Origin of the sequence: Streptomyces sp. NPDC101776 (genome assembly GCF_044766845.1) — a bacterium.
Lineage (GTDB): Bacteria > Actinomycetota > Actinomycetes > Streptomycetales > Streptomycetaceae > Streptomyces.
This window is the reverse complement of sequence record NZ_JBIWMV010000001.1, coordinates 519,125-575,764: the sequence shown is the minus strand read 5'-3', so window position 1 is coordinate 575,764 and position 56,640 is coordinate 519,125. Positions and strand designations below refer to the sequence as shown.

The 56,640-nt window shown below is 71.4% G+C and carries 50 protein-coding genes and 1 pseudogene (2 of these 51 only partly in view); 31 read left to right on the top strand and 20 right to left on the bottom strand.

The window, feature by feature from the left end:
- On the top strand, positions 1–821 hold the 3' portion of the coding sequence (pcaB, locus tag ACIRRY_RS02480; protein ID WP_403967009.1) for a 3-carboxy-cis,cis-muconate cycloisomerase. Its footprint begins 514 nt before the window's first position; only the last 821 of its 1,335 coding nucleotides appear in the window; the start codon falls outside the window, past its left edge; its stop codon occupies positions 819–821.
- The gene (pcaD, locus tag ACIRRY_RS02475) at positions 818–1,939 is read left to right on the top strand and encodes a 3-oxoadipate enol-lactonase (RefSeq protein ID WP_403967006.1); all 1,122 of its coding nucleotides are present in this window, start codon (positions 818–820) and stop codon (positions 1,937–1,939) included. Before pcaB ends, pcaD begins: the two co-directional genes overlap by 4 nt.
- 243 nt (positions 1,940–2,182) lie before the next feature.
- On the opposite strand, the gene ACIRRY_RS02470 is transcribed toward pcaD, so the two are convergent.
- Complete coding sequence (locus ACIRRY_RS02470) at positions 2,183–4,867, bottom strand: ATP-binding protein (RefSeq protein ID WP_403967003.1); 2,685 nt, start codon at positions 4,865–4,867, stop codon at positions 2,183–2,185.
- A 157-nt stretch (positions 4,868–5,024) separates the two neighbouring features.
- Between ACIRRY_RS02470 and ACIRRY_RS02465 the strand changes: the two genes are divergently transcribed.
- From ACIRRY_RS02465 to ACIRRY_RS02455, 3 genes are all read left to right on the top strand, one after another.
- A complete protein-coding gene (locus ACIRRY_RS02465; RefSeq protein WP_403967000.1) occupies positions 5,025–6,413 on the top strand; it encodes an MFS transporter in 1,389 nt (462 codons plus the stop codon).
- Positions 6,334–7,488, top strand: a complete 1,155-nt coding sequence (locus ACIRRY_RS02460) for an anhydro-N-acetylmuramic acid kinase (protein WP_403966997.1) — start codon at positions 6,334–6,336, stop codon at positions 7,486–7,488. The genes ACIRRY_RS02465 and ACIRRY_RS02460 overlap by 80 nt, the downstream gene beginning before the upstream one ends.
- 325 nt (positions 7,489–7,813) lie before the next feature.
- Positions 7,814–8,851, top strand: a complete 1,038-nt coding sequence (locus ACIRRY_RS02455; protein WP_403966994.1) for a DUF2510 domain-containing protein — start codon at positions 7,814–7,816, stop codon at positions 8,849–8,851.
- Positions 8,852–8,996: 145 nt separating this feature from the next.
- Here ACIRRY_RS02455 and ACIRRY_RS02450 read toward each other — a convergent pair whose 3' ends face one another.
- Positions 8,997–9,611 carry a TetR/AcrR family transcriptional regulator gene (locus tag ACIRRY_RS02450; protein WP_327399906.1) on the bottom strand — a complete coding sequence of 205 codons (615 nt, stop codon included), beginning with the start codon at positions 9,609–9,611 and terminating at the stop codon, positions 8,997–8,999.
- Positions 9,612–9,835: 224 nt separating this feature from the next.
- On the opposite strand from ACIRRY_RS02450, the gene ACIRRY_RS02445 reads away from it, so the two are divergent.
- Complete coding sequence (locus tag ACIRRY_RS02445) at positions 9,836–10,633, top strand: phosphatase PAP2 family protein (RefSeq protein ID WP_403966991.1); 798 nt, start codon at positions 9,836–9,838, stop codon at positions 10,631–10,633.
- Positions 10,630–11,595, top strand: a complete 966-nt coding sequence (locus ACIRRY_RS02440; RefSeq protein WP_403966988.1) for a hypothetical protein — start codon at positions 10,630–10,632, stop codon at positions 11,593–11,595. The genes ACIRRY_RS02445 and ACIRRY_RS02440 overlap by 4 nt, the downstream gene beginning before the upstream one ends.
- A gap of 9 nt (positions 11,596–11,604) precedes the next feature.
- Here the strand turns inward: ACIRRY_RS02440 and ACIRRY_RS02435 are convergent, their stop codons facing one another.
- The 4 genes and pseudogenes from ACIRRY_RS02435 to ACIRRY_RS02420 all read right to left on the bottom strand — a co-directional run bounded on the left by ACIRRY_RS02435 (position 11,605) and on the right by ACIRRY_RS02420 (position 15,981).
- Positions 11,605–12,444, bottom strand: coding sequence for a phospholipid scramblase-related protein (locus tag ACIRRY_RS02435; RefSeq protein ID WP_403966986.1), 840 nt, complete (start codon positions 12,442–12,444; stop codon positions 11,605–11,607).
- A 52-nt stretch (positions 12,445–12,496) separates the two neighbouring features.
- Positions 12,497–14,551, bottom strand: a complete 2,055-nt coding sequence (locus ACIRRY_RS02430; protein ID WP_403966983.1) for a phosphocholine-specific phospholipase C — start codon at positions 14,549–14,551, stop codon at positions 12,497–12,499.
- A gap of 144 nt (positions 14,552–14,695) precedes the next feature.
- Positions 14,696–15,154 (bottom strand): annotated as a pseudogene (locus tag ACIRRY_RS02425) (ABC transporter permease); the annotation flags it as partial.
- Positions 15,155–15,396: 242 nt separating this feature from the next.
- Positions 15,397–15,981, bottom strand: coding sequence for a hypothetical protein (locus ACIRRY_RS02420; protein ID WP_403966980.1), 585 nt, complete (start codon positions 15,979–15,981; stop codon positions 15,397–15,399).
- A gap of 91 nt (positions 15,982–16,072) precedes the next feature.
- Here ACIRRY_RS02420 and ACIRRY_RS02415 point away from each other — a divergent pair, with 91 nt between their 5' ends.
- Together ACIRRY_RS02415 and ACIRRY_RS02410 are read left to right on the top strand one after the other, a co-directional pair.
- Positions 16,073–16,774, top strand: a complete 702-nt coding sequence (locus ACIRRY_RS02415) for a response regulator transcription factor (RefSeq protein WP_403966976.1) — start codon at positions 16,073–16,075, stop codon at positions 16,772–16,774.
- Between the two features lie 97 nt (positions 16,775–16,871).
- A complete protein-coding gene (locus ACIRRY_RS02410) occupies positions 16,872–18,572 on the top strand; it encodes a sensor histidine kinase (protein WP_403968320.1) in 1,701 nt (566 codons plus the stop codon).
- 18 nt (positions 18,573–18,590) lie between these two features.
- Here the strand turns inward: ACIRRY_RS02410 and ACIRRY_RS02405 are convergent, their stop codons facing one another.
- From ACIRRY_RS02405 to ACIRRY_RS02395, 3 genes are all read right to left on the bottom strand, one after another.
- A complete protein-coding gene (locus ACIRRY_RS02405; RefSeq protein WP_403966973.1) occupies positions 18,591–19,649 on the bottom strand; it encodes an NAD(+)/NADH kinase in 1,059 nt (352 codons plus the stop codon).
- A gap of 36 nt (positions 19,650–19,685) precedes the next feature.
- Positions 19,686–20,648, bottom strand: coding sequence for an NADP-dependent oxidoreductase (locus tag ACIRRY_RS02400; RefSeq protein ID WP_403966970.1), 963 nt, complete (start codon positions 20,646–20,648; stop codon positions 19,686–19,688).
- A gap of 78 nt (positions 20,649–20,726) precedes the next feature.
- A complete protein-coding gene (locus tag ACIRRY_RS02395; RefSeq protein ID WP_403966968.1) occupies positions 20,727–21,557 on the bottom strand; it encodes a helix-turn-helix transcriptional regulator in 831 nt (276 codons plus the stop codon).
- Between the two features lie 127 nt (positions 21,558–21,684).
- Here ACIRRY_RS02395 and ACIRRY_RS02390 point away from each other — a divergent pair, with 127 nt between their 5' ends.
- Positions 21,685–22,542: a helix-turn-helix transcriptional regulator gene (locus tag ACIRRY_RS02390; RefSeq protein WP_403966965.1), complete on the top strand. Its 858-nt coding sequence runs from the start codon at positions 21,685–21,687 to the stop codon at positions 22,540–22,542.
- Positions 22,543–22,566: 24 nt separating this feature from the next.
- On the opposite strand, the gene ACIRRY_RS02385 is transcribed toward ACIRRY_RS02390, so the two are convergent.
- Complete coding sequence (locus ACIRRY_RS02385; protein WP_403966962.1) at positions 22,567–22,821, bottom strand: MarR family winged helix-turn-helix transcriptional regulator; 255 nt, start codon at positions 22,819–22,821, stop codon at positions 22,567–22,569.
- Positions 22,822–23,008: 187 nt separating this feature from the next.
- Between ACIRRY_RS02385 and ACIRRY_RS02380 the strand changes: the two genes are divergently transcribed.
- Positions 23,009–23,758: a MerR family transcriptional regulator gene (locus tag ACIRRY_RS02380; protein WP_403966959.1), complete on the top strand. Its 750-nt coding sequence runs from the start codon at positions 23,009–23,011 to the stop codon at positions 23,756–23,758.
- Complete coding sequence (locus ACIRRY_RS02375; protein WP_403966956.1) at positions 23,755–24,603, top strand: hypothetical protein; 849 nt, start codon at positions 23,755–23,757, stop codon at positions 24,601–24,603. Before ACIRRY_RS02380 ends, ACIRRY_RS02375 begins: the two co-directional genes overlap by 4 nt.
- Here ACIRRY_RS02375 and ACIRRY_RS02370 read toward each other — a convergent pair.
- A complete protein-coding gene (locus tag ACIRRY_RS02370; protein WP_403966953.1) occupies positions 24,588–25,427 on the bottom strand; it encodes a GntR family transcriptional regulator in 840 nt (279 codons plus the stop codon). The genes ACIRRY_RS02375 and ACIRRY_RS02370 overlap by 16 nt on opposite strands.
- Before the next feature lie 310 nt (positions 25,428–25,737).
- On the opposite strand from ACIRRY_RS02370, the gene ACIRRY_RS02365 reads away from it, so the two are divergent.
- From ACIRRY_RS02365 to ACIRRY_RS02345, 5 genes are all read left to right on the top strand, one after another.
- Positions 25,738–27,285, top strand: a complete 1,548-nt coding sequence (locus ACIRRY_RS02365; protein WP_403966950.1) for a beta-N-acetylhexosaminidase — start codon at positions 25,738–25,740, stop codon at positions 27,283–27,285.
- Between the two features lie 68 nt (positions 27,286–27,353).
- Complete coding sequence (locus ACIRRY_RS02360) at positions 27,354–28,790, top strand: cellulose binding domain-containing protein (protein ID WP_403966947.1); 1,437 nt, start codon at positions 27,354–27,356, stop codon at positions 28,788–28,790.
- A gap of 76 nt (positions 28,791–28,866) precedes the next feature.
- Positions 28,867–29,532, top strand: a complete 666-nt coding sequence (locus ACIRRY_RS02355; RefSeq protein ID WP_403966944.1) for a winged helix-turn-helix domain-containing protein — start codon at positions 28,867–28,869, stop codon at positions 29,530–29,532.
- Positions 29,529–30,800: a sensor histidine kinase gene (locus ACIRRY_RS02350; protein ID WP_403966941.1), complete on the top strand. Its 1,272-nt coding sequence runs from the start codon at positions 29,529–29,531 to the stop codon at positions 30,798–30,800. The genes ACIRRY_RS02355 and ACIRRY_RS02350 overlap by 4 nt, the downstream gene beginning before the upstream one ends.
- Before the next feature lie 70 nt (positions 30,801–30,870).
- Complete coding sequence (locus ACIRRY_RS02345) at positions 30,871–32,796, top strand: glycoside hydrolase family 9 protein (RefSeq protein WP_403966938.1); 1,926 nt, start codon at positions 30,871–30,873, stop codon at positions 32,794–32,796.
- A gap of 98 nt (positions 32,797–32,894) precedes the next feature.
- On the opposite strand, the gene ACIRRY_RS02340 is transcribed toward ACIRRY_RS02345, so the two are convergent.
- The 5 genes from ACIRRY_RS02340 to ACIRRY_RS02320 form a co-directional block, all read right to left on the bottom strand.
- Positions 32,895–33,929, bottom strand: coding sequence for an alpha/beta fold hydrolase (locus ACIRRY_RS02340; RefSeq protein ID WP_403966935.1), 1,035 nt, complete (start codon positions 33,927–33,929; stop codon positions 32,895–32,897).
- A gap of 141 nt (positions 33,930–34,070) precedes the next feature.
- Positions 34,071–34,616 (bottom strand): hypothetical protein, encoded by a 546-nt coding sequence (locus ACIRRY_RS02335; protein ID WP_403966932.1) that lies wholly within the window; start codon positions 34,614–34,616, stop codon positions 34,071–34,073.
- Positions 34,617–34,689: 73 nt separating this feature from the next.
- The gene (locus tag ACIRRY_RS02330) at positions 34,690–35,370 is read right to left on the bottom strand and encodes a response regulator (RefSeq protein WP_403966929.1); all 681 of its coding nucleotides are present in this window, start codon (positions 35,368–35,370) and stop codon (positions 34,690–34,692) included.
- A complete protein-coding gene (locus ACIRRY_RS02325) occupies positions 35,367–36,650 on the bottom strand; it encodes a sensor histidine kinase (RefSeq protein ID WP_403966926.1) in 1,284 nt (427 codons plus the stop codon). Before ACIRRY_RS02325 ends, ACIRRY_RS02330 begins: the two co-directional genes overlap by 4 nt.
- A 483-nt stretch (positions 36,651–37,133) precedes the next feature.
- On the bottom strand, positions 37,134–40,016 hold the full coding sequence (locus ACIRRY_RS02320; protein WP_403966923.1) for an MGH1-like glycoside hydrolase domain-containing protein: 2,883 nt from the start codon (positions 40,014–40,016) through the stop codon (positions 37,134–37,136).
- Between the two features lie 338 nt (positions 40,017–40,354).
- Between ACIRRY_RS02320 and ACIRRY_RS02315 the strand changes: the two genes are divergently transcribed.
- Both ACIRRY_RS02315 and ACIRRY_RS02310 read left to right on the top strand, forming a co-directional pair.
- The gene (locus tag ACIRRY_RS02315; protein ID WP_403966921.1) at positions 40,355–42,217 is read left to right on the top strand and encodes a glycoside hydrolase family 76 protein; all 1,863 of its coding nucleotides are present in this window, start codon (positions 40,355–40,357) and stop codon (positions 42,215–42,217) included.
- Positions 42,218–42,318: 101 nt separating this feature from the next.
- Positions 42,319–43,089, top strand: coding sequence for an Atu4866 domain-containing protein (locus tag ACIRRY_RS02310; protein ID WP_403966918.1), 771 nt, complete (start codon positions 42,319–42,321; stop codon positions 43,087–43,089).
- Positions 43,090–43,093: 4 nt separating this feature from the next.
- Here the strand turns inward: ACIRRY_RS02310 and ACIRRY_RS02305 are convergent, their stop codons facing one another.
- The gene (locus ACIRRY_RS02305; RefSeq protein WP_403966916.1) at positions 43,094–43,351 is read right to left on the bottom strand and encodes a hypothetical protein; all 258 of its coding nucleotides are present in this window, start codon (positions 43,349–43,351) and stop codon (positions 43,094–43,096) included.
- Positions 43,352–43,721: 370 nt separating this feature from the next.
- Here ACIRRY_RS02305 and ACIRRY_RS02300 point away from each other — a divergent pair, with 370 nt between their 5' ends.
- The 5 genes from ACIRRY_RS02300 (at position 43,722) to ACIRRY_RS02280 (ending at position 47,555) form a co-directional block, all read left to right on the top strand.
- Positions 43,722–44,687: a LysR family transcriptional regulator gene (locus ACIRRY_RS02300; protein WP_403966913.1), complete on the top strand. Its 966-nt coding sequence runs from the start codon at positions 43,722–43,724 to the stop codon at positions 44,685–44,687.
- A 101-nt stretch (positions 44,688–44,788) separates the two neighbouring features.
- Positions 44,789–45,526, top strand: a complete 738-nt coding sequence (locus tag ACIRRY_RS02295; protein WP_403966910.1) for a YoaK family protein — start codon at positions 44,789–44,791, stop codon at positions 45,524–45,526.
- Complete coding sequence (locus tag ACIRRY_RS02290) at positions 45,508–46,293, top strand: MIP/aquaporin family protein (protein ID WP_403966907.1); 786 nt, start codon at positions 45,508–45,510, stop codon at positions 46,291–46,293. The genes ACIRRY_RS02295 and ACIRRY_RS02290 overlap by 19 nt, the downstream gene beginning before the upstream one ends.
- 189 nt (positions 46,294–46,482) lie before the next feature.
- Positions 46,483–47,112 (top strand): hypothetical protein, encoded by a 630-nt coding sequence (locus ACIRRY_RS02285; protein WP_403966904.1) that lies wholly within the window; start codon positions 46,483–46,485, stop codon positions 47,110–47,112.
- Entirely contained in the window at positions 47,109–47,555 is a 447-nt protein-coding gene (locus tag ACIRRY_RS02280) for a J domain-containing protein (protein ID WP_403966901.1), read from the top strand. Before ACIRRY_RS02285 ends, ACIRRY_RS02280 begins: the two co-directional genes overlap by 4 nt.
- Before the next feature lie 46 nt (positions 47,556–47,601).
- Here ACIRRY_RS02280 and ACIRRY_RS02275 read toward each other — a convergent pair whose 3' ends face one another.
- Genes ACIRRY_RS02275 through ACIRRY_RS02265 form a run of 3 tightly spaced genes read right to left on the bottom strand, consistent with a single transcriptional unit; the run spans position 47,602 to position 50,572 of the window.
- Positions 47,602–49,632, bottom strand: coding sequence for a M48 family metalloprotease (locus tag ACIRRY_RS02275; RefSeq protein WP_403966898.1), 2,031 nt, complete (start codon positions 49,630–49,632; stop codon positions 47,602–47,604).
- Positions 49,629–50,342 (bottom strand): RNA polymerase sigma factor, encoded by a 714-nt coding sequence (locus ACIRRY_RS02270; RefSeq protein ID WP_403966895.1) that lies wholly within the window; start codon positions 50,340–50,342, stop codon positions 49,629–49,631. The genes ACIRRY_RS02275 and ACIRRY_RS02270 overlap by 4 nt, the downstream gene beginning before the upstream one ends.
- On the bottom strand, positions 50,339–50,572 hold the full coding sequence (locus ACIRRY_RS02265) for a hypothetical protein (protein ID WP_403966892.1): 234 nt from the start codon (positions 50,570–50,572) through the stop codon (positions 50,339–50,341). The genes ACIRRY_RS02270 and ACIRRY_RS02265 overlap by 4 nt, the downstream gene beginning before the upstream one ends.
- A gap of 645 nt (positions 50,573–51,217) precedes the next feature.
- Here ACIRRY_RS02265 and ACIRRY_RS02260 point away from each other — a divergent pair.
- The 7 genes from ACIRRY_RS02260 to ACIRRY_RS02230 form a co-directional block, all read left to right on the top strand.
- A complete protein-coding gene (locus ACIRRY_RS02260) occupies positions 51,218–52,282 on the top strand; it encodes a Rieske 2Fe-2S domain-containing protein (RefSeq protein WP_403966889.1) in 1,065 nt (354 codons plus the stop codon).
- Complete coding sequence (locus tag ACIRRY_RS02255) at positions 52,279–52,458, top strand: hypothetical protein (RefSeq protein ID WP_403966886.1); 180 nt, start codon at positions 52,279–52,281, stop codon at positions 52,456–52,458. Before ACIRRY_RS02260 ends, ACIRRY_RS02255 begins: the two co-directional genes overlap by 4 nt.
- Positions 52,455–53,390, top strand: a complete 936-nt coding sequence (locus tag ACIRRY_RS02250; RefSeq protein WP_403966883.1) for a PDR/VanB family oxidoreductase — start codon at positions 52,455–52,457, stop codon at positions 53,388–53,390. Before ACIRRY_RS02255 ends, ACIRRY_RS02250 begins: the two co-directional genes overlap by 4 nt.
- 213 nt (positions 53,391–53,603) lie before the next feature.
- Positions 53,604–54,572 carry an ABC transporter substrate-binding protein gene (locus ACIRRY_RS02245; protein ID WP_403966880.1) on the top strand — a complete coding sequence of 323 codons (969 nt, stop codon included), beginning with the start codon at positions 53,604–53,606 and terminating at the stop codon, positions 54,570–54,572.
- Positions 54,569–55,342 (top strand): ABC transporter permease, encoded by a 774-nt coding sequence (locus tag ACIRRY_RS02240; RefSeq protein ID WP_403966877.1) that lies wholly within the window; start codon positions 54,569–54,571, stop codon positions 55,340–55,342. The genes ACIRRY_RS02245 and ACIRRY_RS02240 overlap by 4 nt, the downstream gene beginning before the upstream one ends.
- Positions 55,339–56,118 carry an ABC transporter permease gene (locus ACIRRY_RS02235; RefSeq protein ID WP_403966874.1) on the top strand — a complete coding sequence of 260 codons (780 nt, stop codon included), beginning with the start codon at positions 55,339–55,341 and terminating at the stop codon, positions 56,116–56,118. Before ACIRRY_RS02240 ends, ACIRRY_RS02235 begins: the two co-directional genes overlap by 4 nt.
- 20 nt (positions 56,119–56,138) lie before the next feature.
- Positions 56,139–56,640: the 5' portion of an ABC transporter ATP-binding protein gene (locus ACIRRY_RS02230; RefSeq protein WP_403966871.1), read on the top strand. The gene runs 329 nt beyond the window's last position; the window shows 502 of its 831 coding nt (coding positions 1–502); its start codon is at positions 56,139–56,141; its stop codon lies beyond the right edge, outside the window.

Below are 56,640 nucleotides of genomic sequence, written 5' to 3'. Positions count from 1 at the left end.
GGCGGTCGCTGGTGCTCGACGCGCGGGACCGGGTGCGGGTAGTGCGGAGTGCACTGCCGGTCCAACTCGGGGGCGCGGCGGGCACGTTGGCCGCCTTCACCGCGTACGGCGCCTCGGATCCGCTCGCACTGCCGGACGCGTACGCCCGTGAACTCGGCCTGACGGCACCGCTGTTGCCCTGGCACACACTCCGGACGCCGATCGCCGATCTCGCCGGGTGCCTGGCCTTCGCGGCGGGGGCGCTGGGCAAGGTCGCCGCCGATGTGCTCGTGCTGGGCAGGACGGAGATCGCCGAGGTCTCGGAGGGCAGCGGCGGGGGTTCCTCGGCCATGCCGCACAAGGCGAATCCCGTACGGTCCACGCTGATCGCCGCCGCAGCGCGACGGACACCGCAGCTCGCGGCCGTCCTCTACGGCTCGCTGGTCGCCGAGGACGAGCGGCCGGCCGGGGCGTGGCACGCCGAGTGGGAACCGTTGCGCGAGTTGCTGCGGCTGGTCGGCGGTGCGGCGCGCGATGCCGCAGAACTGACCGAGGGACTGCGGGTGCACCCGGAGGTGATGCGTGAACACCTCGACCTCACCCACGGGTTGATCGTCTCCGAGCGGCTGTCCGCCGAGCTGGCGCCGCTGCTCGGGCGGAGCCGGGCGAAGGAGCTGCTCACAGAGGTCGCGCGGCGTGCCTATGCCGAAGGCCGCCCGCTGGCCGAACTGCTCGCTGGGGAGCCGGAGTTGAAGGACCTTGACCTCTCCGCACCGACCGACCCCGCCCGTTACACGGGTTCCGCCGGAGCCCTCACCGACCGCGCGTTGGAGCGACGTTGACCGAGAAGCTGCTCAACTTCCGTGCCGAGGGGCCCGATTCCGCTCCCCCGCTGCTGCTCGGGCCCTCGCTGGGCACGTCGTACGCCCTGTGGGACAAGGTCGCGCCCGAACTGTCCGTCACCCACCGGGTGATCCGCTGGGACCTGCCCGGGCACGGCGGTTCGGCGCCCGAGCTGATCGGTCCCGAGGCCACCGTCGCGGACCTCGCGAATCTGGTGCTCGCGCTCGCCGACTCGCTCGGGATCGAGCAATTCGTCTACGCGGGTGTTTCGTTGGGGGGTGCGGTCGGTCTGCATCTCGCGGTGCATCACCCCGAGCGGGTCGCGTCGCTCGCCGTCATCTGTTCCTCGGCGCACTTCAACGGGGCCAAGCCGTGGGAGGAACGGGCCGCGCGGGTGCGGAGCGAGGGGGTGGGGTGGCTGGTGGAGAGCGCCGACTCCCGTTGGTTCACACCCGGGTTCACCGTGCCGGAGCTGGTGGCCGACCAGGGTGCCGCCGACCCGGCCGCGTATGCCGCGTGCTGTGACGCGCTGGCCGCGTACGACCTGCGGTCGCGGCTCTCCGAGATCCGCGCGCGGACGCTGGTGATCGCCGGGCGCGAGGATCCGGCGACCCCGCCCGCGCATCTGCGGGAGATCGCCGACGCGGTGGCGGGCTCGGCCCTCGTCGAGATTCCGGGGGCCTCGCATCTGGCGCCTGCGCAGTGTCCTTCGGCCGTTCTCGGCGCGCTGCGTGCGCATCTTGGTGGGGGTGCGCGGCTTGGGATGGCGGTGCGGCGGGAGGTACTCGGTGACGCCCACGTGGACCTTGCGCAGGCTCGGCAGACTGCGTTCACCGCGCGCTTCCAGGACTTCATCTCCCGGTACGCGTGGGGGGAGATCTGGACCGACCCCACGTTGTCGCGGCGCGAGCGGAGCATGGTCACGTTGACGGCGTTGGTGGCGGGTGGGCATTCCGACGAACTGGCGATGCATGTGCGGGCGGCTCGGCGCAATGGGCTCACTGCGGAGGAGATCGGGGCGGTGTTGATGCAGAGCGCTGTGTATTGCGGGGTGCCTGCGGCGAACTCGGCGTTCGCCGTGGCTCAGCGGGTGTTGTTGGCGGAAGACGGCGACTAGTGGGGTGGGGGTGGCCTTGTGTGTCGGCTGCGGCTGCGTCGTGGCTGGTCGCGCAGTTCCCCGCGCCCCTAAAAAAGCAGGCCGGCCCTAGTCTTGGGGGCGCGAGGAACTACGCCCCCGTCAAAAGCGCAGGCCAGCCCAAGTTCTTAGAGGCGCGGCCTCAAAAACGCAGGCCGGCCCAGGCTTTCAGGGGCGCGGGGAACTGCGCGACCAGCCCCCACCGGGCCGCGGCCGAAGAACAACTCAACGCAACCCCCTCCCCGTCTCCAACACGTCCCGCGCCTGGGTCACCAACCCGTCCGCCCCGCACGAACGCGCCAGCGTCAAACCCCTGTTGATCTCCGAGACCGACCGCGCGGCGATCCCGTACTCGACCCGCGCCGCCGCATGCTCGTACTGACAGGGCGAGGACTCCAAGTACGCGACAGCCTGCGCAGCAAGCCGTACCGCACGCTGCCCCGTCTCCAGCGCGGCCGCACAGCGGAGGGCCTCCCCGATCGCCGTGTCCGTGCCGAAGTGTTCGGCCTGGCGGCGCGCGTCCGTGGCGAGTTGGGCCGCCCGGGTCGGATCCTCGACGGCGAGCGCGCGGGCGAGGTCCACGGCCCAGGGCACCAGGACCGGGTTGTGATGGCCGCGTACGGTCGCCGCCTTCGCGGCCTGTTCGAGTTCGTTGATGCCGTCCTTCGTGCGGCCGACGGCGAGCAGGAGCCGGCCGCGCACACAGCGCGGGTCGGGCAGCACGATGGTGGACGGGTACGGCGGGACGAAGCCGTACTGTTCCGCGGTCTCCCAGGCCTCCTCGACATGGCCGCGAGCGAGCAGCGTGTCGACCAGGTTGCAGGTCGCCGACCAGTACAGCGGCAGTCCGCGGCCGACGCGCTCGGCGAAGTGCAGGGAATCGCGCAGCGAGATCTCGGCCTCGCGGAGACGCCCGCGCCGACGGTGCCCGAGGCCGACGTAGGCATGCGCCAGGGAGAGATGGCCGCCGCTCCAGCCCGCGCTCACATAGGCGCGCAGGGCTTCGTTGTACAGGCTCTCCGCGCGGTCCAGGCGGTCCGTGTAGGCATACGCGCTGGCCAGCATCATGAGGATCTCCAGGCCCCACTCGGTGTCGGTCCAGCCGAGTCCGGGGGCGAGCCGCCCGTTGACGAGGGCGCGGTCGCAGACCTCGACGACCTCCTCGGCGTTCTCCCCGTGGGTCATGGCGTCGAAGCCGCGCAGGATCAGCAGGGCCCGCTCGGAGTTGTCCCGGCCGGTGCAGGTGCCGGCGAGTGCGGCGAGCCGCTCGGAGCGTCCCGGGGAGGTGCCCTCGCCCGCGTGGATGCCCTCCCACATGAACTGCACGGCCTGGAGCCGCATCCGGGCGGCGCCCGGTTCGTACCGGGCGGCCTCCGCCTCGACGGTGCGGACGGCCTCCTCCAGTTGGTCGTTGTGGGTCAGCGCCTGGGACAGCCGGAAAACGGCGTCCACGCGTGCGTGGCCGTCGAGTCCGGGCATGCCGAGGGCTGTCTGGAGGTGGCCGATGGTGGTGGCGGGCGCGGTGAGGAGGGTGGCGCAGCCCAGTTCGTAGAGCACGTGCGCGTGGGTCTCGGTGAGCGGTGGCTCCAGGAGGGCGCGCTCCAGACAGCGGCGGGCGGCGTCGGGGGCGCCGATGGAGAGGTGTTCGCGGGCCGCCTCGCGGAGTTGCTCGACGAGTTCCTGGTCGTCGTCCGGGTGCACCTTGAGGAGGTGCCGTGAGGCGGCGGCCGCGCCGAGCCCGTTGTCGGTGACGACCTGGGCGGCGATGCCGTGCATGGCCGTGCGCACACCGCCCGGGATGGAGTCGTAGACATCGCTGGCGATCAGCGGGTGGACGAACTCCAGCTCGCCCGCGCCGGCCTGGGAGGCGGCGGGGTCGGGCGCGGTGAGGATGCGGTCGGCGCGCAGCAACTCGGCGCAGCGGACCGCCTCTTCGCGGCTCATGGTGGCGAGCTTGGCGACCAGGTCCACGGAGATGCCGGTGCCGAGGATGGCGGCGGCCCAGGCGAACCGGGTGGCCTCGAAGCCCAGGTCGTCCAGGCGGGCGAGCAGTCCGCCGCCGCGCGCGGAGCGGTTGAGCTCGCGCAGTTCGGCGGCCGATTCCTCGACGGGGGCGAGGCCGCTGTCCTTGACCTTGGCGAGGAGTTCGACGGTCTCGTACGGGTTGCCGTCGGTGACCGCCCACACCTCGCGGCAGAACGCGCCGTCGGCGTGCGGGCCGAGGGTGGCGCGGGTGAGCCCCGCGGTGGCCTGCGGGGTGAGGGAATCCAGGACCGTGGGCGGCGGGCCCGCGGCGGCGGCGATGGCGTCCAGGTAGCGGGCGCTCTCGCCGCTGACCTCGCCGGGCCTGCGGGCGACCACGACCAGGACGGACAGGTCGTCGAGGCGTTCGGCGAACGCGGCGAGCCAGCGCAGGGTCTCCTGGTCGGCCCAGTGGGCGTCGTCGATCAGCAGGACCAGCGGCCAGTCGCGTTTGGCGAGGCGGCGCACCGCGGCGACCAGTCCGTCGCACACGCCCTGCGGGTCGGCCTGCCGTTCGCCGGGTTCGGTGACGCCGAGGGCGGGGCCCGCGATGTCGTACCAGTCGCCGAGGTACTCGCGGATCTCCTCGGGCATCAGCGAGAGGAGGGCGGGCTGCAGCAACTGCCGTACGACGTTGAAGGGGACGGACTTGAGCGTCTCGCCGCCGCGCGCGTGCCAGACCGTGCAGTTGCGGGCCTCGGCGATACGGCGGGTCTCGGCCAGCAGCGCGGTCTTGCCGAATCCGGCCTCGGCCCGGACCATCAGCAGGCTGCCCGAGGACGACTCGTCGGCGCGCAGCGCGTCGATCGCCTCCGCGATGCCCTCGACCGCCTTCTCGCGCTCCCACAGAGAGGCCGATCCGGCTCCCGGAGGCCGTTCCTCCGTCATCCCGATACCTCCCCAGTAGCCCGAACGACGTACAGCCCTTGAGCGTAGCCGTCCGGATGCCGAAGTGGAGGCCGGTCCGGGCAGCTGTTGCCGCAACGGGTGACGGCGGTCCTTCCGCCGGACTCACGCAGGTGACGAACGGTCAAGAGGCGCTGAAATGAAGGTGTTTTCCGATCAATCCCGACCCGTCCCGAACAGGCCTGCGGTACGGGCACTGGTCGCCGGGTCGGTGGGCAATTTCATCGAGTGGTACGAGTTCGGTGTCTACGGCTACTTCTCGACGGTGATCGCGGCGGAGTTCTTCACCCCGGAGGGCACCGGCGCGGCCGAGGGGCTGGTGCGGACGTACGCCTCGTTCGCGCTGGCGTTCTTCTTCCGGCCGGTCGGCGCCGCCGTGTTCGGCCGGCTCGGCGACCGGGTGGGACGGCGGCCGGTGCTGATCCTGGTGATCGCGCTGATGACCGGTGCGACGACGCTGATCGGTGTGCTGCCGACGTATGCGACGGTCGGCGCCCTCGCGCCCTGGCTGCTCACGTTTCTGAGGGTCCTTCAGGGACTGTCGGCGGGTGGGGAGTTCGGTGGTGCGGTGGCGCTGCTGACGGAGTTCGCGCCACCGGGACGGCGTGGGCTGTACGGGGCGTGGCAGTCGTTCACCGTGGCGCTGGGGCTGTTGGGCGGGGCGGGGGTCGCGGCGCTGCTCGCGACCGTGCTCGACGCCGGTCAACTGGCGCACTGGGGCTGGCGGTCGGCGTTCCTGCTGACGCTGCCGATGGGGCTCGGCGCGCTGTGGCTCCGGCTGCGGCTGGAGGAGACACCGTCGTTCCGGAGCGGGACGGTGAGCGGGTCGGTGAGCGGGTCGGTACGGGAGGTGCCGCCCGCGCGGGAGGTCCGGGCGGCGATCGTGCTGGGCGTCGGGCGGGTGATGGGGTGGTCGGCGGCCGGTTACACCTTCCTGGTGGTGCTGCCGTCGTATCTGCGGGGCACGCTCGACGCCAGCTTCCAACAGGCGCTCCTGGCCACGGTGTTGGCCAACATCGGGTTCGCGGTCACCATCCTTCCGGCGGGGCTGCTGAGCGACCGGGTGGGGCGCCGACCGGTGATGCTGACGGGCGCGGTGCTGGTCGTGGCCCTGTCCGTGCCCTTGCTCAACCTCCTTCAGGACGACGGGACTTCGAACGCGGTGAAGGGTGCGTGGGTGTTCGGGGCGGGTGCCGTGGTGGGGCTGATGGCGGGGCCCGGCCCGGCGATGCTCGCGGAGATGTTCCCGACGAGCGTCCGCTACACCGGTCTGGGACTCGCCTACGCCCTGTCCAATGCCGTGTTCTCGGGGTGTGCCGGGCTCATCATCACCGAGAGCGTCGGGCGGACCGGGAACGTGGACGTTCCGGCGTACTACGCGGCGACGGCCTGCGCGGTGAGCGCGCTCGCGCTCGTCAAGAACCGGACGGGAAAGGTGAGTTGGTCGGATGCTGGTGATCGGGCTGATGTCCGGGACGTCGTACGACGCGATCGACGCGGCGGCGGCCGGGCTGAGCCTCGTCGGTGACAGTGTCGTACTGGAACCGCTCGGGATGGTGAGCACGCCGTACGACGAGGAGGTGCGGGAGGCGCTCGCGGCGGCGCTGCCGCCGGCCGCCACCACGCTGGCCGAGGTGTGCCGGCTGGACACCCGGATCGGGCAGGCCTTCGCCGCGGCGGCCGTCCGGGCGAACGGTGAACTGTGCGACGGGCGGGCTCAGTTGGTGGCCTCGCACGGGCAGACGGTCTATCACTGGGTGGCGGGCGGCGCGGTGCACGGCACGCTGCAACTGGGGCAGCCGGCCTGGATCGCGGAGGCGACCGGGCTGCCGGTGGTCGCCGACTTCCGGCCGCGCGACATCGCCGCCGGGGGACAGGGCGCGCCGCTCGTCAGCCTGGTCGACCTGCTGTGGCTGCGCGGCCGGCCGGGCACACCGGTCGCGCTCAACCTCGGCGGGATCGCCAACCTCACCGCCCCCGACGGCACGGCCTTCGACACCGGACCGGCGTGCGCGCTGATCGACGCGGCGGCGCGGGGCTTCAGCGGCGGGCGGCTCGGCCACGACGCGGAGGGCGCCCTCGCGGCCCGCGGATCCGTCCACGAGCCTTTGCTGGAACGGCTGTTGAGCGAGCCGTACTACGCGCTGCCCGCGCCGAAGACGACCGGCAAGGAACTGTTCCACCTCGGCTACCTCCAGGACGCGCTGGCGGGCCTCGGCACCCTCCCCGCCGAGGACGTCATCGCGACCCTCACCCTGCTCACGGCCCGCACGGTCGCGAACGCGGTCCGGCCGCTGGCCCCCACGGAGGTCGTCGCCTCTGGCGGCGGCACCCGCAACCCGACCCTGATGACCCTGCTCGCCACGGAGCTCCCGGGCGTCCCCCTCCGCACCTCCGACGACCTGGGCCTCCCGTCCCCCGCGAAGGAGGCCTACGCCTTCGCCGTCCTCGGCTTCCTCACGGCCCACGGCCTCCCGGGCACCGTCCCGACGAGCACCGGCGCCCGGCATCCGAGCGTCCTCGGCTCGGTGACACCGGGGCGGCGGGGGTTCGGGTTGCCCGCGACGGTGGAACGGGGGCCGGTGCGGCTGGTGTTGGGGTGATGAACTGGGAGAAGTGACACCGCTGCGGCCGGAGTCGGCGTGACGGGTGGGGAGAAGTGGCACCGCTGCGGCTGATGTCAGGGTGACGGGTGGGGTGAAGTGGGACCGGTGCGGCTGATGTCGGGGGGTCGGAGAGCGGCCCGCCGCCCCGCCGGAATCCGCCCGCCACTCCCTCGGCACCCCACCCGTACCCGGTCAGAGCCCGGTCAGAGGCCTGCCGCCACCCACCCGCACGACCCCGCCGCCGCCCCCGCTCCGCCGCGTCCCCCCGCTTCGGGCCGGATCCTCTCATCCCGCTTTCACCGACGCCTCATACGGTAGGGGCATGACGCAGGTGACTCCCCCCGGGTGGTACCCCGATCCCGGGCAGACGAATGACGGTCCCGCCGCCGAGCGCTGGTGGGACGGCAAGGCATGGACGGACCGGACCCGGCCCGCGGGGTCGGGGGCCGATTGGGGTCCCCCGACGGAGCCGCCGTACGGCGGGGCGTATCCGGCGTATCCCGCCGTGCCCCCTGCCGCGCCGCGCCGCAATCTGCGCACCGGCATAGCCGTGGCGGTGGCCGTGGCGGTGCTCACCGCGATCGGTGTCGGTGCGTACGCGCTGTCCGGCGACGGCAGCGGGAACGGCACCCAGGCCGGCAACCAGCAGGCGCCGAACGGCCAGGGCGGCGTCGGCGGCCAGGGCGGCCCCGAGGGACAGGGCGGCACGGGCGGTTCCGGTGGTACCGGCGGCCAGAACGATCCCTTCGGCGGGTCAGGGGGATCCGGGGGATCCGGCGGCACGGGCGGTGCGACGCCCGCACCCAGCGAGTCCGCGCAGCCGAAGGTCGCGGCCGGCGGAGCCGTGACCGACTCCCTGGACGGCATCAGCCTTCCCGTGCCGTCCGACTGGTACGGCCAGGTCATCCAGATCGGCGCGCAGGTCACGTCGAACACCTCGTACAAGTGCCCCGGCAACACCTCGCAGACCTGCACCAACGGCGGCGCGTACTCCGCGCCCGCGGTGGTGCTGGGCACGAAGGGCAGCACGGCCGAGGCGGTCGCGAAGGCGGACATCGCCGCCAACGCCAAGGAGTCCTACGGCGGTACGTCCTACGGCAGCATCACCTCGCACGAGGTGCTCGCCTCCAAGGCCGTGACCGTGGCCGGGCAGAAGGGCTACCTGGTCCGCTGGAAGGCGGTCACCAGCAAGGGCGCCGACGGCTATGTCGAGTCGCTCGCGTTCCCCTCGCCCGCCAGCAGCGGCCAGATCGTCGTGGTCCGCTTCGGTGTCGACGTCGGCCAGAAGCAGTCCGTCATCGACGAGATCACCTCGGGCATCAAGGTGTCCACGGGCAGCGGCGACGGCCAGAAGATCTGATCCCGCCCCGCACACCGGTCGGCCGGGTGGGGCGCCTCTCCGCTCAAGAGGAACCCCACCCGGCCGGGGGGTGCGCGCCGCCCCCGTCCCCACGGTGCGGCGCGATCAGGTCACCGTCCGGTCATCCCATGGACGGCGGCCTGGTCTAGGTGAGACCGAGTGCCGGCAGCACCGCGGCCTCCACGAATCGGACGAGGTAGTCGGGGTCGGCGTAACAGCCCTCCAGGACGGGACGGGCCCGCAGGACGCCGAAGATCTGGGCCGGGACGTACGGCAGCGCCGGATGGTCGGCCGGGATCTCGCCGCGTTCCACGCCACGGCGCAGGATGTCCTCCAGCGCGGCGATCTCGGGGTGGACGAGCGCCTCACGGACCGCCTGGGCGAGTTCGCTGTCCTGGATGACGGCGTGACCGAGCGCCGAGACGAGTTTCGTGTCCTTCGCCGACCAGGCGCCCGCCGCCCGCGCGGCCTGGCGCAGATCCTCCGCGAGGGATCCCGTGTCGATGCCGGTGAAGTGCACCCGGCGGTTGGCGCGCAGCGCGGCGGCGACGAACTGGGGCTTGGTCCCCCACTGCCGGTACAGCGTGGACTTGCTGCACCGCGTGCTGCTGGCGACGCCCTCCATGCTGACGGAGTCGTAGCCGCATTCTCTGATCTGTTCGAGCACGGCGTCGAAGAACTCCCGCTCACGCTCGGGCGTGATCTTGGAGCGGCGCGAGGCGGCGACCGTGTCCGGTGCGTCCTCAGCCTGCGACGTCATGGCTCTTCTCCTCGCTCGGCCCGCGGACTCGGGGTCCGCTCAAGAGTGTGTCTCGTTTCGCTATCGATACGCCAGTGTACCGGTACATCGCCGTATCGGTACACTCTCGTATCGGTACACTGGCGTATCGGAACGAACTCGTACCGATGAGTTCGGTCCGCCGGGAGGGTCACAAGCCCTGCCAGCACCACCACACGCACCACCGTCAGCGAAGGGGCCGGGGGATGAATGCCCGCACCGAGCCTGCAGAGCCGGAGACCAGCGCGATAGCGCGGCCTCCGCTCGTCCGTGAGCTCCTGCTCGTCGCAGGACTCTTCCTCGTCTACAAGTTCGGCCGCCAACTGGCGACGGGCCATACCGGTGAGGCCCTGCACAACGCCCGCCACGTATGGGACCTGGAACGGACCCTGCGTCTCCCGAACGAGGGCTCGGTGCAGTCGGTGCTGCTGCACAGCGACACCCTCGTGCACCTCGCGAACACCTTCTACGCGACCGTCCACTTCCCGGCCACGGTCGCCTTCCTGGTCTGGCTGTACCTGCGGCGCCCCGCGCACTACGTCTGGGCCCGCCGGGTCCTGGCCACGGTCACCTCGGCCGCCCTCGTCCTGCCCTTCGTGTTCCCGCTCGCGCCCCCGCGCATGCTGGCCGCGACGGGCTTGGTCGACACCGCCAAGGTCTACGGCCCCTCCGTGTACGGCCCGCCGACCAGCGACCACCTCTCGAACCAGTTCGCGGCGATGCCCTCGCTGCACTTCGGCTGGGCGCTGATGGTGGCGGTCGGCCTGATCGTCGCGACCCGCTCGCGCTGGCGCTGGCTGTGGCTGCTGCACCCGCTGGTCACCCTGATGGTGATCGTGGGCACGGCGAACCACTACTGGCTCGACGCGATCGTGGCCGCCGCCATGCTCGGCGTCGCCCTCGCGCTGATCCACCCGCCGCACCGCACGGCGACCACGGCAGGCCGCGGTCAGCCGGAGCTCGCCCCCGAGAAGCAGCCGGTTCTCGTCGGAGCGGGCCGATGAACGCCACGCTCGTCGCCGTCGTCCTGTCCCTCTTCTCCTCCGTCGCCTACGCGGCCGCCGCCGTGGCCCAGGAGCGGCTCGCCTCCCGCAACTCCGACGCGGGCACGCTGCGGCTGCTCGCCACCGGCGCCTGGTGGGGGACGGTCGTGCTGAACGCGGGCGCCGCGCTGCTGCACGTCGTGGCCCTCAAGTACGGCCCCCTGACCGTCGTCCAGCCGCTGGGCGCGCTGACCCTCGTCGCCGCCGTCCCGATGGGCGCGCGGGTGGCCGGGCGGCGGGTCAGCACCACCGAATGGCGGGGCACCGCGCTCACCCTGCTCGGCCTGTCGGCCCTGCTGGTCACGGCGTCCGGGCCCCAGCCCGACCAAGTACTCACCGTTCCGCAGGCGTTGGCGGTCGCGGGCGCGACGTCCGCGCTGATCGGACTCCTGGCCCGACGCGGCGCGAAGCCGGGTCTGCGGCACGCCTCGGCGTCCGGTGTCGCCTCGGGTGTCGCCTCCGCGCTCACGCAGACCGTGACGGTCGCGGCGACGGACCGCTCGGGCCCGCTGCTGAGCATGCAGGTGGTCGGAGTCGCCCTGCTGGTCGCGGTGTTCGCGGCGGGCGGGCTGCTGCTCTCGCAGACCGCCTACCGGGGCGGCCTCGGCGCCCCGCTCGCGGTGGTGACCCTGGCGAACCCGGTGGCCGCCGCCGCGATCGGCCTCGCGCTGCTGGGCGAACGCCTCCAGGGCGGCGCGGCCGGGATCCTCCTCGCGCTGACAGGGGCCGGCATCGCGTCATGGGGCGTGGTCCTGCTGACCCGGGTGGTCCCCGCGGCACCCCTGCCGCACGAGTACGGCGACCACGATCACCCTGTGGCCGCCGTGCTGGCGCTGGAGCCCGAATCGGCCTCCCCGGAACCGGCGTTGATGCCCCGGCAGCCGAACCGACGGTCCGAGCCGGGGCATCTCACCGCACGGTGACCGGGGTGGTCAGCCGAGGCCGCGCGAGTCCTGCTTGAGCGCGGTGTCGACGGTCAGCGCCGTCGCCACCACCAGGCTCAGCAGCGGCTCGGGCAGCTGGTAGTGGATCTGCAGGACGTAGTTGTCCGCGGTGGTGAACATCGTCTTGGCGAGGCCTTCCCAGGTCTTGGTGATCCGGGCGACCTCGTTGTCCGCGTGGTCGACGATCGCGAAGTTCCACGCCCGCCAGTTCTCCGCCTTGATCGCGCCTATCTGCCGGCCGTCCGCGAAGATCCCGAAGTTGATCTTCCCGATCATGTTCTGCTGCACGATCTCGCCCACCGGCGAACCGTCCGGGCGGGACACGAGCACCTTGGACTTCATGATCTTCGCGGGCCGGGTCAGCACCAACTGCGGCTGCCCGTAGGCGTCCCGGATCTCCAGCCGGTGAGTCATGAACTGGTCGAGGCTGGAGACGAAGCGCAGCGCCTTCTTCAGCGCGCTCTGGCCGATCTCGGTGACCGAGCCGATCAGATTGCCGTTCTGGTCCATGACCTTGTACTCGTTGGTCAGCTCGATCAGCTTGGCCTTCTGGTTCACCACCAGGACCGGCTCGCTGAACAGGCTGCCGCCACCGGGGCCGCCGCCCGCGACCCCGGCCTGCTGCTGCACCTGCTGCTGGACCCGCGGGTCCGGACCGGCCGCCTGCTGCGGCACGGCCTGCGGCGGCTGCTGCGACTTGGCGCCCTGCGCCTGCTGGTCCGCGTTGGTGTGGTCGGTCCACTTCGCGCCGTCCCAGTACCGGAGGGTCTGGGGCGCTCCGTGCGGATCCGGGTACCAGCCTGCAGGTGTGTTCGAATGCGTGGTCACCGGGGCACACTACCGCGAGTGCCCCGGAAAACAACCGGCTTCACGAAGCCCCTCAGACGGTGACGATCGCCGGGTCGCTGACCCCCGGCCGGCCGTTCTCGACATGTCCGGCGAATCGCCGCAGGAAGCCCGCGCCGCCGTCGGAGGTGACCGTCAGGTCGTACCAGCGCTCGCTCGCGCCCAGGTCGAAGGTGTGCCGTACGGTGGCGCCCGCCCGCACCTTGATCGTCTGAGTACGCCCGCCGTAGCCGTTGGCGACCTTCAACTGCGCTGTCCCGGAGCCCTTGTTGGTGAAGATCAGCTCGATGTCGTCGCCGCAGGTGCGGGCGGTGACCTCGGGTCCGGCACTCCTGCCGGGGCCCTTGAAGACGCGCAGGAAGCCGTTCGGGCCGTGCACGGTCAGGTCGTACGAGCCGTTCGAGTACGCCGAGTTCCAGGCGTCGGAGACGGACTTGCCGGCCTCGGTGGTGTAACTCCAGGGCCCGTCCGTGCGGTTGGCAGAGGTGACCAGGAAGTTGGCGCCGGCCTTCGCGCCGGAGGCGAAGGTCAGCGTGAACTTCCCGGCCGCCGTGTCGGCCGAACCGTCCACCGTCGCCGCGTACTTGAGCGGCCGGGCCGGGCGCAGTCCGCGCTCCTGCTTGGGCAGCGCCGGGTTGGCGGGCGGGGTCGGCACGTAGTCGGGGTGGCGGTTCTTGTCCGGCGGCCGGTAGCCGTCGGTGTCCGGCAGCGGGACCTTCTTGACGTCCTTGTGGGAGAAGTCGAAGGCGGTGGTCAGGTCCCCGCAGATCGCACGCCGCCACGGCGAGATGTTGGGCTCGTGGACACCGAAGCGGCGCTCCATGAACCGGATGACCGAGGTGTGGTCGAAGGTCTCCGAGCAGACGTAACCGCCCTTGCTCCAGGGCGAGACGACGATCATCGGCACCCGCTGGCCGAGGCCGTAGGGACCGGCCGGGTGGCTCGCGTCGCCCTTGAAGAGGTCGGGGCCGACGTCGACGGTCGACTTGCCCTGCGCGGCCGAGCCCGGCGCGAACGGCGGCACCAGGTGGTCGAAGAAGCCGTCGTTCTCGTCGTACGTGATGAACAGGGCCGTCTTCGCCCAGACCTTGGGGTCGGAGGTGAGCGCGTCCAGGACCTGGGCGACGTACCAAGCACCGTAGTTCGCGGGCCAGTTGGGGTGCTCGGTGAAGGCCTCGGGGGCGACGATCCAGGAGATCTTCGGCAGCGTGCCGCCCTTGACGTCGGCCTTCAGCCGGTCGAAGAAGCCCTCGCCCTTGGTGGCGTCGGTGCCGGTGCGGGCCTTGTCGTAGAGCGGGTCGCCGGGCTGGGCGTTCTGGAACTGCTTGAAGTAGAGCAGCGAGTTGTCGCCGTAGTTGCCGCGGTAGGCGTCCGTGATCCAGCCCCAGCCGCCGGCCGCGTCGAGGCCGTCGCCGACGTCCTGGTAGATCTTCCAGGAGACCCCGGCCTTCTCGAGGCGCTCGGGGTACGTCGTCCAGCTGTAGCCGGCCTCGTCGTTGCCGAGGACGGGGCCGCCCCCGGTGCCGTCGTTGCCGGTGTAACCCGTCCACAGGTAGTAGCGGTTGGGGTCCGTGGAGCCGATGAACGAACAGTGGTAGGCGTCGCAGATGGTGAAGGAGTCGGCGAGCGCGTAGTGGAACGGGATGTCCTCACGGTTCAGGTACGCCATCGTCGTGGAGCCCTTGGACGGCACCCATTTGTCGTACTTGCCGCCGTCGAACGCGGCGTGCCCGTCGTTCCAGCCGTGCGGGAGGTCCTGGATGAACTGGAGGCCCAGGTCGTCGGCCTCGGGGCGGAACGGCAGGATGTCCTTGGTGCCGTCCGACTGGTACCAGACCGGTTTACCGTCCTGCCGGGTCACGACCGGGCGGGGGTCGCCGAAGCCCCGGACACCTCTGAGCGAACCGAAGTAGTGGTCGAAGGACCGGTTCTCCTGCATCAGGACGACGATGTGCTCGACGTCCTCGATGCTCCCCGAGCTGTGGTTCGCGGGGAGCGCGGCGGCCCGCTCGATGCTGCTCGACAGTGCCGTGAACGCCGTGGTGGCACCGGCGAGTTGGAGAAATCGACGCCGATTGACTTCGGACATGGGTGAGGCACCTCTCATCCTGACGCGCGGCCGGCCGGAACATGGCGAAATGCGCGCGGTGCGAGTGTTCCAAGTGCAACAAACGTCAGGGAAGGGTCCGGTGGCGCCCATGTGAAACTCGCCCGTACGTGCGGGGGCGGACCGTCACGTGCTCGCCAGGGCCTCCGTCGGGGTGAGCCGGGAGGCCCGCACGGAGGGGTGGACACCGGCGGCCATGCCGATGAGGACGGCGCCGGCGAAACCGCCCGCCACCGCCGGGAGCGGGATCACCGGGGGCCAGCCCTGACAGCCGGCGTAGCCCACGGTCGCCAGGATGCCGAGGGCCGCGCCGGCGAGGCCGCCGAGGCAGGACAGGGCCACGGACTCGGTGAGGAACTGGCCGCGGATCCGGCCCCTGTTGGCGCCCAGCGCGCGGCGCGGGCCGATCTCCTTACGGCGTTCGAGGACCGAGATGACCATGGTGTTGGCCACGCCGATCCCGCCCACCGGCAGGGCCACCCCGGCGAGGCCGAGGAAGAGCGCGGAGAACGTCGTCTCGGTGGCGCGCTTGGCGGCGAGGGCGTCGGAGGGGCGGCCGACCTGCACCACGCCGGGGGTTCGGGGTAGAGGTGCCGCCTTGCTGTAGCCCAGAGTGCCGCTCAGCGTCCGGGAGTTGGACAGGTCGGTCCTGGTCACCGTGGCGGTGCCGACCCGCGCGGAGGCGGTGGCCGTCGTGTCCGGTTTCGCGTTCCCGTCCTGCCATACGGTGCCGCCGAGCGCGGTCGCCGTGACGCCGGCCAGCGCTGCGGCCCCGATCTTCAGGCGGCGTTTCCCGTTACGGGGACGGGTGTCGTCATCGGTCGTGGTCACTGCTTGTACGCCTTCAACTGGCAGTCGTGGTCGAGCCGGTCCTGCTGGGGTTGGGTCAGGGCGGACTCGCCGTCGTAGTTCCAGCCGGAGCCGTCGGCCAGGCCCTTGACCTTGAGGCCTCCGTCGTTGAGGCACCTGATGTACGTGCGGAAGTCGTCCAGGTAGTGCGGGTTCTTCGCCGGGTCCAACTCCGGTGGCTGGAGCGGCTTCTTCCCGAGACACGCCTTGTCGGCGGCGGCGTTCTCGGTGGCGCTACCCCCGGGGAACCACTGCTTCGAACCCGACTTGTATCCGCCCGGGACACCGTGATCGCGCAGACAGTCGAGATAGCTGCCCGTGAGCCGGGTCTGCTCCGCCTCCGAGGTGTCCAGCCTCAACTGGGGACGGCCCGCGTCGGAGTCGACACCCTGCGACGGCGCCCCGCTCGCACTCGGTCTGCCGATCGACGCGACACCCTTGTCGTCGGACCCGGTGTTCCCGTGACCGCCCGAGCCGCCGCACGCGGCGAGGAGGAGGAAAGCCAGTGCCGCGCCGAGGCCGGTGAGGGCTACGGACCGCCTTCGACGACTGAGTTTCGACATGGCGGCACCGTGTCCGGAGGATATGAAGATCCTGTCAGGCCACCGTCAGACTCCTGTCTGGTGTCCCGGCGGCGACCTTAGGGTGAGCCGCGTGAACGCATATGTCCTGGTGGCCGAGGACGACGTCAAACAGGCCGAGGTGATCCGCCGCTATCTGGAACGCGAGGGCCACTCCTCCCTGGTCGTCCACGACGGGCGCGCGGCCATCGACGAGGTACGGCGGCGGCGGCCGGATCTGCTCGTCCTCGACGTCATGATGCCCTTGGTCGACGGGCTGGACGTATGCCGTGTGCTGCGCCGGGAGTGCGAGGTGCCCGTGCTGATGCTGACCGCGCGCAGCACGGAGGAGGACCTCCTGCTCGGCCTCGATCTGGGCGCCGACGACTACATGACGAAGCCTTACAGCCCACGGGAGTTGATGGCCCGCATCCGCACCCTGCTGCGGCGCGCCCGTGGCGCCACGGCGGCGCCGGACGATCCCGTGCTGCGGATCGGCGCGCTCGCCATCGACCCGGTCCGCCGTACCGTCGGGCTCGACGGACGCCAAGTGGTGTGCACGCCAGGCGAGTTCGAGATCCTCGCGGCGATGGCCGCCGAACCGGAACGGGTCTTCACCCGTCGCCAACTGCTCGCCCTGACACGGGAGTTCGACCGCTACATCACCGAGCGCACGATCGACGTCCATGTCCTCAACCTGCGCAAGAAGATAGAGGCCGTGCCTCGCCAACCGGCCTATCTGCAAACGGTGTACGGCGTCGGCTACAAGCTCGTGGACGGCACCCGTGCGCGGTGACACGGAGACCGGCGGCGAGGGGCGGCCCAGAATCCGGCTGCGGGCCAAAGTGCCGTTGCACAGAAGCCTGTTGGTGCGACTGCTGGCCACCTCGGTGATGATCGCCGTCTGTTCGGTCGCGGCCACCGCGTGGCTGGCCGCGCGCACCACGAGCAGCGCCATCCAGCAGGAACAGGGCCAACTCCTGTCGTCCGACACCGAGATCTACGGCACGCTGGTCGGCTACGCCGCCGTCCACCCGGACTGGAACGGCGTCGCCCCGACCCTGCGCAGCCTCGCCGAGCGCACCGGACGGCAGATCACCCTGACCACCCAGAGCCGTCGTACCATCGCCGCGTCGTCCGTCAGCGCCGCCGCTCTCCCCACCAGGGCATCGGCGATCGTCGACGCCCTGCGCACCGACCCCGCGCTGCTGCCCGGCGGCGAGACGGACCGGATCGACCCCCGTGCCGTCGGCCCGTACCGGCTGACCGCCGGCGAGCGGAAGAACCTGCGCCAGTGGGCGAACAAGGTCTTCTACTGCCTGCGTGCCACGACCGGTGCCGCCACCCTCACCGAGGAACCGAACGGTCGCCCGTCCATCAAGCTCCCCGACAGCGCCCTGGGCGGGTCCTTCGTGGACGAGGGATGCGGCCTCGACCAACTCGCCGATCCTGTCCCGACCGAGATCGCGCCGCTCAGCCGGCTCAACGCCATGGTCAACGACTGCCTGGAGCGCCAGAAGCAGCCCGGGGTGAAGATCGGCATCGACTTCGTCATCCGTATGAGAGGCAACTCCCAACCCGCCCAGACCTGCCTCGACACCGCCCGCCGCGACCAGCTCACCCCCTATGTCGCGCCGGCCGCGCTGCTGTTCGTCACCACCCCGACCGGCTCGACGGCCGCCCCCGCCTTCCATTTCACGTCCGCCGGCACCACCCGCGTCGCCGGCGCCGCCGGGCTGGTGCTGCTGGTCACCGTGGCCGTCACCGTCGTCGTCGGCACGCGGCTCGTCAGACCGCTGCGCGCGCTGGCCGACGCCGCCCGCCGTCCGGTGGAGGAACACCAGCGGGTACCGGTGACGACCAACGACGAGATCGGCCACCTCGCCGCCGCCTTCAACGACCTCTCCCAGCGGCGCGAACGCGTGGAGGGCCGGCGGAAGGCGATGGTCAGCGATGTCGCCCACGAACTGCGCACCCCGCTCAGCACCATCCGCGGCTGGCTCGAGGCCGTGCAGGACGGCATCGCCACCTCCGACCAGGCGCTCGTGGACTCCCTGCTCGAAGAGGCGCTGCTGCTCCAGCACATCGTCGACGACCTCCAGGATCTCGCGGAGGCGGACGCGGGCCAGTTGCGCATCCACCCCGAGTCCCTCCTCGTACGCGACCTTCTCGACCATGTCGCCACCGCCCACCTCGGCCCCGCCGAGACCGCGGGCGTCACCCTCACCACCCACGTCGACGGCGACCCCGAACTGTCCGGCGATCCCGTACGGCTGCGGCAGGTCGTCGGCAACCTGGTCGCCAACGCCCTGCGGCACACCCCGCCCGGCGGCAGCGTCACCCTCCGGGCCCACCGGGCCGCGGGCCTCCTCACGATCGAGGTCGCCGACACCGGGACCGGTATCCCCGCCGAGGACCTGCCCCGGGTCTTCGACCGTTTCTGGCGCGCCGAGAAGTCCCGCAGCCGCCGCACCGGCGGCAGCGGTCTGGGCCTCGCCATCGTGCGCCGGCTGACCGAGGCGCACGGCGGGACGGTGACGGTGACCAGCGCGGTCGGCACCGGCACGGTCTTCACCGTCCGCCTTCCCGCGTGAACCGCCTCCCCTCGTGAACTACTCGCCGGGCGGCGGCAGTCGCATCCCGGCGAGGTCCGCCGGGACCGGGGTGTCCGGCCGGAAGAACGGTTCCGAGGGCCCGTCCTGGGCATTCGCGGGGGCGTCCGTGAGCCGGAACCGGTCGCGCAGCCGGCCGTAGAAATCCGTCGGGCGCAGCCGCACGAGGCGGACGCGTTGCGGGGCGCGGAAGACGCCGATCCAGTCGCCGGGGTCCAGGACGCCGCGCAGTTGGCCGTCGACGCTGACGGCGGCCTGGCCGGAGTGGGGCAGGACGCGCAGGCCGATCGGTTCGTCGGGGGCGGCGATCACGCTGCGGTTGAACGTCATGTGCGGGGCGATCGGGGTGAAGACGAGGGCGTCCATGTGGGGCGAGAGGACGGGTCCCCCGGCGGCGAAACTGTAGGCCGTGGACCCGGTGGGAGTGGCGACGGCCAGCGCGTCCGCCGAGTAGGTCGCCAGCAGCCGTCCGGCGAGGTAGACACCGACGCCGACCTGCCGGTCGCGGGCCAGTTTCTCCAGGACGACGTCGTTGAGCGCGGTGACGTCCAGCGCGCACCCCCAGCCGCCGCCCTCCGTGGTCTCCGGCCGGACCCGCGGCGGCGGCAGCGCGGGACCGCGGCCGTAGCGCAGCAGGGCCTCCATCTCCTCGGGGATGTCCAGCGGGCGCGAGGCCCGCATGGTCAGCGTCATGCGCTCCTCGACGATGGCCCGTCCCTCGTGTACGGCGTCCAGGGCGTCGCCGATGTCGCAGGCCGGGACCTCGGTGAGGAAGCCGACCTTGCCGAGGTCGACGCCGAGGACGTCGGCGTCGCTCTTGACGGCGATGCGGGCGCCGCGCAGGAAGGTGCCGTCGCCGCCGAGGGTGACGACGAGGTCGGGGTTGCCCGCGGCCTCGGCCTCCTCGCGTCCGGTGCGGCGGTGGTGGTCCTTGGCCCACACGTCGATCTCCGTGCAGCGGACGTCGTGCGCCGCGCTCCAGGCGTGCACGGCGGCCGCCGCGTCCCGGGCGGTCTCACGTCCCAGGTGGACGACGAGGCCGATACGACGTACGGGCATGGGGGCCTCCAGGGAGTGCGGTCAGGACGCGGAACGTCAGGCGCGGAGTTCGGCGGCCGGTGCGGGGCGTTCGTCGGGCGGGACCAGGCTGAGCACGATCTTCCCCCGCGTGTGGCGCCGCTGCACCTGCCGGTAGGCCTCCTGGACCTGTTCCAGCGGGTCCACCTCGCCGATCGGGACGGTGAGCAGGCCCTGGGAGACCAATGCGGCCAGTTCCACGACCAGTTGAGGGGTGAAGACGTCCTCCTGGGCCCGGCTGCGGACGCCGTGGCGGGCGACGGCCCGGCCGTCGGCGAGGGTGTTGACGCGGTGCGGGGCGACGCCCATCTCGATGGCGATGTCGACGTTGCCCTGACCGAAGGTGTCCACGAAGGCGTCGATCCCGTCGGGAGCGGCGGCCCTCAGCCGGTCGGCGAGGCCGGGGCCGTGCTCGACGGGCACGACACCGAGCGAGCGCAGGAAGTCGGCGTTGTGCGGTCCGGCGGTGCCGATGACCCGCGCGCCCCGCAGCCGCGCGAGCTGTACGGCGAGGGAGCCGACCCCGCCGGCGGCACCGGACACCACGACGGTGTCCCCTTCTTCCGACGCTACGGCGTCGACGGCGGCCCAGGCCGTCACCCCGACCGCGGACAGCGGCGCGGCGGCTTCCCAGCCGATGTCGGCGGGCTTGGGGGCGAGGACGTCGGCGGGCGAGACGACGTAGTCGGCCTGTGCCCTCCGGGGCAGGTAGCCGATGACCTCGTCGCCGAGCGCGAAGTCCGTTACGCCGTCGCCGAGTTCGGCGACCCAGCCGGCGAAGTCGTTGCCCTGGCCTTCGGGAAACACGGCCGGCCACATGTCCGCGAAGACGCCCTGCCGGATGCCGGCCTCACCGGGATTGACCCCTGCGACGACGACCCGGACGAGGACTTCCCCGGGGCCCGCCTTCGGCCGCGGCACCTCGACGACCTCCAGCACCTCCGGACCGCCGTAGCGCGAGAACGTCACTGCTCGGGGCATGGTCGGATCTCCTGATGCCGGTGGCCTGCGGAAGGTGGGGCGGTGACCTCTGTGCGGGAGGGCCGGCCCCGGCCGAGGCTACGTGTTCGCGATCGCCCGGGCCTTCTTCGGCTCGGTGGCCATCGACCGCAGCGTCTCGAAGGCGGTGGCGGTGGGGCCGGCCGGTTCGGCCTGGTAGACGACGAGTTGCTGGTGCGGGGCGCCGTTGACGGTGAACGCGGCGAAGGCGATGTGCAGGTCGCCGACGTGCGGGTGCCTGAGGTGTTTGCCTTCCTGGGACTTGCTCTTGACGTCGTGCAGCCGCCAGATACCGGCGAACTCCTCGCTCTCGTCGGACAGTTCCTCGACCACCTCGGCGATACGGGCCGAATCGGGATCGTGGCCGTAGGCGGCCCGGAGTTCGGCGACACAGGAATGCGCGGCCCGCACCCATTCCTGGTAGAACTCACGCCCCGCCGGGTCGACGAACACATTGCGGGCGAGGTTGTCGAACGCGTCGAATCCGCTGTGCAGCGCCGTGGCAAGGGAGTTGCCCGCGAGAATGTCGAGAGCCGGGCCGAGCACGAACGCCGGGGTGTGCTCCCAGCCGTCCATCAACCGCAGCAACTGCGGGCTCACTTCGGTCTCGCCCCGGCTGTGCGGACGCTGCGAGGCCGTCAGGCAGAGGCGGTTGAGATGATCGGCGGACTCCGCGTCCAGCTTCAGCGCCTGCGCCACGGCCTCCAGGACCTGCGGCGACGGGCTGTTCTCGCGTCCCTGCTCAAGCCTGATGTAGTAGTCGGAGCTGACTCCGGCGAGCAGCGCGACCTCCTCCCTGCGCAGTCCCGGCACCCGGCGTCGCCCGTACTCCGGCAGACCGACGTCCTGGGGCTTGAGGGCCTCGCGGCGGGCCCGGAGGAAATCACCCAAAGGGGTCCCATTACTCATGCGGCCAGACCAGATGCTCTTCGAGCGACCCGGGGAGCCGTCATCCTGGGTGCAACGCACCCACCGTCCGCCGAACTTCTCCGGGTGTTTTCCGCCTAGCCTCGACGGTATGCACAACGACACGCGCCCCGACCCGGTGGAAGGGCTGGGTCAGTTTCTCCGCTCCCGCCGGGAACGGGTCGGCCCCGCCGATGTGGGTCTGTCCGGCTCCGGCCGGCGGCGGGTGCCCGGGCTGCGCCGCGACGAGGTCGCGGCCCTCACCGGGGTCAGCCCGAGCTACTACAGCAGACTGGAGCAGGGCCGTGAACCCAGCCCCTCGGTACGGGTGTTGGAGGCCATCGCCCGGGTGCTGCGGCTGGCGGAGGAGGACCGGCTCGAACTGTTCCGGCTGGCGCGGCCCACGGCCCGTCGTACGAAGCCGCCCACCCGCGTCGAGCGGGTGCGCCCGCATCTGCGACAGCTGATCGAGAGCTGGACCAGGACCCCGGCCTTCATCATCGGCCACGCCCAGGACCTGCTGGCCACCAACGTCCTCGCCGACGTCCTCTACCGCGACTTCGCCCAGCACGACAACGTGCTGCGCATGCTCTTCCTCGACCCCGCGGCGAAGACGTTCTACCGCAGCCCCGAGCGGGCGAAGGACCGTGCGGTCGCCGATCTCCAGCAGAGCGCGGCGAGCACCCCGGAGGATCCCCGCATCCTGGAACTCGTCGGTGAACTCTCCGTGCGCAGCGGCGAGTTCCGCTCACTGTGGGCCCGCGAGTACACCCGGGTCCCGCCCTATGAGGTCAAACGGATGCGCCATTCCGTGGTGGGGGACCTGGAACTGCGGCACGAGGCCCTGAACATCCGCAGCGCACCCGGGCAGCAGCTCATCATTCTGCAGGCGGAGCCGGACTCACCCTCGGCGGACGGGCTGGCGCTGCTGGGTTCGCTCAACGCGCCCGAGCCGACATCACCGGGATAACTGGGATCACTGGGATAACGGGAATCACTGGGAATCGCGCTCGACCGCGCCCAGTATTCGGTCCAGGAAATCGCCGAGAAGGCGCACCTCGTCCGCCGTCAGCGGGTCGAAGAAAAGCCGCCGTACGATTTCCACATGCGTGGGCGCGGCGGCCTCGATCGCTTCCCGGCCCTTTTCCGTGAGCCGCACCATGGAGCCACGGGCGTCGTCGGCGCAGGCCTCGCGGGTGACGAGCCCGCGCTTCAGCTCATCCGGGATGCCGGTTTCGACCCGCTCCACGTCGGCGACCTCGACCCGGGTGCCCGCCTCCTGGAGGACAGTTCGGGTCTGACCCGCGCGCCGGCGGGCCAGATCGGCGGCCCGTTCTTCTACCGCTGCGGGCGGCCCGGGGAGCTGTAGGCACGCCCGGGGCAACAGCCGTAGACCGCCTTGACCTTGTCGCGACGTCAGGGTTTCTACTGAGGTCATGCGAATCGGCGAGCTCGCCGCCCTCGTCGGGGTCACCCCTCGGGCCGTGCGGCACTACCACCATCTCGGGCTGCTGCCCGAACCCGTACGGCGGAGCAACGGCTACCGCGAGTACGGCATCCGGGACGCCGTCCTGCTGGCCCGCGTCCGGCGGCTGACCGAACTCGGCCTCGGTCTCGACGAGGTGCGTGACGTCCTCGCCGACGACGAGGGCCGCGAACTGGTCGAAGTCCTCCAGGAGTTGGACGAGGACCTCGGACGGCAGGAAGCGGTCGTCCGGGAGCGGCGCCAACGGCTCGCCGCGCTGCTGGCAGAGGCCCGGGCCGGCCGGCTGACCGCCGACGCTCCTCTGTCGCCGCAGCTCACCGCGCTGCTGGCGGGCCTCGGCGAGCTGCCGGACTCCCCCATCGCCGCGAAGGACCGGGAGATCCTGGCCCTCCTCGACACCGTGGCGCCCGAGGCGGAGCGGGTCCGGCTGATGGAGGCGCTGCGGGGGATGCAGGAGCACGCCGGCGAGATGTACGCCCTGCTGGACGCCCTCGCCGACAAGGAGCCGGACGACCCCGGGGTGACCCGTGCCGCCACCGCGCTCGCGGCCCTGCTGCCCGCCGATCTGATCGCGGGGTTCCCCGACCGGCCCGACAACGGTCTGACCGACGTCATCTTCGCTGACCTGGCACCGGCCCAGTCGGCAGCGGTGCTCCGTGCGATCGAACTCGTGAAGCAGCGACAGGAAGCACCGTCGTGACGACGCCGGAGATCCGGGTCCCCCTGCCCGAAGCCCCCGTGCGAGGACCGGCCCTGCGGAAACTGCGCGTCATCGCGGTGCCCGCCCAACTCGCGCTGGCCACTTGCCTGTTCAGCGGGGTCCCGGTGCCCGACACCGTGCTGCTCGCCGCCAAGCTGCTCCTGCTGCTGCTCCTCGGCGCCGAGGCGTATGTCTGGCTGCGGCTACGGCGGCTCGGCCTGTCCCGGCGCGAGGCGCTCGCGCGGCTCGTACCGGAGCGCGTGGCGCGGTACCTCGCTCACGAGGGGCGGATCATGGCCGGCCTGGTCCGGTGGGTCGCCCGCCGTCCGCACGGTGTCCGCGGGGCCGACGCGGTCTTCCCGCACGCCCGCGACCGGGCCGCCATGATGTACGGCCTCACGTTCGTGTGCGTGGCCGAGACGGTCGCGCTGTCGTTCCTGCTCGCCCGCTTGCCCGTCGTCCACGCCGTCCTCCTGGTCGTCGACGTCTACACCGTGCTGTTCGTCCTCGGCATGCACGCCGCCGCCGTCACCCGGCCGCACGTCCTGGCCGGGGGTGTCCTGCGCATCCGGCAGGCGGCCCATGTCGACCTCCGTGTCCCGGTCGCCCGGATCGCCGCCGTCCGGCGCGAGACGCGGTACACCCACGAGAAGAAGGACGGCGAACTGAACCTCCCCGTCGGCTCGCAGACCTCCCTCACCCTCGAACTGACCGAACCGGTCGACGCGCCGACGTTCCTCGGCGCTCCCCGCCTCGTACGGGTGATCCGCTTGCACGCCGACGATCCGAAGTCCCTCTACGACGCCGTCACCCGGGCACGGGCCACGGCTCAGGACGCCGACTGAATGTCCCCCCGCGTGGACGCCGCGATGGTGTCCCGGTGGGCGAAGTCGCCCGGGGGGATGCCGGGATGGTGGCCGAGAGAGGTCGACGGGACTGTGACCGAGGGGCCGAGGGTGAGGCGGGAGACGATGCGGTAGCGGTCCCCGCGATAGATCGAGTGGACGTATTCGACGGGCCGGCCCGTGGTGTCCGAGGTGAGGCGCTCGAAGAGGAGGGCCGGGGAGAGTTCGGGGACGTCGAGGAGTTCGGCCTCGGCGCGGGTGACGACGGTCGGCTCGATCGCCTGCACCGCCTCCTGGACGTGCACGCCGTGCTGTTCCCGGAGGTGTTCGTAGAGGTCGCCGGCCTCCAACTCCCGCGCGGACAGCGTGGGGACGAGGTCGGCCCGGATGTGCAGATGCTCGATGGCCATCGGGGCGCCGTCGACCAGGCGCAGCCGTGCCACGTACACGATCTCGGCGGCGGGCGAGAGGCGCAGCCGACGGCCCACGCGGGCGCCGGCCGGGATCGTGGTGAACTCCAGCAGGCGGCTCGACCAGGCGCCGGAGGCCTGAGGGGCCGTCATGGTCTGCTCGCCGGAGACGAGTTCCTGGGTGATCTTCTCGGGTGCCACGAACATGCCGCGCCCGTGTTCCCGCACCAGCAGCCCCGCCGCGACAAGTTCGTCGACCGCCGCGCGCAAGGTCGGCCGGGACACGCCCAGTCGGGCGCAGAGGACGCGCTCGGAGGGGATCGCGTCCCCCGGGTGGTGCGACTCGACGAGGTCGAGGATGAAGTCGCGGACCCGCTCCCGCTTCAGCACCGCACCTGGCGCGTCGGCCTTCATGTCGCACTCCCCCTGCGCGGAGCCCCCGTTCGGTCAACCACTTGACCAGTTGACCAACGGCGGCCCGCAATCGCCCTGTTGACCCGGGCAGTGTAACCACCACCGGGCGATGATCCTTCCCATCCGGATCGACCGACACGCCAAGTCACCTTGTGCCAGGGGGGGTTGACGCCCGCATTGGTCTATGCCACCTTCATCCCCACATCGACAGGTGAGCTGTCCAGTGAGCTTCACTGGTCAGGTGGTAAGGCGAACGCTCATGCCCTCCCCAGGTGAAGCTCCCCCACACGCCCCACCCCGGAGACGATCCATGCCCGCACAGCATTCCGCGCTCTCCCTCGTCCCCCGCCCCACCAAGTCGGCTGTCCTGCCGGGGCGGTTCACGCTCGAACCCGACACCGCGCTGCACATCGGCCCAGGCGCCGAACCGGCCGCGGACCTCCTGCGCACCCTCCTCGCCCCGGCCACCGGGTTGCCTCTACGGCCTTCCCCCGAGGGGCAGTTGACCCTGGCGCTCGACCCCGGACTCGCCGGTCTCGCGGGCCTCGGCGAGGAGGGCTACGGCCTCACCGTCGCCCCGCACGCCGTACTGCTGCGCGCCGCGCACCTCACCGGCCTGCTGCGCGGGATCCAGACGATCCGTCAACTCCTGCCCCCGCAGGCCCTGTCGGAGACTCCGCGGCCGGACACGCGCTGGACACTGCCCTGTGTCGAGATCACCGACCTCCCCCGGCACCCGTGGCGCGGCGCGATGCTGGACGTGGCCCGGCACTTCCAGCCCGTCTCCTACCTGCGCCGGTACGTCGACCTTTTGGCCCTGCACAAGATCGGCGTCTTCCATCTGCACCTCACCGACGACCAGGGCTGGCGCATGCCGGTGTCCGCCTACCCGAAGCTCACCGAGATCGGCGGCCACCGCGCCGAGTCCCCACAGGGGCCCGCCGGAGGCGACTTGTACGACGGTGCCCCGCACGGCGGGTCGTACACACGGGCCGAACTCACCGGACTGGTGAGCTATGCGGCGGCGCGCGGAGTCACCGTCATGCCGGAGACAGAGATGCCCGGCCATGTGCGGGCCGCCCTCGCCGCCTATCCCCACCTGGGCAACAACCCGGGGCGCACCCTCGACGTCTGGACCCGCTGGGGCGTGTGCGACACCGTCCTCGGGGTCCACGACGAGGTCCTCGACTTCTGCCGTACGGTCCTCGACGAGGTCATGGACGTCTTCCCCTCGCCGTACATCCACGTCGGCGGCGAGGAGTGCCCCACCGCCGAGTGGACGCACAGTCCCGCCGCCCGCGAACGGGCCCTGGCGCAGGGCCTGTCGAGCCCCGCCGCGCTGCACGGCTGGTTCCTCGGGGAGATCGGCGAGTTCCTCGTGCGGCACGGGCGGCGGCCGGTCGCCTGGGCCGAGTCCGGTGCCGAACTGCCCCTGGACTTCACGGTGATGACCTGGCGGGACGCGGCCCACACCCTCACGGCGGCCCGCCGCGGCCACCCCGTCGTGAACGCGCAGCACCGGGCGACCTATCTCGACTACGCCCAGTCCGAGGACCCGGGCGAGCCCCCGGCCCAGCCGGGCGGCGTCGTCGATCTGCGCACCGTCCACGCCCACGACCCGGTGCCCGAGGACGCCGAACGAGCCGTGGCCGAGCGGGTGTTGGGCACCCAGGCCCAGTTGTGGACCGAGTTCGTCACGACACCCGAGCGGATCGAGTACCTCACCTACCCCCGCCTGTGCGCCCTGGCCGACCGCGCCTGGAGCGGCGCGACCGACTGGGCGGACTTCCGCTCCCGGCTGGACGACCACACGGCCCGGCTGGACGCGCTCGGCGTCTCCTACCACCCCCTCACGTGACCCGCCCTCCCGTACGGCCCCGACCTGTCCCGTTCCGGAATCACCCCACCCTTCTGGAGAGGCACGACATGAGACACGACCTGAGGTTCGCGAAGAACAGACTGCGTGCCGCCGCGTCCGCCGCCGCGGTGGCCCTGGGCGCCGCCGCGCTCACCGCGATGCCGTCCACCGCGAGCGCGGCGGGCGACGGACTGAACGTCCAGTACCGCACCAGCGCCACGGGAGCGACCGCCGACCAGTCCGAGCCCTGGTTCAAGGTGCGGAACACCGGCTCCACCACGGTGCAGTTGGCGAACGTCAAGCTCCGCTACTACTTCAAGGCGGACTCGGCGAGCGCGAGTTACCGCTTCGCGTGTTCCTGGGCCGTCAAGGGCTGCGCCAACATCACGGGCACCTTCGGCACGCTCGCCAACCCGACGGCCACGGCGGACCGTTACCTGGAGATCGGCTTCACCTCCGGCGCCGGCAGCCTCGCGCCCGGCGCCGACACCAGCGACATGCAACTGCGCTTCTACCAGTCGACATGGCAGACCCTGAACCAGAGCGACGACTACTCCTTCGGCGCCTCCCGGACGTCGTACGCCGACTGGTCCAAGGTCACGGCACAGCTGTCCGGCACCACCCTGTGGGGCACGGCCCCGGCCGGCAACGACCCGACGAACCCGCCCACCGACCCGCCGACCCATCCCCCGGCCACCGGCGCCACCCTGTTCGACGACTTCAACTACAGCGCCTACAACGACCCGAAGATCTCCGCGCACGGCTGGAACGTGCGCTCCACCTCCGGCGGTCCGGGTGTCTCCGGTGCCACCTGGGCGCCCCAGAACGTCACCTTCGCCAGTACGAGCGGCAACTCCGTGATGAACCTGGAGACGTCGACGGCGGGCACCGGCGAGAGCACCAAGCAGACCGAAGTCGTCACCAACGCACGGAAGTTCAAGAACGGCACCTACGCGGCCCGGGTCAAGTTCGACGACGCGCCCACGTCCGGCCCGGACGGCGACCACCTCGTCCAGACCTTCTTCACCATCAACGACCTCACCGCGCCGCTGGCGGACGACTACTCCGAGTACGACTTCGAGTACCTCCCCAACGGCGGCTGGGGCGAGACCTCCAACATCCTCTACACGACGTCCTGGGAGACCTACCAGGCCGACCCGTGGATCGCGGTCAACCAGCACACCGAGGGCCGGCAGAGCTACAACGGCTGGCACGACCTGGTGCTGACCATCGACAACAGCAGCATCAAGTACTACATCGACGGCCGGCTCTTCGGCACCCATGACGCCGCGTACCTCCCGGAGCGCCCCATGTCGATCAACTTCAACCAGTGGCTGATCGACTTCGGCGGCCTGACCAGCTCCACCGCCCGCGCCTACGACGAGCAGGTCGACTACGTCCTGCACGTCAAGGACCAGGTCCTCACACCGGCGCAGGTCGCCGCGAAGATCGCTGCCTACCGCGGCGCGGGCACCACGTTCGAGGACACCGTTCCCGGCAGCTGATCACTCGGAGCGGTGGGCCGCGCACTCGGCGTACAGCGCCCGAGGACGCGGCCCACCGTCGCCTAAGCTCCGGGCCATGCGCGTAATGGTCCTGGAGGACGACCCCGAACTGGGTCCCGTCGTCGCAGCTCAGCTACGGGACGCGGGGTTCGCGGTGGACCTCGCGCGGACGCTGGCCGAGGCGGATCTCAAGCTGTCCGTCCATCGCTACGACTGTGTCGTGGCCGACCGCTCGGTCCCGGACGGCGACTCCCTCACGCTGCTCGCCGCACGGCGCCGCGCCGGATCGGTGCTGCCCTTCCTGCTGCTGACCGCGCTGGACGCGGTGAGCGACCGGGTCGCGGGCTTCGAGCACGGGGCGGACGACTACCTGGTCAAACCGTTCGCCTTCGCCGAACTCGTCGTACGGGTAAGGGCGTTGTGCCGCAGGGAGCAACCCGCGCGGCCGTCCGTCCTGCGGGCGGGTGACCTGGAACTGGATCTGCCGCGGCGCCGGGTGACCCGGGCCGGGGTGCTGCTCAGCCTGTCCGCCAAGGAGTTCGCGGTGCTCGAACTGCTGATGCTGCGCACGGGCGAGGTCGTCACACGCAGCGAGCTGATCGAGAGCTGCTGGGACGAGGCGAGCGAGCCGATGTCCAATGTCGTGGACGTGCTGATCGGCCAGTTGCGCAGACGGCTCGGGCCGCCCGATCCCATCGCGACGATGCGCGGTGTCGGCTACCGCCTGGGCGGCGAGGCGTGAAGCGCCGCGAACCGGCGTCCGCCCTCTCGCCCGCCGTGGCCCGGCTGCGGCGCACCCGCCGGCTGATGACGCTCCTGTTCGCCTCGACGACGGCGGCCTGTCTCGTCGTCCTCGCCGTGGTCGCCGTACGGATCGACGCCGCGTCCCGCCGCTCCGGCCTCGACCACGAGGTGGGCAGCCGCGCGGCGGGGCTGTCGCGGGCGGTCTGGTTCGACGCGGGGGTACTGCACCTGGAGCCGCTGCACGAGGACGAACTCGCCCAGGGCGCACAGGCGTTGGCCGTCCTCCAGGCCGCGCCCGGGAAGGCGCCGACGCTGCGGAACGTCGTACCGGGACGCTCCTCGCTGCCCTCGCAGGACCGGCTGGAGGAGGTCTGGCGGAGTGTCCTGGACGAGCAGGAGACCGTCCTCGTCAGCGATTCCGCCGCCGGGGGCGGGCGGCTGCGGTGGGCGGCGGCTCCGGTCTGGGACGACGACCGGATCGGGGCGGCCGTGCTGGTCGGCACGGAGTCGGCGCGCAGCGACCACGATCACGGCCTCCTGGTGCGCTGGCTGGCCCTCGGCTGCACGGCGCTGGTGTGCTGTGCGGCGGCCGTAGGACATCTGTTGTCCGGGCGGGCCATGCGGCCGGCGCTGCGCGGGCTCGGGCAGCAGGAGCAGTTCCTCGCGGAGGCCGCGCACGAGCTGCGCACACCGCTGGCGACCCTGCGGCTCACCGTCGAACGGGGCGGCTCGTCCGACGAGACGCTACGGCTGGTCGACCGGCTGAGCCGACTGGTCACCGGGCTGCTCGCCAGAGCCCGGCTGGAATCCGGAGCGCAGCGGGTCGAGTTGATCCCGCTGCGGCTCGACCAGTTGGTGGAGACCACCGTCGAGGAGCTGCCGGACCACGCGAGCGTGACCGTGACGTCCGAGCCGGTGGTGGTGCGCGGCGATCCGGACCTGCTGGCGCAGGCGGTGCGGAATCTGGTGGAGAACGCCCAGCGGCACGGGGGCCCGGCCGGTTCGCCGGTGGCGGTCACCGTCGCTCCGGGGCTGGTCACGGTCCGCGACCACGGGCCGGGGGTGCCTCTCTCCGACCGGGAACGCGTGTTCGCCCGCGGTGTCACCGGGTCCGGTCCCGGCACGGGTGCGGGCCTCGCCATCGTCCGCTGGGTGGCCGGTCTGCATGACGGCACCGCCCGCCTCACGGACGCTCCGGGCGGCGGCCTGCTCGCCGAACTGCGGCTGCCGACGGACCCCGCGCACGGAGAAAGCGCCTCTTCCTGACAAGGGCGCCCGCCCCACGTCCACCGGCGTCCTCATCGTCATGACATGAAGGCCCCGGCACCGTGGGCGCATGAACGCATCGCGCAGGCCCGTCCTGCTGGTCACCACCACCGCCGCGAGCCTCGGCGTCGTACTCGTCGCCATGAACCTGTACGGCGCGGCCTCCACGACTCCCGCTCCCGAGGCAGCCGTTCGGGTCGACCAGGTCGGCTATGTGCGCGGCGAGACCAAGCAGGCTTACGTCATGGGCCCCTCGAAGGCGCTCGCGGGGGCGCGCTTCAAGGTCGTCGACGCGAAGGACAAGGTCGTCACGGCGGGCAGGCTCGGCGCCGTCACCGGCCACTGGAACGCCAAGTACCCCTCGGTGCGCACGGTCGACCTCTCCGAACTGGACGCCCCCGGCACCTACCGCATCCTCCTCACCGGCACCGCGACCGGCCGCTCCCCCGCCTTCCGGATCGCCGACGCGAGCGAGCTGATGACCCCGCTGGTCCGGGACAACGTCCGCTTCCTGCAAGCCCAGCGTGACGGCGCCGATGTACTGCCCGGGGCCCTGAAGCACGGCCCGTCCCATCTCGCCGACGAGGACGCGACCGTCTACGCCGACCCGCACTACGACGAGGCGGGCGAGGAGTTGCTCGACGAGAGGCTGACCCCGACCGGTGACACGGTCGACGCCTCGGGCGGCTGGTTCGACGCGGGCGACTTCCTCAAGTTCACCGGCACCACCTCCTACTCGACCGCCGAACTCCTGCTCGCCGAGCGGGACTTGCCCGCCATGCCCGCGCTGTCCGCCGAGGCCGACCACGGCCTGGAGTGGCTGGACAAGATGTGGGACGGGGACAGCGGGACGCTCTACGCCCAGGTCGGCATCGGCGCGGGCAACGACGCCGTACGGACGGACCACGACGTGTGGCGGCTGCCGGAGGCCGACGACCGGCTCGATGTGTCGCCCGGTGACCCTGACCACACGATCAAACACCGGCCGGTGTTCCGCGCGAACGCGCCGGGCGAGCCGATCACCCCGAGTCTGGCGGGACGGGTGGCGGCGGTGTTCGCCCTCGCCGCGCGGCGCACGGCCGACAGCGACCCGGACCGGGCGCGGGAGTGGCTGGAGAAGGCCGCGGCCGTCTACGAGCAGGCCGACACCGACCCGGACCCGGACAAGCCGCTCGTCACCGCCTTCCCCACCGGCTTCTATCCCGAGGACTCCTGGCAGGACGACATGGAGTTCGCGGGTGCCGAACTGGCACTGGCAGCAAGGGAGTTGGGTGACGACCGGGAAGGCGACTGGACCGGTGAAGCGGCCCGCTGGGCCCGGGCCTACCTGGACTCCGACGTCAAGGGCACCCTCAACGTCGCGGACGTCAGTGCCCTCGCCCATGTCGACCTGGCCATCGCCCTGGACGGCGCCCGCAGCAACGACGTCGGGGCCGAGGACCTGTACAAGGATCTGCGCCGCCAGTTGGAGGACGGGGTCCACCGCGCCGGGCACGATCCGTTCGGTGCCGGCGCGGTCTACGACGACTTCGACGCCGTACCGCACACCTTTGGTCTGGTGGCCACCGCCCGCCTCTACGCCAGGGCGACCGGTGACACCCGCTACGCGGCCTTCGCGGGGCGGCAGCGGGGCTGGGCGCTCGGCGCGAACCCGTGGGGAACAAGCTTCGTGATCGGCGCGGGTGAGGTCTATCCGCACTGCCCGGAACACCAGTTGGCGAACCTGCGCGGCAGCCTGGACGGGAATGGCGCGATCCTGCGGGGCGCGGTGGTCAACGGCCCCAACGCGGCTGACGAACTGGCCGACTTGAACGGCTTTCCCACCATGAGGAAGTGCACCGCGGCCCCGCCGTCGGGAGCCTGGACCGACTTCGACGGCAAGGGTTCGCGGTACGTGGACGACGTGGGCGCCTGGCAGACGGTGGAACCCTCGCTGGACTTCACCACGACGGCGCTGCTGGCCTTCGCCCTGACTGCGCAGGACGAAAGCCACTGAGGCGAGGCGTGTCCGGTAATTCCTCGCGTCCCCGGACGACGTATGACGGCCGCGACTCGTCGATCGAGCCGCGGCCGTCGCCGTCGGAAGCGGGTCCGTCATCCGATGCCCGACTCCTTGGTGAACCGAGTGACCAGGGAGACGAACTTGCCGGAGTCCTGGACGAGCATCGCGTGGCCGGCGTCAGGGAACATGACCAGCTTGGCGTGCTTGGCCCGCTGAGTGATGATGCGCGCGTTTCCGGACGGGGTGATCCTGTCGAGGGAGCCGTTGGTGATCAGCATCGGAATGGTGCTGTCGGGCAGCTTGTCCCAGGTGCCCTCGAAGGACCCGTACGCCTGCCCGGCCTGGTATTGACGCAGCAGCGTCACGTTGCCGACCTTCTCCGGCGGGATCAGACCGAGCTGCTCGATGTACGCGGTCCGCGCGGCGGTGGCGTCGGCGGGGAAGAGCAGGTCCATCATCTGCGGCCCCGTGGTCGTGGGGCTGTTGAGCTCCTTTGCCACCGCGGGCGGCGTGTTGATGGCCCGGCTGCCGCCGAGGTCGCCGCCGGTGCTCACGAGCGCGCTGATCGCACCCGGGTGCAGGGCGGCGACGGTCAGGCCGATCTCGCCGCCCATCGACCAGCCGAGCAGGGTGGGGTGTCGCAGACCCAGCGCCTTGATCAGACCGACGGTGTCGTCCGCCATGAGCGGAATGGTGTCGGGGACCGAGGTGTCGTCGGTCGTGTGGCCGACGCCGCGGTTGTCGAAGATCGTGACGTGGTAGTGCCGGCCGAGCTTGCTCAGCAGGTCGACCGTCCAGTCGCTCATGGTGCCGGTGTCGCCCATGACCATGATGAGGTCGGGGCCGGAGCCGAACTGGCGGTAGCCGATCTTGATGCCGTCGACCGGGATCCGGCGCACCGGCCCGAGGAACGCGCCCGGCCCGCTCGGGGTGGAGTTCCGGACGACGGTCGACGCCGCCGTGGTAGCGGTCATGGCCGTGGCCCGCGTGCTCGGCCTGCTGCTCGAAGCGCTGGTCGCCTGTCCGCCGCCGGACGAACAGGCGACCGCTCCGAGGGCCACCGTGGCCGCGGCCACGGCCAGCCGAGTCAGGGGGCGGGCACGCGGCGTGCGGTGCGATGCGGACATGAGGGACCTCCGTGCTGATCATGTGTGGGTGGGGGGTTGAGCAAGATGAGCCGCAAGACGAGCTGTGGGTTCGGTGCGCGGGTCGGGCGCCGTGCCGCGGGCTGTTCCGCGGCTCAGACGGAGCGGCTCAGACGGAGCGGCTCAGACGTAGGCGCCCGGGCGGTGGGCCGGCTTGTTCGCGTCGCGGTCGGCCGCCCGTGCCTGGAGCAACTGGCCCCGGATGACGATCGTGCCCAGGCGGACGACGACCTCGCCGACCGCCATCAGGAGCAGGGCTACGACCCAGGCCTGGCCGCTGGTGACGTTGTGCGCGACGGAGAAGCTGGTCAGGTGTGCGGCGCCGGAGGGATGCGTGGACCACACCGCGAAACCCAGGCGGAAGCCCATGCTGATGATCCAGAGTGCGGCCGCGCCGCGGGAGGCCTTGATCAGCACGTGCCCGTCGGCGTGCCGGACGCGGGTGAGCAGACCGCCTGCGAGCCCGAAGACGACCCCGGTGACCGCGAAGATCACGGCCAGCGGCACGTCGTTGCCGGCGGTCGGGATGTCGGTCAGGTAGTTGCCGGCGGCCCAGGCGATCATGCCGAGCGGGAGCAGGATGGTGCGGGTGGTCAGCCGCTCCTCGCGCAGTTGGCGAAGAACGATGAGCAGGAGCGCGATGTCGATGAACCAGTCGGTCGTTGTCATGTGTAAGAGCATTCGCCGATGCGCCCCGAACTCCTTCAACCCAGGGTTGTAACCCGGGTTGAAGTCCGCGCCGTCACCGCTCGGTGTTGTCGACCAGGCCGAAGCGCCAGGCCCAGGCGATCAGCGCGCCGCGATCCTCCAGCGCCAGCTTGGCCAGGACGTGGTTGAGGTGCGTTTTCACCGTCGCCGGGCTGACGAACATCTCGCTCGCCACCTGCCGGTTGTTCAGCCCCTTCGCCAGCAGCCGGACGACGTCGACCTCCCGCCTGGTCAGCCCCTCGGCCTCGGGAGGAAGCGCCGCCGGCGAGGACGCGGCGGCGGGCGCAACGGGCTCCGTCACGACGAGCTGCACGAGCCGCCGCTGCACGGCCGGGTCGAGGACGGTCCGACCGGCCGCCACCTCCCGGACCGCGGCCAGCACCGCCTCGCCGGTCGCGTCCTTGGTCAGGTAGCCGAGCGCGCCGGCCCGCAGCGCGGGCATCACCGCGTCGTCGTCGGCGAACGTCGTCAGGATCAGGACCCGTGTCTCCATCCCCGCCGCCACTATCTCGGCCGTCACCTGCGCGCCGTCGAGCCCGGGCATCCGCAGGTCGACGAGGGCGACGTCGGGCCGCTCCGCCACGGCGAGCCGCACCGCCTCGTTCCCGTCGCCGGCCTGCCCGACCACCTGGATGTCCTCCGCCGAGGTCAGCAGCAGCACCACCCCGTCCCGCACCACCGCCTGGTCGTCCGCGACCAGCACCCGAATCGTCACGCGCCTGCCTTCCTGTCTGCCGTAATGCCGCCGGTGTCGGTGCCGGGTGCGCCAGTGCCGCCCGCTGCGGCCACATCCCCGGAATCGGAAGCGGTGTCCGCCGCGACGCCGTCGGCCTGCACGACCGGCACACGGAGGGCGATCCGCCAGCCCGGTCCCTCGGGTGCGGGTCCGGCGGTCAACGTGCCGCCGACGGCCTCGATCCGCTCGGCCATGCCGCGCAGCCCCGTGCCGCTGCCCTGCACTCCCGACGGGCCGCGACCGGCCGGCAGCCCACGGTCCCGTACGACAGCGCGCATCTCGGAGCCCTCCCACACCAGGTCCACGTCGATGGCGCTACCGGTCGCGTAGCGCGCCGCGTTCGTCATGGCCTCCTGCACCGCCCGGTACACCGCGTGCCCGGCCTCGGGTGTGAGCCGACCGGTCCGGCCGCTGACGCGCAGCCGCGCCTCACCCGGAAAACCCCTGGTCAGGCCGTCGATATCGGCCACGCCCCGGAGCGGTACGGAACGCAGCACACCCACCGCCGCGCGGGCCTCCTGCACTCCGTCCCGCGCGAGTTCGGCGGCGCGGTCCAGCGGCCCGGTCAGCGTCGCCGGAGCACCGTCACGCCGCGCGATCGCCCTGATCGCCTGAAGCTGCATGGACAATCCGGCGAGGCTGTGCGCGAGCACGTCGTGCATCTCGTGGGCGATCCGCCTCCGCTCCTCCAGGGCCGCCGCCTCCTGGCGGGATGCGCGGGACGCCTCCACTTCGGCCAGCAGCGCGACCGCGCGGTCCCGCTCGGTCTGGAGCGCGGCGTGCTCGATCGTACGGTCGGCGAGCAGCCACACGCCGACGGCCGCCAGCAGGCCGGCCACGCTGTGGAAGATCACCATGACCGCGACGCCGAAGCCGACCGCCAGCAGCGCGACGCAGGCGTTGCGCACCGGCCCGGCCGGGACGCACATCGGCAGCACGGCGGCGGCGGCCAGCACGGGAACCTCGCCGAGCCCGTCGGGCACGAGAGCCATGATGGCGAAGCCGGTCCCGATGGTCAGCGCGACACCGAACCAGGTCAGCGGCGTCGGCAGCGCCCGGCCACTGAGCACCAGGCCCAGCTCCGCGCAGAGCCCGAGCACGGCGACGACGACCTTCAGCGCCACCCCGTCGGCCGCGATCACCGAGACCACCATGCAGGCGATCAGCGCGCCCGCGCCGATCACGTCACCCCGCTCGAAGATCCGGCGGCGGCCGGGACCGGCCGCGGACCGGATCACGTCGGGCCACACACTCACCATTCCCGCGCTCCGTTCGCCATCGGCCGGCTCCCGCCGCCCGCGCACTGCGAGTCTCACACGTGACTACGGCTACGTTGAGCACGACCGACGCGGTGCACTCACGGCCGGCGGCGCACGGTGGCGTGCGTATACGTGGCGTCGGCACGTCCCTTGCAGCGCCCGGCGACCGGCCCGGCCCACCTCCCCCTCATCGACCGCCTCGGCGGCGACTTCGTTGGCACGGTCGATCCCGGCCATGTGCTCCTCCGCCCAGGTCCGCAGCCCCGCGAGCCCGGCTTCCAGGGACAGCCCGAGTCCGGTGAGTCGGTGAAAGGCGCAGCCGGCGTCCAGGTGCACGGCAACGCGGGCACAGGTCCCCCGGTGATCACAGAGCGTCGCAACTCCATGATCGCTGTGACCTGTGCCCGTTCCGCGGCCGACGTTCTCCAGCGTGCCGGCCCACCGATTCGGCGCAACCGGACCGGATACGCGCCCTGGTGCGTCTCAGGACGTGAGGTAGCAGGACTTGCTCACATTCGGCAGCGGGTCGGAACCGAAGGCCGCCGTCGTGCAACTCGCGCCGCCCGTGAACGCCTTGTAGAGGAAGCGGTCCCGCGCGCCGTAGGCGAGGGTCTGTTGTCCGCTGAAGCCGCAGGTCCCGCCTTCCGCCGCGCAGTTGGTGGCGTAGCCGACCGGGCCGCCGGTGGCGGTGTAACAGGCCTTGGACTCACCGGAGACGGGGTCACCGAACACGGCGTCGGTGCACGCCGTGTCGCCGGTGGCGGTGGCCGCGGTGAACGCTCCGTAGGCGCCGTACAGCACCGGCTGTCCCGCCACTGCCGCACAAGTCCCGCTCTGGTCCGCGCACTTGGTCCAGCCACCGGCCGGAGCGCCTGCGGGCGGCAGATAGCAGGACTTGGCGACACCGTCGATCGGATCGCCGAAGTGGGCGTTGGAGCAGGCGACGGAGCCGTTGGTGACCTGGTGGACGAAGTTGCCGTTGGCGCCGTAGGCGACGTCCCGGTTGTAGCCGGGCACGGCGCACGTGCCGTTCTCGGCCGCGCAGACGGTGTATCCGGGCGGGCCGCCCACGTCGGCGACGTAGCAGGACTTGACGAGGTTCGCCGCAGGGTCGCCGCCGAAGGAGTCGTTGGAGCAGGCGGTGCTGCCGCTCACCGTCTTGTAGGTGTACGTCCCGGCGCCGTAGGCCACCGAGCGGGTGCCGCTGAAGGAGCAGGTGCCGCCCTCGCCCACGCACCGGGTGTAGCCCGCGCGCAGGGCGCCGGTGCCGGGTTCGGCGGGCGGTGCCGGGTTGCCGAGGCCGCCGGCGGAGACGGTGTAGCTGCCGGGGGCGACGCCGGTGAGATAGACGTAGGTGTCGTCCTGGCCGCCGCCGGTGATGCCGGAGGTCGGCGTGAAGGCTCCGTTCTTCCATACGACGGTGCCGTTCACGGTGACCGTGATGTCGCCGCCGAGCTTCGGGACGCCGATCCGGCCGGTGCTGCCGGACGGGCTGGAGAGCGTGGCCGAGTAGGTGCCGGCCGAAGGGTCGCGGGACCAGGACGCGTTGATGGCGCCCTGGGGTGTGGTGATTCGGCCCTGGGCACTGGTCAGGTCGCCGGGGTGCGGTACGAAGCGGTAGGCGCCGGTGGACGACTCTGGCGCGGTGCCGAGCACGTCGAAGGTGAGCGTGGAGGTGGGTGCGGTGGACCAGCCGTGCGCCAGGCTCATGAACGAACCGCCGTACGCGAGACCGCCGTCGGACTGGATGCCCTCCCAGAACGTGCTCCTCGTGCCGATGTCGCTGTCGAGCATGTGGCCCCAGGTGCGGCGGATCTGGTCCAGGGCGGTGAAGTCGTCGTTGGCGGTGAAGCGGGCGTTGAGTTCCATGCCGCCGGCGAACGGCGAGACGTTGCCGCCCCATTCGGGGGTGGTGGGGCCGTAGATGCCCCAGTTCTTGCCGAGTCCGGTGATGATGCTCTTCGACTTGGCCGTGGAGTCGCTCAACCCGTACCAGACGGCGAGGGAGTTGCCGTCCTGCGGGTAAAGGCCGCTGGTCGGGTTGTCCTTGTACATGCCCTTCGAGGCGTCCCACAGACGGGAGTTGGCCGCCGACCTGATGGCGTCGGCCCTGCTGTTCCAGCTCGCGGCGAGCGCGCTGTCGCCCTCCACCGCGGCGAGGGTCGCGCCGCCCCTGAGGGCGCCGTACAGCAGCGCGTTGGCGGAGATGTTCTCGCCGCCCTGGCCGACCCGGGCCCAGTCCTGGGTGCGGGTCACGTTGAGCAGGTTGTTGCCGTCGATCTTGTTGGTGATGAAGGCCATCCCCCGCTTGTAGTTGGACCATTCGGAGTCCAGCCACGACCGGTCGCCGGTGTACGTGTAGTACGTGGACGTCCCCAGCAGCGTCCACGTGTGGTACGTGTCCGAGCCGGTGAGGTTGAACGGCGGCCCGGACCAGGGGATTTCACCCGCCGCCGACTGCGCGTCGTACATCGTGGTGAGCGCGTTGCGGGTCGAGGTGAGGTCGTTGGAGTACGCGTACTGCGTGGGGACGGCGATGCCCATGTCGCCGGGCCACACCGTGCGGTCGCGCTTCGCCCCGTCGACCAGGACGGAGTCCCCGACACCCACGGTGGCGCTGTTGTCCCACGCCGAGGAGGGCGGCGGCCACGCGCGGCCCTGGTTGGAGGCGATGGTGTTCAACTGCACTGTGTACGCACCGGCGTACCAGATGCGGTTGAGCAACTCGTCGCTGGATGTGAAGTAGTTGGGGTAGTCGGCCGGGTTGCTCTTCCCCGGCGCCGCGGTGAAGTTGAGGCTGACGCCCTTGAGGTCCACCCAGCCCGAGCTGTCCAGGAAGACGGTCAAGTAGCGGAACCCGCCCCGCAGTTGGACGGTGGGCATCGTGTACGTCCCGTTGGCGGAGGGTGTGGCGTAGAGGGCGCCGTCCTCGCCGTCCCGGCCGCTGCTGCGGTCGCTGTTGTTGCCCACGTACAGGGACGACTCGCTGAAGGCCAGGCCGACACGTTGGCCGCTGGAGCTGGTGCTGCCGAATGACAACGTTACCAAGCCGCCGACCTCCTTCCCGAAGTCGAGCGTGATCGCCGACTGGGATCCGGAGATCCGGGTCGACTGTCCGCTCAGCACGTTCGTCGGGTTCGCGACGCCGCCGGAGGTGCGGTGGACGGCGGTCGGCTTGACGGTGCGCGAGGTCGGCGAGTAGTTCACGGCGTCAAGTGCCGCCTTGGGGGCGGGTGTCGCGGTCGCCGGTGCCGCGCCGGCGGACAGGGCCGGGGTCACGGCCAGCGCGGCCGCCACCACCATGGTGAACCCGACCACGGGCCCCGGTCTCGGCTTGCGGTTCTGCGGTGCTCTGCGGCGGCGCATGAGTGCCTCCCGGGTCGGTGGGGGAACCAGTCGCTCAACTGGACAACCAGGCGTATGAATCGATTCAACTCGATCGATCACGGGGGCCCGGAGACGGAGGAGCAACGGGTACGCGAGATGACTCGCCGAAGTTCGCACCGATGATGGGCGCCGGGAAAGCGGGTGTCAACCCGTCACGAGAGCCTTCAACTCCCGCGTAAAAAGCGCGTCTTACGACATTGACAGGGTCGCACCAAGCCGGTTCACTGCGTCGAGGACGGTAGAGGTATGGACCATTGATCCAGAGCTGAATCCATTCACACCCGGCGTCCCCCATCGTGAAATCGAGGCGAGTTCCGGTGTCCCCACATGACTTCGACATCGTTGTCGGACCACGGTTCCTCAACTTTCTGCTGACGGCCGCCCTCGCGTTCGTGGCACTGGTACCGGCCGCGACGCCGGCGTCCGCCGCGACCCAGGTGTGCGTCCTGGCCTGTGACACGCTGGACCCTTCGCAGGCCAGGCAGGAAACGTTTCCAGTGCCGGACAAGACGCTCAACGGGCGGCGTGTCCAGCTCCATGTGTCCGACGCGGACGACATGGCGTGGGCCGGCATCGACAACGGCACGACCGGTGACGCGGTGTGGCTGGACCGCTCCTGGGACGGCGGCGCGACCTGGGACGGCCTGCTGGGCAAGGCGAGCATCCCGAGCACCTGGACCGGCACCAGGACGCTCATGTACAACATCACCGACCCGCGCGACCACAAGCGCGGCCTGGTCCGGGCCTGCGGCGACGCGGCCGGCGTCGGCTGCACGAACTGGGTCTACCCCACGGTCTGCGACACCGTCTGCGACGGCACGAGCGCGGGCCAGGCGGCGGGCGACGACCAGCCGGTGCCCTCAACCACCTTGTACGGCCGGACAATTCGGCTGCACGTCGACCAGCAGAACTCGGCGGCCTGGGCGAGCGTCGACACCGGTGGCGCCGGTGACGAGATCTGGCTGGACCGCTCCTGGGACGGCGGCGCGACCTGGCCGGACGGCTCCTCCCTGGGCCGTACCAGCACCCCCTCCGGGTCGACCGGCACCCGTACCACCATGTACGCCACCCGCGACCCGCGCGGTCTCCTCTACGGCGGCGCGGTCCGCGCGTGCGGCCGGGAGGCGAGCCACAACGAGGGCAGCTGCACCGCGTGGTACCGGCCCGTGCCGACCCGGGCGCGCGCGGCGGCGGACGCGCTGATGACGTCGTACGACCCCTACAACGGCTGGTGGCCCAGCAGTTGGTGGAACTCGGCGGCCACTCTCACCTCTGTCATCGACTTCGCGAGGACGACGGGCACGCACGACTACGACTGGGTCATCGCCCGGACCTTCGACAAGAACAAGGGCGTCTTCCCGGCCGGGACGCGGAGTTCGGACGCGATCGAGGGCGACTTCGTCAGCCGGTCGATCGACGACTCCGGCTGGTGGGCGATCGCGTGGATCGACGCGTACGACTACACGCACGACGTGCGCTATCTCAACGAGGCCGTCACCATCGCCAGTTACATCCAGCAGTACTGGGACACCGGCACCTGCGGCGGTGGCGTGTGGTGGGACCGGGAGAAGACCTACAAGAACGCGGTGACGAACGGGCAGTACCTGTGGCTGACCACCGCGCTGCACCAGCGCGTCGCGGGCGACACCGTGTGGCTCCAGCGGGCGAAGACCTCGGCCGCCTGGTACAGGGCCGGCGGGATGATCAACTCCTCGGGTCTTGTCAATGACGGGCTGTCCTCGTCCTGCGCCAACAACGGCTCCACCGTGTGGAGTTACAACCAGGGACTGGCCATCGGCGCCTTCACCGAACTGTGGAAGACGACCGGGGACAGCTCGCTGCTGGCCACCGCACGGACCCTCGCGGACGCGGCGATCAGCAGTCCGACGCTGACGTCCGGCGGGGTGCTCACCGAGTCCTGCGACGTCGGTTCGGCGTCCTGCGACGACAACCGGAAGCAGTTCAAGGGCATCTTCATGCGGAACTTCGCCGACCTGGCGAAGGTGACCGGCTCCAGCACCTACCGCGCCTACGTCCAGAAGCAGGCCGACACGCTGTGGGCGCAGGACCGGTCCTCCCTCAACGCGCTCGGTGAACGCTGGGCGGGGACCAGCCCGAACCAGACCGACTGGCGTACGCAGGCAAGCGCGCTCGGCGCGCTGACGGCCGCGGCGGGCTGAGCTCAGGGTGGGTGCGGGACTCCTGGGGTAACGGCGGCCTGGTTGCGTCTGGCGGACGCGACCAGGCTTGCCGTGAAGCAGCCCACCCCGAGGAGCAGGCGATGAGCACCACCCACACGGACACCGTGACCTGGAACGACAAGGCCTTCGACGAGATCGCCGCGAACGACGCGGGCCGTCCCGTCCTGTTCACCAACGCCCGGGTCCTGACGATGGACCCCCTGATCGGAACCCTGCGCGGCGCCGACGTCCTGCTCGTCGGCGCCCTGCTGGTGGGCGTCGGCCCGGGCATCATCACGGCGGCCGGGGACGACAACGCCATCGTCGTCGACTGCACGGGCATGACGGTGGTGCCGGCCGTGGTGGACACCGTCGCCCTGGTCGGTGGGCGCGGCCAACGCTCCGAGTACGTGGGGACGTTGACGCCCGGCAACACCGGTGACCTGCTCGTCGTGCCGGACGAGTTCGCCCCGGACGTGGCGGGCGCGCAGGCCATGCTGCTGACCCGGCCCCAAGAGGTCCGCGCCCTGATCGCGAACGGCAAGCCGGTCCTCTGGGCGGGCACCGACGCCCCCGACCGGTCCACCGCCCCCGAGGCGGGCATCCCCGCCGCCGAGGACCTGACCGGCAGCCCGCGCGTCGGTGTCTGGATCGACAGGAACGACTTCCTGTACCAGGAGTTGACGGCCGACGGCCGCTACGACGAGACCCGGGGCGGCCGTCCGCACGCCTACGAGGGCCGCTACTGGATCGACGGCGACCGCATCGACTACCTCGACGACCTCGGCTTCTGGGCCTTCGGCGAGTTCCGGGGCGACGAACTGCGTCACGCGGGGTACGCGATGCGACTCGGGGCGGACTCCCGGTCGTAGCGGATCACCGGAACTCGGCGCGCAACCGGGCCTCCGCCCCGGGGTCCGTTCGCGGGTGGAGGTCCAGGGCCGCCAACGCGGCGCCGAGCAACGGGGGTTGGGTGCAGACCACCGGGCGGACACTCGGTACGGCTTCGGTGAGTCTGCGTTCGACGTCGTCGAGGAGGGCCCGGTGTCCGGCGGCCAACACGCTGCCGCCGAGGACCACTTCGGGGTCCGGGGCGGTGGCGAGCTGGAGGCGGCACAGGACGGTCAGGGCCATTCCGCTGGACCTCCGGCGGCGTCCTCTACGACTACGTCGACAGCGTCGCCATGGACCGCAAGCTCGCGGTCCTGAAGGGCCTGGGCGTCACCAAGGTCTCGGTGTGGTCGCTGGGCGGCGGGAACCCCTGGTTCTCCAACTGATACGAGTACGCGGACGGAGCGTTCCGGGGCCGACCCCGGAACGCCCCGAACTCCCGTCAGTGGGCAGGGGTGTTGAGGACGTGGTCGCGGGACGCTCTGACCTCGGCGCGCAGGGCGGGCCGGCTCCTGAGGTCGGTCGATGGCGGTTCGACGCTAGGTTTGCGACGATGAATCGGTCCAGCACATGGTTCTGCTCGAACCGATCGCCCAAAGGGATGGATGAGGTCGTGGACCTGCGTCACCTGAGGTACTTCCTCGCCGTCGCCGAGACCCGTAACTTCACCCAGGCGGCGGCCGGTTGCTATGTCGCCCAGTCCGCGCTGAGCCAGCAGATCGCCCGGCTGGAGAAGGACGTGGGCGCCCGGCTCTTCAGCCGCACCAGCCGTTCCGTACGGCTGACGGCCGCCGGGGAACTCCTCGAACCGCTGGCCCGCCGCATCCTCGCCGACGTCGACAACGCCCGGGCGGCGCTCGACGCCCTGTCCGGGCTGCGGCGCGGGCGGCTGCGGCTCGGGCTGGTCCAGACGCGGGCCTCCTCGGTCGACCTGGTCGAGGTGATGGCCGACTACCACGCCCGCTACCCGGGCATCGACTTCCATGTGACCAACGCGCCCAGCGCGGAGATGGCCGCGTCGGTCCTGGCCGGGGACCTCGACCTCGCGGTCGTCGGCCTCGGTCCGCGTCAAGTCCCGGACGGGCTGGACCACTTGGTGCTGGCCGTCGACCCGCTGGTGCTGATCGTGCCCGCCGATCACGCCCTGGCCGACCGTGACACCGTCGACCTCGCCGATCTCCCGGAGAGCCACCAGCTCATCCAGTTCACCCGGGGCAGCGGGCTGCGCCGCCAGGTGGAGGCAGCCTTCGCCCGCGCCGGGGTGGAACCGGGCCGGCACTTCCAGGTCGGCCAGATCCACGACATGATCCGGCTGGCGGCACGGGGCATCGGCGTGACGGTCGTCCCGCGCTCGTCCGTGTTCACCGGCTCCGCACCGGGCACCGGCCCCCAGGACTCCCTGCCGTACGGCGCCCGCGCGCTCCGGGTCGCGGACGAGGCGGCCGTGCACACCATCTGCGTGGTCCACGACAGCAAGCGGCTGGCGCCGGCCGCCGCCGCGTTCCTGGAAGTGGTGGAACGGCACACGGTCGGCGGACGGGGCGACCAGTCGTCCGGTCGTCGTGATCAATCGTCCTGACAGATCGCTGCGTCCGCATCCATATGTTGGACGGAACGCTCCCGTGGCGCGAGGCTCGTAGGGAAGTCGGAACTCCGGCGAGAGCGAATGGGAGCAATGCCATGCCTGCCGCACTGCACGACGCGTGGGCCACGGTCGTCCCCGACATGAAGGACCGGCACGGCCCGCTCCCTCCTCTCATGCTCGCGCTGACGGTGGTGACCGGGCTCGTGGACGCCTTCAGCTATCTCGTCCTGGGCCATGTCTTCGTCGCCAACATGACCGGCAACGTCGTCTTCTCCGGCTTCGCGATCGCCGGCTCGGCGGGCTTCTCCCTGGTGGCCTCCCTCGCCGCGCTGGCCGCGTTCGCCACGGGCGCCCTGCTCGGCGGACGGCTCGCGCACGGGGCCGACGCCCACCGCGGCCGGGTCCTGCACCTGGCGCTGCTGCTGGAGACGACCCTGGTCCTGGCCGCGTACGTGGTCGCCGAGGTGACGGACACCGCGCATGTCGGCACGGCCGTCCAGTACACCCTGATCGCGCTCCTCGGCCTCGCGATGGGCGTGCAGAACGCCACCGCCCGTGCCCTGGCCGTGCCCGACCTGACGACGACCGTGCTGACGCTCACCATCACCGGGGTCGCCGCGGACAGCCGCCTCGCGGGCGGCGAGGGCAGCAAGGTCGGCCGCCGGGTGCTCTCGGCCGCGGCGATGTTCGCGGGCGGTCTGGCCGGTGCCGTCGCGGTCGAGCACGGCGGCCGGGCGCTGCCCCTGCTGTTCGCCGCGCTGCTGCTGGTGGCGGCCTCCGGCACCGCGTTCGTCCTGACCCGCTCCGACGCCTCGTGGACGAAGCCGCTGTGAACGGCAACCGCCGCACGCTTCACTCAGCCCTCCTCGAACTCGCCCTGACCGCACTGATGTTGTTCGTCGTGGCCACCACGGTCCGCTGGCTGCTGGGCACCCTCGACCCGGCGTCCGGCGGCTGGTGGAACACCCCGGAGGGCCGACTGCTCGCGGTGGCCCCGCTCTCCGGCTACACGGTCACCGCCGTCATGCTCTCCCCCTGGGACAAGGTGACCGGCGGCCACATCAACCCGGCGATCACCCTCGCGATGTGGCGCTACGGCCGCCCGCCGGGCCGCGACGTCGCGCCGTTCATCGCGGGTCAACTGATCGGATCGCTGCTAGGCATCGCGGCCGGACGTATCGTCCGGGGGCCGGTGTTCGCCTCCCCGGCCGTGGACTTCGCCGTCATCCGCCCTGCTCCCGGATGGAGTTGGGCCGCCGTCGCCGTGGTCGGGACGGCCACGATGTTCGTCATCGTCGCCGTCGCCGGAATCGGTCTCTCCAGCCGCAGGCTCGGCCCGTTCACCCCCTGGGCGGTCGGCACGATGATCGCCGCGCAGATCATCGCGTTCGGCACCCTGTCCGGCGGAATCGCCAACCCCGCACGGGAGTTCGGCCCGGCGGTGTTCTCCGGGAGTCCGGCCCTCCTGCCGGTCTGTCTGCTCGCACCGCCGGTGGGTGCGCTCGCGGCCACGGTCGTGATCAACCAGGTCAACTCCCGTCGCCGTACGGCCACATGGGCACCGGCCGCGAAGGAACCGGCGCCGACTTCGCGGCCGTAGCCGAAGCTCCCGCGCGCTCTTCCCCGGTGGCGGCGGCACGGCCACAATGGACGCCCGGTGTCGGCGTGTTCGCGCCCTGGGAGGTCTCGTATGGCGTCGCAACCCGTGCCTCGGCCGAAGGGCGGCCCCTTGGATCGTCGGCCCGGGCCGCTTCCGGTGCCGGGACGCGCGGCGGGGCGGGACGCTCCCGTGCACGACGCCGCGACGCTCGGGTTCGTCGACCGGCCCGGACGCGACTACTGGTGGCGGCAGTTGAGCGAGGCGGTCCGAGACCGGATGGTCACCAGGGTCGGTCCGATCGTCGAGTGGTGGGCGTACTGCCACCGCGCGGACGAAGAGCGGCCGTACGCGGTGGTGTTCGGCGAGCGGGGTCTCGCCGTGGCCACGCCGACCCTCAACAACCAAGGCGGGCCGGCCCAGTTGCTCACCGTCGTGCCGTTCGTGCCGTCGTCGTTGCGGCACGCGGTGGTCGTGCGGAAGCCGACCCGGCTGCGCCCCGGTCGTCCCGCGTTGCCGGGCGGCGACACCGCGCAGGCGTACGGCGAGGAACTGCCGCTGCCCGCGCGTCTGCGCGGAGTTCTCGGCAATCTGCCCGCGGAGGCTCAGGCGCGTTTGCAGTGGCCGTTCGTCAACGGCGACGAGTTCGACCGGGGCGACTTCTTCTACTCGGGGGACGACGACGAGTTGGACATCTGGTGCTACCTGGCCGGACGCCGGTGGGTGACCTTCGTGTCCGGACACGGCTCGGGTCTGTCCGGTCCCGCGCACCGCGCCTCGTGGCGGCTGGTCTGCCGGCAGGCCGAGGTCGCGGCACGGTGACCGCGGCCGACGAACCGGAGCTCTACGCCCTGCTCGGTGTCCCGGCCGACGCCACCAGGGCGGAGATCGTGCGCGCTTTCCGCCGCAGCGCGCTGAGCCACCACCCTGACCGCGGCGGCGACACGAAGGCCTTCCAACAGCTGCACCAGGCCTACGAGACGCTGTCCGACCCGGTGCGACGGAAGACGTACGACCGTCGCCGCGCGGCGGCGGCGCGTGGTGCGCCCGTCGCCGACGCCGAACCGCCAGCGGCTGCCGACCCCTTCGAGTGGGCCTCCGGTGCGGGCCCGCGCACGGGGGCCGACTCGGGCGATCTGCGTGACCAGGGGGTGCACGCCGGTTCCTTCGCGACGCACGATCCGGATCGTTCGTGGCGGCGGGAGGACCGGTTCGCCTGGTGGAAGCCCGTCGACGAACCGCGGCCGAAGCGACGCCGACGGTGACCCGCCGCGGTCGACGCCAGTCCGTCGGTCGACGACAGTGCCTCGGTCAACGACAGTCCGCTGCCACGATCCCGGAGCCCTCCCCTTTCGCCGGTACCAACAGCATCTGCCCCACCGCGAGGCCGGTTCGCTTTCCCATGTCGTTGCGTTCCTGCAAGTCCTCGACGGTCGTGCCGTACTCGCAGGCGAGGGCGGACAGCGTGTCACCGCGTTCGACGAAATGGATGCGGAAGTCGAGGGAGGGCAACGGGCGGGGGATGACCGGCTCGGGGAACGACACGGTGAAGTGCGGTGTCGGCAGGAAAGCGGTGGGGAGAGGCCACGGCGAGTACCGCGAGACGGCCGCCCTCGGCAGCCCGGTCCGCCCGTAGGGCTGGGAGGAGTCGGAGCCGAGCAGGGCGGCCACCCACACCATCCCCGCCACGGCCACGGCACCCATGGTCACCTTGGCGACCTTGCGTTGCCGCGCGAGTTCCTCGACGACCAGGTCCGGCGCGCTCCTGCCGCTCCGCCCGGCCGTTGTCCGGCCGGCCGGAGCGGCCACCGTACGCAGGGCGAGGACGACCGGCGCCTCGATGTCGAGGCCGAGGCGCGCGAGTTCGGCGCGCAGGGCCGGCACCGCCGCCTTGTCGCGTGCGGCGGCCGCGACGAGATCGTCCAGGCGCCCGCGCGGGTCCAGCGGACAGTCCAGGACGTAGCCCCGGGTCCAACTGAGCGCCCAGCGCGCACGGCCCGCGCCGGCCAGCGCCTGCCCGGTCAGCGCGTACAGGGCCTCGGCGAGCTGCTCCTCGGGCTCGGGTGCGTCGGTGAGACGGCGTACGAGCGCTGTCTGCTCGCCGCGATCCAACAGGCCGAGGACGGTGGCGAGGGTGGGGCGCGCGGTCGTACCGGTGTCGCTCGCGGCGTCCAGCAGGAGGCTCGCGAGTTCGATGGCGAACGCCTCGGCGGCCAGGTCGGCCCACTCCGTCCGGGGCAGTGCCGTCGCCGAGCGTCCGGCTTCGCCGAGCATCCTGCGCTGCACCCGGGGCACCGGTGACGGGTCGCCGATCAGCGGGATCTCGTCCTCGACGGTCCTGGGAGGCGTGGCGGGCCGGGCCTCGATCAGGGCCAGTCGTCGGGCCAGCGGTGGATGGGAGTCCAGCGGGGAACGGCCCGCCTCGACGGGGTGCGCGCGCAGTTCGGCCATCCGCCTGCGGACCAGCGGGTCACCCGTCATCGCGGCGAACGCCTCGAACACGTCCTCGGGCACGAACCCGAGCCGCTGCACGGGCCGCAGATACCGGCTCTCGAACCCGGCCCAGGTGATGCCGAGCGCGTGGACGGCGCGCAGCGCCTGGGCGGTCACCTCGGGACCGACCATGGCGACCGCCTCCGCGTCCGCCTCCAGCTCCTGGCGTCGGCGCACCGCCAGCGACAGGCGCAGATACACCCAGGCGTAGACGCCGATCGCCGCCTGGAACAGCCACGTGTACCCGACCCGGGCCTCGTCCGACCGCGCGGTCATCCGCAGCCGGAACAGGGTGGAACGCAGCGACGCGGCCCCCCGGTAGGTGATCGCGCCGAACCGGGTGTGCCGGCCCGCGTAGTGGCCGAGTTCATGGCAGAGCACGGCCCGCAGCTCCACGGGCTTCAGCCAGAGGAGCAGCGGCACGCCCAGGTTCATGGTCCGCTCCCCGACCGCGAAGCCGAGCAGCCGCGCGTCCTCCGACACCGACGCGTTGGCCTCCGCCGTCAGAAGGATCCGGCCGGGCGGCCGGGTGCCCAACTGCCCGGCCAGATCCTCGACCAGCCGCCACAGACCGGGCGCGTCGGCGCGGCGCAGGACGACCGAGTCGGGCGGGGACTCCTCCGTGCGGCTCACCGTGGCCATCCCGTACAGCAGGGCGGCGGCCGCCGGGATGCTGCCGCCCACGGCGAGCGACCAGTTGCCCGCCTGTGAAGGGCGTTCGACCATCCCCCGCAGCATGAGGACGACGAGTGCCGCGTCGGCCGCGAGGAGAGCGAACGACACGACGTAGAACCCGGCGAGCATCCCCACGGCGAACAGCCCGCGTAACCACCCCACCACCGTGCTCACTTGACGTCCCCCCGTCTGCGGGCCAGCTCCGCCCGCGCCCGGGCGAGCCCGTCAGTGTCCTCCTCGACGGCCGCCCGGAGCCATGCCTGCGCGTCCCGCAGGGCGACGACGACGGGGTCCCGGCCGAGGCCGATCCGGCTCACGTCCACTCGACCCGGACGGGCCGACTGCGGGCCGGACATGAACGGGTCGTGCCTGCTCGTGTCGTCCGCGGCCATGTCCAGCGCCTCCTTGAGCGTCCGGCGCGCCTTGGACACGTTCGCGGCGACACCGCCGCGCGTCATCCGCAGCGTCTCGGCGATCTCCTTCTGGGACCAGCCGTGCAGACAGAACAGCACCATGGTGACGCGCTGCCGCGACGGCAGAGCCGCCAGCAGCCGCAGCACCTCGCGGGCCTCCGCGCTCTGTTCGGGGCCGGCCCGGACCGGCACCGGCACGTCCGGCAGCCGGTCCTGGCCCGTTCTGCGCCTGCGGCGCGTCTTCCACAGCCGCTGGACCGCGACCCGGTACACCCACGCCTCGGGCAGCTCGTACCCGGCGATACGGTCCCACGCCCGATACGCCTCCAGGAACGCCTCCTGGGTGACGTCCTCGGCGTCCTCGCGACTGCCGCAGAGCATGATCACCTGCGCCAGCACCCGTCCGTACGCGCCCGCGAAGAAGTCCTCGAAGTCCCTTTGCCCCACGGCCAGTTCCTGTCCCGCGCTCACGGTCGCCCCACCCCGGCCGGCTCTACGACGGTCGCCGAACGCGCGTTCAGCGTGTCCCCGTCGGCACGCGTGACCTCGACCGTGCCCCCGGGCCCGGCCGCCCGCACGACCGTGGCCAGCGCCTGCGCCCACGCACGCTCCCGCACCGGCTGCGTCCACAGCACCGCCAGCGCGTACACCAGCCGTGCGCACACCGGCACCACGACCACCACCACAGGTTCGACAACCATTTCAGGGTCCCTCCACAGGATCACAGCAGTGACACCCTGATACAGCCGTCGGTGCCCAACTGGTTTACCCGGGACCGCGATGAGGCCGATCCTCGCGGGTCTCCCTGGCGTGCTTCGGGACCACGAACAAGGGCCGGCCGATGAACACGAGAGAGAGCTGAGCCACGAGCCCGAGGAGAAAGACGATCAGCCCCGCGGACGCAATCCCCAATGCGACCGGGCTCCTTGCACCCGGGCTCCCCGCCGCCGGCAGCCAGGCGCCGCCGAGGAAAAGGAGCGTCAAGCCGCTCAAGCACACGGAGTTGAGCACGGAACCGCTTTCGAGCCTCCGCTGCCCTTTCTCCCCAAGATGCCGCCAGAGAGGCCCCGGCGACGTGCGCACCGTGGGGTCGCGCCAATACCTGACCGCTCGCACCCAGGAGCGGGCGGAGAGCGTGGCGAAAGCGGCGGCACCTGTGAGAGCGGTCCAAGACGTCATGGCAAGAACGACCTTCCCCTGTCCGAAGTGATGTTGTTCGCCATGGTGCCGGTGACAGAACCTACCGCCACTTCCCCCACCCCCTTCCGTGACGCGGAAGCGCTATTGCGGCCCCGCGCCCCCCTTCCGGACGATGTCGCCATCACCCACCGACGGGAGCCGCAACGATGCCGCACATGACCGCCTTCGCCAGGAACCAGTGGTACGTCGCCGCCTACAGCCACGAGGTCGGCCGCGACCTGCTCGGCCGGACGGTCCTCGGCGAGCCCCTCGTCTTCTACCGCACCGAGGACGACGGCACCGCCGTGGCGCTGCACGACCGGTGTGTGCACCGGCGGTTCCCGCTCTCCGGGAGCCGGCTCGACGGCGACCGGGTCGTCTGCGGCTACCACGGCTTCACCTACGACACGACCGGCACCTGCGTGTACGTGCCCGGCCAGAAACGCATTCCCCGCAGCGCCCGCGTCGCCTCGTACCCGGTGGTCGAGCAGGACGCGCTGGTCTGGGTGTGGATCGGCGACCCGGCGCTCGCGGACCCGCAGGTCATCCCCCGCGCCCCGCATCTCGCCTCCCCCGACTGGGTCACCGTCAGCGGCATGGAACCGATCGACGCCGACTACGGCCTCCTCGTCGACAACCTCCTCGACCTCTCCCACGAGACCTATCTGCACGGCGGTTACATCGGCTCCCCGGAGGTCGCCGAGACGCCGATCACCACGGAGGTCGACGAGGGCGCCGGCGTCGTACGGGTGAGCCGGCACATGGGAGACGCCGAGTGCCCGCCGTTCTACGCCAAGTCCACCGGGATACAGGGGCGGATCACCCGCTGGCAGGACATCGAGTACCACGCGCCCTGCCTCTACCTCCTGCACAGCCGGATCGCCCCGGTCGGCGTGCTCCCCGAGGAGGACGGCAGCGACCCGAACGGCTTCCACACCGAGATCACCTACGCCATCACACCCTCCTCGGACGGCAAGGTGTACGACTTCTGGGCGGTCTCCCGCGACTGGGCCACGGACGACGCCGAGGTCACCGAGTTCCTGCGGAGCAACAACCACACGGTCGTGATGCAGGACGTGGACGCGCTCAACCTCCTTCAGAAGACGCTGGGTTCGGAGCGCGCGGGCTATCAGGAGCTGAGCATCAACATCGACACCGGTGGTCTCGCCGCCCGTCGTATCCTCGCCCGGCTGGTCGAGGAGGGCGCCAAGCCCGTGGAGAAGGTCCAGTGACCGCTCCGACCGGCGAGGTCTACCGCATCGACTGGCTGCCGGGGACGGACGTCCTGCACGGCACCTGTCACTGCGGCCGCGAGCACACGTCGCAGGACCCGATCGAGATGTGGGAGTGGATGCTCGCCCACCCCCGCGGCCACTCGGTCGACGATCCGCAGGGAGCGGGCACATGAGCACCTACGAGGCCGAACTCGTCGTAGCGGCAAGGGAGTTCGCAGCCGACGGCGTCCTCGCCCTCACCCTGCGCCATCCGCTCGGCGAGCAACTCCCCTCCTGGGAACCGGGCGCCCACATCGACGTCGTGCTCGGCCCGGACCTGGAGCGCCAGTACTCGCTGTGCGGCGACCCGGCCGACCGCACGGCATGGCGGATAGCGGTACTGCGGGAGCCGGACGGGCGGGGCGGATCGGCGTACGTGCACGGGCAGTTGGGGCTGGGCGACAAGGTCGGGGTGCGCGGGCCGCGCAACCACTTCCGGCTGGAGCCCGCCTCCCACTACCGCTTCGTCGCGGGCGGCATCGGCATCACCCCGCTCCTGCCGATGCTGGCCGCGGCGGAGGCGGCGGGGGCGCAGTGGAGCCTCCTCTACGGCGGCCGCACCCGCAACTCCCTGGCGTTCACCGCGGAGTTGAGCCGCTACGGCGACCGCGTCACCGTCGCTCCGCAGGACGAGGTCGGGCTGCTCGACCTGCCGTCGGTGCTGGACGACGTACCCGAAGGGACTCTGGTCTACTGCTGCGGTCCCGGGCCGCTGCTCGACGCGGTCGAGGCGCGGTGTCCCGGCGGGATCCTACGCGTGGAGCGGTTCCAGCCGAAGGCCCAAGTGGCGGGCGCCGACAGCGAGTTCGAGGTCGTCCTGGAGCGGAGCGGCAGGACGGTCACCGTCCCGGTGGGCGTGTCCGTGCTCGACACCGTACGCGCCGCCGGTGTCGAGGTCCTGTTCTCCTGCACCGAGGGCACCTGCGGGACCTGCGAGACCGAGGTCGTCGACGGCACCCCGGACCACCGCGACTCGGTACTGAGCGAGGAGGAGCGGGCGGCCGGCGAGACGATGCTCATCTGCGTCTCGCGCTGCCTGGGAAAGCGGCTCGTGCTGGATCTGTGATCGCCGGGCACGCCGAACCGCAGTCGCCGGACACACCACGATGTGATCCCCGGACACGCCAAGAGCGCACTTCGATAACTGTCAACAATATTGTGAGCATCAGCCTTGACCTGGCCGTGCAGGGGCCATACGTTCCCGCTCAACACCAATTGAGCACCACTGTGCGGTGTGCGCACAGCCTGTCGGAACACCGTCGTCTGCACAGGAGTTGCCATGCGTCGTCTGCTCGTCGGCCTCGCGGCCGGAACAGTGCTGGTCGCCGCGTCGGCCTGCGGTTCGTCCGGCAACGGAGCGTCGGATCAGAACAGCTCGTCCACCGGCACCACCACGGTCAAGGTGGGGGTCATCCCCATCGTCGATGTCGCCCCGCTCTATCTCGGCCAGAAGGAGGGCTTCTTCAGCAAGCACGGCCTGAAACTGTCGATGACGCTCGCGCAGGGCGGCGCGGCCATCGTGCCGGGGGTGGTCAGCGGCCAGTTCCAGTTCGGCTTCTCCAACATGACCTCGCTGATGCTCGCCCGGTCCAACGATGTCCCGGTGAAGGCCATCGCCAACGGTGTCGCCTCAACGGGCGTGTCCGGCAAGGACTTTGGCGCCCTCGTCGTCAAGAAGGGCAGCACGCTGAAGTCGGCGAAGGAGTTGGAGGGCAAGAAGGTCGCGGTCAACACGCTGAAGAACATCAACGAGACGGCCGTACGCGAATCCGTCCGCAAGGCCGGCGGCGACCCGGACAAGGTCAAGTTCGTCGAGCTGGCCTTCGACCAGATGCCGGCCGCGCTCGACAAGGGTCAGATCGACGCGGCGATGGCCGTCGAACCCGCGCTCACCACCATGCTGAACCAGGGCGCCCAGCAGATCGCCTGGCCGCTGGTCGACGTCGCGCCGAACCTCACCGTCGCCATGTACTTCACGTCCTCGGCGTACGCGACGAAGAGCCCGGACGTGGTCAAGAGGTTCCAGGAGGCCACCGCCGAGTCGCTGGCCTACGCGGACGCCCATCCGGACGAGGTCCGCCAGATCGTCGCCACCTACACCAAGGTCCCGGCGAGCGTGCTGGCCAAGGTGATCCTGCCCAAGTGGCCCGCAGATCCGAACCGTTCCTCGATCGAGGCGCTGGAAAAGCTGAGCGAGACCGACGGCCTCTTCAAGAAGACCCCCGACCTGAACACGCTGCTCCCGTGAAAGGACTGAACACCGCACTCGGTGCGGCCGGACTCGCGGCCTTCCTCGCCCTCGGCGAGGTCGTGCCGCGCGTCGGCATCGTCAAGGAGGCCTACTTCCCGCCGACCAGCAGAATCGCGTCGGCGTTCTGGGACGAACTCAGCGACGGCACGTTCTGGTCGGCGCTCGGCGACACCCTCACCGGCTGGGCCCTCGGCCTCGCGATCGCCGTCGGCGCGGGCATCGTCGTCGGCGTCCTGCTCTCCGTCGTCCCCCACCTCCGCGAGGCGACGGCCTCGACCGTCGAGTTCCTCCGCCCGATCCCGTCGGTCGCCCTCATCCCCCTCGCAGTGCTGTTGTACGGCACCGAACTCAGGTCGGTGCTGTTGCTCGTCGTCTACGCCTCCTTCTGGCAGATCCTCATCCAGGTCCTCTACGGCGTCCAGGACGTCGACCCGGTCGCCGAGGAGACGGCACGGTCCTACGGTCTCGGCACCTGGGCCAGGGTGCGGCACGTGCTGTGGCCGAGCGCGCTGCCGTACGTGATGACGGGCGTACGGCTGGCCGCGGCCGTCGCGCTGATCCTCACCATCACGGCCGAACTGGTCATCGGGGCACCGGGGTTGGGCGCGACCATCGCGGTCGCCCAGTCCTCGCAGGCCGTGCCCGAGATGTACGCGCTGATCGTGGTGACCGGTCTGCTGGGGCTCCTCATCAACGTCGGCGCGCGTACGGTGGAACGGCGGGCGCTGGCCTGGCACCAGTCGGTGCGCGGGGAGGTGGCGGTATGAGGCGCGCACTGACCCGGCTGCTGTTCGCCCTCGCACTGCCGGCCGTCCTGGTCACTGTCTGGTGGCTGGCATCGGACGGCAGCACCAACGTGTACTGGCCGCCGCTGCGCACGATCCTGAAGACCTTCCCCGACGTGTGGACCGGCGACCGCCTCAGAACCGACGTCCTGTCCAGCGTGCTGCGGCTCGCGGCGGGTTACGCCACGGCGGCCGTCGTCGGCGTCGCGCTCGGCACGGTGATCGGCTCCTACCGTCGGGTCCGCGCGGTGTGCGAACCGGTCCTGGAGTTCCTACGGGCTGTACCGCCACCGGTGTTGGTCCCCGTCATCATGCTGTTCGCGGGCATCGGCGACACGATGAAGATCGCGGTCATCGCGAGCGGCTGCGTCTGGCCCGTCCTCCTCAACACCGTCGAGGGCGTCCGCGCGGTCGACCCGGTCATGAAGGAGACAGCCCTCTCCTACGGCATCACGGGCACCGCCCGCCTCCGCAGTCTGGTGCTGCGCTCGGCCAGCCCGCAGATCTTCGCGGGGCTGCGCCAGGCGCTGTCCATCGGGATCATCCTCATGGTCATCAGTGAGATGTTCGCGGCCACCGACGGTCTGGGCTTCACCATCGTCCAGTTCCAACGCAGCTTCGCCATCCCCGACATGTGGACCGGCATCCTCGTCCTCGGCATGCTGGGATTCCTGCTCTCCGTCGTCTTCCAGATGGTCGAGCGGCGGGTGCTCGGCTGGTACCACGGCCTGCGCGCGGCCGCCCGCCGGTCCTCCTGAACATCGCGAAAGGGCGGTCCATGCACGCGCAACTCGACGTATCCGGCCTGCACAAGGTCTACGAGGGTTCCGGCCGACATGTGGAGGCGGTACGGGACCTCACCTTCACCGTCGACGCGGGCGAACTCGTGTGTCTCGTCGGCCCGTCGGGCTGCGGCAAGACCACCCTGCTGAAGTGCATGGGCGGCCTGCTCACCCCGACTGCGGGCGAAGTCCTCCTGGGCGGACGGAAGGTGGACGGTCCGCCGCCCGGGATGGCGTTCGTGTTCCAGGAGTACGGGCGCAGCCTCTTCCCCTGGATGCGGGTCGGCGAGAACGTCGAACTGCCCCTGAAACAGAAGAACTTGAGCAAGGCGCGCAGGCGTGAGCTGGTCGCGGACGCGCTGGAGTCGGTGGGGCTGACGGAGGCCGCGGGGGCGTATCCGTGGCAGTTGTCCGGCGGTATGCAGCAGCGGGTCGCGATCGCGCGGGCGCTGGCGTACGAGCCCGAAGTCCTGCTGATGGACGAGCCGTTCGCGGCGG

Bases quoted from the DNA above. Each gene is read 5' to 3' on its own strand.
- ACIRRY_RS02420 (WP_403966980.1), bottom strand. From the start codon at position 15,981: ATGTCGAAACTCAGTCGTCGAAGGCGGTCCGTAGCCCTCACCGGCCTC.
- ACIRRY_RS02470 (WP_403967003.1), bottom strand. From the start codon at position 4,867: ATGACGGAGGAACGGCCTCCGGGAGCCGGATCGGCCTCTCTGTGGGAG.
- ACIRRY_RS02455 (WP_403966994.1), top strand. From the start codon at position 7,814: ATGACGCAGGTGACTCCCCCCGGGTGGTACCCCGATCCCGGGCAGACG.
- ACIRRY_RS02380 (WP_403966959.1), top strand. From the start codon at position 23,009: ATGCGAATCGGCGAGCTCGCCGCCCTCGTCGGGGTCACCCCTCGGGCC.
- ACIRRY_RS02335 (WP_403966932.1), bottom strand. From the start codon at position 34,616: ATGACAACGACCGACTGGTTCATCGACATCGCGCTCCTGCTCATCGTT.
- ACIRRY_RS02440 (WP_403966988.1), top strand. From the start codon at position 10,630: ATGAACGCCACGCTCGTCGCCGTCGTCCTGTCCCTCTTCTCCTCCGTC.
- ACIRRY_RS02260 (WP_403966889.1), top strand. From the start codon at position 51,218: ATGCCGCACATGACCGCCTTCGCCAGGAACCAGTGGTACGTCGCCGCC.
- ACIRRY_RS02405 (WP_403966973.1), bottom strand. From the start codon at position 19,649: ATGCCCGTACGTCGTATCGGCCTCGTCGTCCACCTGGGACGTGAGACC.
- ACIRRY_RS02320 (WP_403966923.1), bottom strand. From the start codon at position 40,016: ATGCGCCGCCGCAGAGCACCGCAGAACCGCAAGCCGAGACCGGGGCCC.
- ACIRRY_RS02370 (WP_403966953.1), bottom strand. From the start codon at position 25,427: ATGAAGGCCGACGCGCCAGGTGCGGTGCTGAAGCGGGAGCGGGTCCGC.
- ACIRRY_RS02465 (WP_403967000.1), top strand. From the start codon at position 5,025: ATGAAGGTGTTTTCCGATCAATCCCGACCCGTCCCGAACAGGCCTGCG.
- ACIRRY_RS02410 (WP_403968320.1), top strand. From the start codon at position 16,872: ATGATCGCCGTCTGTTCGGTCGCGGCCACCGCGTGGCTGGCCGCGCGC.
- ACIRRY_RS02360 (WP_403966947.1), top strand. From the start codon at position 27,354: ATGAGACACGACCTGAGGTTCGCGAAGAACAGACTGCGTGCCGCCGCG.
- ACIRRY_RS02305 (WP_403966916.1), bottom strand. From the start codon at position 43,351: ATGGCCCTGACCGTCCTGTGCCGCCTCCAGCTCGCCACCGCCCCGGAC.
- ACIRRY_RS02390 (WP_403966965.1), top strand. From the start codon at position 21,685: ATGCACAACGACACGCGCCCCGACCCGGTGGAAGGGCTGGGTCAGTTT.
- ACIRRY_RS02460 (WP_403966997.1), top strand. From the start codon at position 6,334: ATGCTGGTGATCGGGCTGATGTCCGGGACGTCGTACGACGCGATCGAC.
- ACIRRY_RS02345 (WP_403966938.1), top strand. From the start codon at position 30,871: ATGAACGCATCGCGCAGGCCCGTCCTGCTGGTCACCACCACCGCCGCG.
- ACIRRY_RS02365 (WP_403966950.1), top strand. From the start codon at position 25,738: ATGCCCGCACAGCATTCCGCGCTCTCCCTCGTCCCCCGCCCCACCAAG.
- ACIRRY_RS02430 (WP_403966983.1), bottom strand. From the start codon at position 14,551: ATGTCCGAAGTCAATCGGCGTCGATTTCTCCAACTCGCCGGTGCCACC.
- ACIRRY_RS02450 (WP_327399906.1), bottom strand. From the start codon at position 9,611: ATGACGTCGCAGGCTGAGGACGCACCGGACACGGTCGCCGCCTCGCGC.
- ACIRRY_RS02250 (WP_403966883.1), top strand. From the start codon at position 52,455: ATGAGCACCTACGAGGCCGAACTCGTCGTAGCGGCAAGGGAGTTCGCA.
- ACIRRY_RS02355 (WP_403966944.1), top strand. From the start codon at position 28,867: ATGCGCGTAATGGTCCTGGAGGACGACCCCGAACTGGGTCCCGTCGTC.
- ACIRRY_RS02265 (WP_403966892.1), bottom strand. From the start codon at position 50,572: ATGGTTGTCGAACCTGTGGTGGTGGTCGTGGTGCCGGTGTGCGCACGG.
- ACIRRY_RS02325 (WP_403966926.1), bottom strand. From the start codon at position 36,650: ATGGTGAGTGTGTGGCCCGACGTGATCCGGTCCGCGGCCGGTCCCGGC.
- ACIRRY_RS02295 (WP_403966910.1), top strand. From the start codon at position 44,789: ATGCCTGCCGCACTGCACGACGCGTGGGCCACGGTCGTCCCCGACATG.
- ACIRRY_RS02445 (WP_403966991.1), top strand. From the start codon at position 9,836: ATGAATGCCCGCACCGAGCCTGCAGAGCCGGAGACCAGCGCGATAGCG.
- ACIRRY_RS02245 (WP_403966880.1), top strand. From the start codon at position 53,604: ATGCGTCGTCTGCTCGTCGGCCTCGCGGCCGGAACAGTGCTGGTCGCC.
- ACIRRY_RS02340 (WP_403966935.1), bottom strand. From the start codon at position 33,929: ATGTCCGCATCGCACCGCACGCCGCGTGCCCGCCCCCTGACTCGGCTG.
- ACIRRY_RS02310 (WP_403966918.1), top strand. From the start codon at position 42,319: ATGAGCACCACCCACACGGACACCGTGACCTGGAACGACAAGGCCTTC.
- ACIRRY_RS02400 (WP_403966970.1), bottom strand. From the start codon at position 20,648: ATGCCCCGAGCAGTGACGTTCTCGCGCTACGGCGGTCCGGAGGTGCTG.
- ACIRRY_RS02235 (WP_403966874.1), top strand. From the start codon at position 55,339: ATGAGGCGCGCACTGACCCGGCTGCTGTTCGCCCTCGCACTGCCGGCC.